The organism is Acidovorax facilis, assembly GCF_023913775.1.
In the GTDB taxonomy this organism is placed as follows: Bacteria; Pseudomonadota; Gammaproteobacteria; order Burkholderiales; family Burkholderiaceae_C; genus Acidovorax; species Acidovorax facilis.
Genome location: NZ_JAMXAX010000033.1, coordinates 1 through 43,850, shown reverse-complemented (window position 1 = coordinate 43,850; position 43,850 = coordinate 1). Strand labels below are relative to the sequence as shown.

35 protein-coding genes, 2 tRNA genes, 1 pseudogene and 1 riboswitch are annotated in these 43,850 nt (G+C 65.6%); of the genes and pseudogenes, 15 read left to right on the top strand and 23 right to left on the bottom strand.

Features of this window, described 5'->3' with window-relative positions; genetic code table 11:
- Positions 1-815: pseudogene (locus tag NFX52_RS11990) on the top strand (NAD(P)H-hydrate dehydratase); the annotation flags it as partial.
- Between the two features lie 3 nt (positions 816-818).
- Here NFX52_RS11990 and NFX52_RS11985 read toward each other — a convergent pair.
- Entirely contained in the window at positions 819-1,559 is a 741-nt protein-coding gene (locus NFX52_RS11985; RefSeq protein WP_207401935.1) for a helix-turn-helix transcriptional regulator, read from the bottom strand.
- 130 nt (positions 1,560-1,689) lie between these two features.
- Between NFX52_RS11985 and NFX52_RS11980 the strand changes: the two genes are divergently transcribed.
- On the top strand, positions 1,690-2,682 hold the full coding sequence (locus tag NFX52_RS11980; RefSeq protein WP_055394780.1) for an alpha/beta fold hydrolase: 993 nt from the start codon (positions 1,690-1,692) through the stop codon (positions 2,680-2,682).
- A 93-nt stretch (positions 2,683-2,775) separates the two neighbouring features.
- Here NFX52_RS11980 and rnr read toward each other — a convergent pair whose 3' ends face one another.
- Positions 2,776-5,103 carry a ribonuclease R gene (gene rnr, locus NFX52_RS11975; RefSeq protein ID WP_055394778.1) on the bottom strand — a complete coding sequence of 776 codons (2,328 nt, stop codon included), beginning with the start codon at positions 5,101-5,103 and terminating at the stop codon, positions 2,776-2,778.
- A gap of 19 nt (positions 5,104-5,122) precedes the next feature.
- Between rnr and NFX52_RS11970 the strand changes: the two genes are divergently transcribed.
- Both NFX52_RS11970 and NFX52_RS11965 read left to right on the top strand, forming a co-directional pair.
- A tRNA-Leu gene (locus NFX52_RS11970) sits at positions 5,123-5,207 on the top strand.
- A 186-nt stretch (positions 5,208-5,393) separates the two neighbouring features.
- Positions 5,394-5,478, top strand: a tRNA-Leu gene (locus NFX52_RS11965).
- A gap of 151 nt (positions 5,479-5,629) precedes the next feature.
- Here NFX52_RS11965 and NFX52_RS11960 read toward each other — a convergent pair.
- Positions 5,630-8,386 carry a DUF349 domain-containing protein gene (locus NFX52_RS11960; protein WP_055394776.1) on the bottom strand — a complete coding sequence of 919 codons (2,757 nt, stop codon included), beginning with the start codon at positions 8,384-8,386 and terminating at the stop codon, positions 5,630-5,632.
- Positions 8,387-9,308: 922 nt separating this feature from the next.
- Between NFX52_RS11960 and NFX52_RS11955 the strand changes: the two genes are divergently transcribed.
- The 4 genes from NFX52_RS11955 to NFX52_RS11940 all read left to right on the top strand — a co-directional run bounded on the left by NFX52_RS11955 (position 9,309) and on the right by NFX52_RS11940 (position 13,335).
- Entirely contained in the window at positions 9,309-10,148 is an 840-nt protein-coding gene (locus NFX52_RS11955) for a lytic transglycosylase domain-containing protein (RefSeq protein WP_055394774.1), read from the top strand.
- Between the two features lie 93 nt (positions 10,149-10,241).
- Positions 10,242-10,396: riboswitch (ZMP/ZTP riboswitch) on the top strand.
- Between the two features lie 35 nt (positions 10,397-10,431).
- Entirely contained in the window at positions 10,432-11,676 is a 1,245-nt protein-coding gene (gene glyA / locus NFX52_RS11950; protein WP_055394772.1) for a serine hydroxymethyltransferase, read from the top strand.
- 17 nt (positions 11,677-11,693) lie between these two features.
- Positions 11,694-12,143, top strand: coding sequence for a transcriptional regulator NrdR (nrdR, locus tag NFX52_RS11945; RefSeq protein WP_055394770.1), 450 nt, complete (start codon positions 11,694-11,696; stop codon positions 12,141-12,143).
- Between the two features lie 289 nt (positions 12,144-12,432).
- Entirely contained in the window at positions 12,433-13,335 is a 903-nt protein-coding gene (locus NFX52_RS11940; RefSeq protein WP_055394784.1) for a DMT family transporter, read from the top strand.
- A gap of 15 nt (positions 13,336-13,350) precedes the next feature.
- On the opposite strand, the gene NFX52_RS11935 is transcribed toward NFX52_RS11940, so the two are convergent.
- Positions 13,351-15,102 (bottom strand): bifunctional metallophosphatase/5'-nucleotidase, encoded by a 1,752-nt coding sequence (locus NFX52_RS11935; protein WP_492759468.1) that lies wholly within the window; start codon positions 15,100-15,102, stop codon positions 13,351-13,353.
- Between the two features lie 169 nt (positions 15,103-15,271).
- Positions 15,272-16,369: a chorismate synthase gene (gene aroC / locus NFX52_RS11930; protein WP_055394766.1), complete on the bottom strand. Its 1,098-nt coding sequence runs from the start codon at positions 16,367-16,369 to the stop codon at positions 15,272-15,274.
- A gap of 173 nt (positions 16,370-16,542) precedes the next feature.
- Here aroC and NFX52_RS11925 point away from each other — a divergent pair, with 173 nt between their 5' ends.
- Positions 16,543-18,777: a sensor domain-containing protein gene (locus tag NFX52_RS11925; protein ID WP_238385490.1), complete on the top strand. Its 2,235-nt coding sequence runs from the start codon at positions 16,543-16,545 to the stop codon at positions 18,775-18,777.
- A gap of 33 nt (positions 18,778-18,810) precedes the next feature.
- On the opposite strand, the gene NFX52_RS11920 is transcribed toward NFX52_RS11925, so the two are convergent.
- Positions 18,811-19,263, bottom strand: coding sequence for a CBS domain-containing protein (locus tag NFX52_RS11920; protein WP_055394762.1), 453 nt, complete (start codon positions 19,261-19,263; stop codon positions 18,811-18,813).
- 147 nt (positions 19,264-19,410) lie between these two features.
- Here NFX52_RS11920 and NFX52_RS11915 point away from each other — a divergent pair, with 147 nt between their 5' ends.
- Positions 19,411-20,721 carry an O-acetylhomoserine aminocarboxypropyltransferase gene (locus NFX52_RS11915; RefSeq protein ID WP_055394761.1) on the top strand — a complete coding sequence of 437 codons (1,311 nt, stop codon included), beginning with the start codon at positions 19,411-19,413 and terminating at the stop codon, positions 20,719-20,721.
- A gap of 2 nt (positions 20,722-20,723) precedes the next feature.
- Positions 20,724-21,542 (top strand): alpha/beta fold hydrolase, encoded by an 819-nt coding sequence (locus NFX52_RS11910; RefSeq protein WP_055394759.1) that lies wholly within the window; start codon positions 20,724-20,726, stop codon positions 21,540-21,542.
- A gap of 30 nt (positions 21,543-21,572) precedes the next feature.
- On the opposite strand, the gene NFX52_RS11905 is transcribed toward NFX52_RS11910, so the two are convergent.
- Positions 21,573-22,811, bottom strand: a complete 1,239-nt coding sequence (locus tag NFX52_RS11905) for a DUF418 domain-containing protein (RefSeq protein WP_242701124.1) — start codon at positions 22,809-22,811, stop codon at positions 21,573-21,575.
- A 131-nt stretch (positions 22,812-22,942) separates the two neighbouring features.
- Here NFX52_RS11905 and NFX52_RS11900 point away from each other — a divergent pair, with 131 nt between their 5' ends.
- Positions 22,943-23,281, top strand: a complete 339-nt coding sequence (locus NFX52_RS11900; RefSeq protein WP_055394757.1) for an Mpo1-like protein — start codon at positions 22,943-22,945, stop codon at positions 23,279-23,281.
- A 96-nt stretch (positions 23,282-23,377) separates the two neighbouring features.
- Here the strand turns inward: NFX52_RS11900 and NFX52_RS11895 are convergent, their stop codons facing one another.
- A complete protein-coding gene (locus NFX52_RS11895) occupies positions 23,378-24,673 on the bottom strand; it encodes a YihY family inner membrane protein (RefSeq protein ID WP_055394755.1) in 1,296 nt (431 codons plus the stop codon).
- A 21-nt stretch (positions 24,674-24,694) separates the two neighbouring features.
- Between NFX52_RS11895 and NFX52_RS11890 the strand changes: the two genes are divergently transcribed.
- Genes NFX52_RS11890 through NFX52_RS11880 form a run of 3 tightly spaced genes read left to right on the top strand, consistent with a single transcriptional unit; the run spans position 24,695 to position 27,066 of the window.
- Positions 24,695-25,117: a DUF2069 domain-containing protein gene (locus tag NFX52_RS11890; RefSeq protein ID WP_252635654.1), complete on the top strand. Its 423-nt coding sequence runs from the start codon at positions 24,695-24,697 to the stop codon at positions 25,115-25,117.
- A gap of 46 nt (positions 25,118-25,163) precedes the next feature.
- Positions 25,164-26,579 carry an FAD-binding oxidoreductase gene (locus NFX52_RS11885; RefSeq protein WP_055402733.1) on the top strand — a complete coding sequence of 472 codons (1,416 nt, stop codon included), beginning with the start codon at positions 25,164-25,166 and terminating at the stop codon, positions 26,577-26,579.
- Positions 26,580-26,598: 19 nt separating this feature from the next.
- Positions 26,599-27,066, top strand: coding sequence for a GNAT family N-acetyltransferase (locus NFX52_RS11880; protein ID WP_252635653.1), 468 nt, complete (start codon positions 26,599-26,601; stop codon positions 27,064-27,066).
- A 185-nt stretch (positions 27,067-27,251) separates the two neighbouring features.
- Here the strand turns inward: NFX52_RS11880 and NFX52_RS11875 are convergent, their stop codons facing one another.
- The 15 genes from NFX52_RS11875 to NFX52_RS11805 form a co-directional block, all read right to left on the bottom strand.
- Positions 27,252-27,722: a GNAT family N-acetyltransferase gene (locus NFX52_RS11875; RefSeq protein WP_252635652.1), complete on the bottom strand. Its 471-nt coding sequence runs from the start codon at positions 27,720-27,722 to the stop codon at positions 27,252-27,254.
- 14 nt (positions 27,723-27,736) lie between these two features.
- Entirely contained in the window at positions 27,737-28,012 is a 276-nt protein-coding gene (locus NFX52_RS11870) for a hypothetical protein (RefSeq protein WP_055402739.1), read from the bottom strand.
- Between the two features lie 75 nt (positions 28,013-28,087).
- Positions 28,088-29,122, bottom strand: a complete 1,035-nt coding sequence (locus NFX52_RS11865) for a PfkB family carbohydrate kinase (protein ID WP_055402741.1) — start codon at positions 29,120-29,122, stop codon at positions 28,088-28,090.
- A gap of 28 nt (positions 29,123-29,150) precedes the next feature.
- Positions 29,151-30,635 carry a xylulokinase gene (xylB, locus tag NFX52_RS11860; protein WP_055402743.1) on the bottom strand — a complete coding sequence of 495 codons (1,485 nt, stop codon included), beginning with the start codon at positions 30,633-30,635 and terminating at the stop codon, positions 29,151-29,153.
- Positions 30,636-30,759: 124 nt separating this feature from the next.
- Entirely contained in the window at positions 30,760-31,695 is a 936-nt protein-coding gene (locus tag NFX52_RS11855) for an AraC family transcriptional regulator (protein ID WP_055402746.1), read from the bottom strand.
- A 29-nt stretch (positions 31,696-31,724) separates the two neighbouring features.
- Complete coding sequence (gene dalD, locus NFX52_RS11850; protein ID WP_207402114.1) at positions 31,725-33,128, bottom strand: D-arabinitol 4-dehydrogenase; 1,404 nt, start codon at positions 33,126-33,128, stop codon at positions 31,725-31,727.
- A gap of 19 nt (positions 33,129-33,147) precedes the next feature.
- On the bottom strand, positions 33,148-33,891 hold the full coding sequence (locus NFX52_RS11845) for an SDR family oxidoreductase (RefSeq protein WP_055402750.1): 744 nt from the start codon (positions 33,889-33,891) through the stop codon (positions 33,148-33,150).
- Positions 33,888-34,931, bottom strand: coding sequence for an ABC transporter ATP-binding protein (locus tag NFX52_RS11840; protein WP_252635651.1), 1,044 nt, complete (start codon positions 34,929-34,931; stop codon positions 33,888-33,890). The genes NFX52_RS11845 and NFX52_RS11840 overlap by 4 nt, the downstream gene beginning before the upstream one ends.
- Before the next feature lie 160 nt (positions 34,932-35,091).
- Positions 35,092-35,937, bottom strand: coding sequence for a carbohydrate ABC transporter permease (locus NFX52_RS11835; RefSeq protein WP_252635650.1), 846 nt, complete (start codon positions 35,935-35,937; stop codon positions 35,092-35,094).
- 15 nt (positions 35,938-35,952) lie between these two features.
- Entirely contained in the window at positions 35,953-36,816 is an 864-nt protein-coding gene (locus NFX52_RS11830) for a carbohydrate ABC transporter permease (RefSeq protein WP_055402757.1), read from the bottom strand.
- 157 nt (positions 36,817-36,973) lie between these two features.
- Positions 36,974-38,305, bottom strand: coding sequence for an ABC transporter substrate-binding protein (locus tag NFX52_RS11825; RefSeq protein WP_055402759.1), 1,332 nt, complete (start codon positions 38,303-38,305; stop codon positions 36,974-36,976).
- 391 nt (positions 38,306-38,696) lie between these two features.
- Entirely contained in the window at positions 38,697-41,180 is a 2,484-nt protein-coding gene (locus tag NFX52_RS11820) for a TonB-dependent receptor (RefSeq protein ID WP_055402761.1), read from the bottom strand.
- 307 nt (positions 41,181-41,487) lie between these two features.
- A complete protein-coding gene (locus NFX52_RS11815; RefSeq protein ID WP_202907235.1) occupies positions 41,488-42,573 on the bottom strand; it encodes a FecR domain-containing protein in 1,086 nt (361 codons plus the stop codon).
- Positions 42,570-43,082, bottom strand: coding sequence for a sigma-70 family RNA polymerase sigma factor (locus tag NFX52_RS11810; protein ID WP_055402766.1), 513 nt, complete (start codon positions 43,080-43,082; stop codon positions 42,570-42,572). The genes NFX52_RS11815 and NFX52_RS11810 overlap by 4 nt, the downstream gene beginning before the upstream one ends.
- 96 nt (positions 43,083-43,178) lie before the next feature.
- Entirely contained in the window at positions 43,179-43,700 is a 522-nt protein-coding gene (locus NFX52_RS11805; protein WP_055402768.1) for an Ivy family c-type lysozyme inhibitor, read from the bottom strand.
- Positions 43,701-43,850 lie beyond the last annotated feature (150 nt).

The window sequence follows — 43,850 nt, the reverse complement described above, 5'->3', positions numbered from 1 at the left end:
ACGCAGCAGGCCAGGTCTGGCTGGATGATCTGGGCGTAGAACCCGGGTACGAGCCGCCCACCACAGCCACGTCGCCATAGCTGCCTTTGTGGCTGGCATGGGCGCGGGGTATGGGCATGGCGGGCGCCGCACTGCTGGCCGCTTCGGCCGCTCTGCACAGCGGCGCGGGCCGTGTGCTGGTGGCTTTGCTCGACAACGGCCAGCAGCAACTCGACCCACAGCAGCCGGAGTTGATGTTCCGCCGCTTTGACGCACTGGCACTGGAACAGCTCACCGTGGTCTGCGGCTGTGGCGGCGGGCAGGCCATCGCACGCGTTCTGCCCGAGGTCATCACCCGCGCGGCCCGACTGGTGCTGGATGCCGACGCGCTCAACACCATCGCCACCCAGGCCGCACTGCACGCGCTGGTGGTGGCACGCGGACAGCACGGGCAAGCCACGGTGCTCACACCGCACCCGCTGGAGGCCGCCCGCCTGCTGGGTCTGACCACCGCCGAGGTCCAGGCCAACCGGCTTGGGGCCGCGCAGCAGCTGGCCAACCAGTTCAACTGCGTGGCCGTGCTCAAGGGCTCGGGCACCGTGGTTGCCGCACCCGACCGCGTCCCGGCCATCAACCCCACGGGCAATGCGCGCCTGGCCACGGCGGGTACGGGCGATGTGCTGGCAGGCATGGTGGGCGCCCACCTGGCCGCTGGCGCGAGCGCCTTGCGCGCTGCGAGTGAAGCGGTGTACCAGCATGGCCAGGCGGCTGATGATTGGCCAGCGCGCCAGGCGCTGACGGCCAGTGTGCTGGCGCGGCGCGTGGGCGGACGCTGAGCCTCAGGCCAGCAAGGTCACCGTCTTGAGCGGCTTGAGCACGCTCGACGGTGTCATGCCAAAGGTCTGCCGGAACATGCGGCTGAAGTGGGCCGAATCAGAAAACTCGCCGTGCAACGCCGCGTCGGTCAGGCGCGGACTGACCGCCAGCCCCACCATCGCCAGCCGCACCTGGGACCAGACCCGATAGGTGCGCAAGCTCACCCCCATTTCGGCGCGAAACAGGTGGTTGAAACGCGACGCTGAAAGCTGGACGCCCGAGGCCAGGTCACCCCGTGCCACCCGCCCCGCCTGCGGATGGCGCAGCACATGCAGGCTGCGCGCCACGCGTGGGTCCAGCGGCGCCACCTCGTTATCGAGCGGGCAACGCAGCAAGGCGGGCAGGTCGAAGTGATGCAGATAACGCTCCATGGCGCTGCGCGCGCCCACGGAGACTGCGACATCCAACACCACGCCACCCTCTTGCCGGAACAGACCGCGCAACCCCCGTGCTTCGCGCGAATCGGGCTCCAGGTACACCAGGGCAACCGTCTCGCCGCAAGGGTCGAACAGGTGCTCCACGCCCGCATCCACCAGCGCGCTGTGGCAGGTCTCCACACGCCCTGCCCCCCAGTGCACCGCGAACCGACCCGAGAGCCCCATTAGAAGCACCGGCGACGCATGGCAGTGCCAGCCCGTGGCCGGGATCTCTCCGACGTAGAGCGCCCGGTCAGTGCCCAGGGTCAGTGTGTTGCGTGCTGGCATAGCCCAAACCTACAAGTTTTTTTTCCGCGTTCTCCGTAGCCTTGCCTCTCCCGCCAGGGGCCGAGCAGGTGTTGACACTTGAAGCAGCAGCCCCAGGCATGCACGCAGCCATATCCTTGGAGAACGCTTCTTGAAACGCATCGTTATTTCTGTCGCAACGGCTCTGGTACTGGGCACGGTCGGCCTCTACTACGGGGCACCTTCGCTGTTCAAAGAGCCTCTGCTCAGCGCCAATCGCCATCTGTCCGGCTTGGAAGAAAAAACCGCCGATGCGGCCATGCACACCATCCACTACCTAGACAACGGCACGCCCCCAAACCCCGCGCCGGCCCACGGCAGTGACACACCCATCGTTCTGCTGCACGGCATTTTTGCGGAGAAAGATCATTGGGTGGATTTTGCGCGACCGCTCACCGGCCAGTACCGGGTGATTGCCCCAGATATCCCGGGCTTTGGCGAGAGCACGCGGCGGGACGACCAGCCCTACGACTACGCCGCCCACGTCACGCGGCTGGCCGCGTTTCTGGACGCGCTCGGCCTTGCGAAAGTGCATCTGGCGGGCAACTCAATGGGCGGCACCATCGCCGCTCTCTTTGCTTTGCAGCATCCCGAGCGCGTGGCCAGCGTGGCGTTCATCGGCGCACCCCACGGCATTCGCTCGCCCCAGCCCAGCACCATGGACCGCCTCATCGACACCGGACAACGCCCGCTGGTAACCCACGATGCCGCAGCCTTCGGTGCCATGATGGATCTGGTGTTTGAAAAGCGCCCCTTTTTGCCCTACCCCATCCTGCATGCGTCTGAACAAGAAGCGCTGCGCAACGCCACCTCCAACACGCGCCTGTGGGACGCGCAGCTCAAAGACCGCTACCTGCTGGAGCAACGACTGAGCACGTTGCAGCACCACCCCATCCTCGCCCTGTGGGGCGAGAGCGACCGCGTGTTCGACCACTCTGGACTGCAGACTTTGCAGAAGCTGTTGCCCCACGCCCATGCCGAAGCACTGCCCGGCATTGGCCACCTGCCCATGATGGAGGCGCCCAAAGAGACGGCGCAGCGGTACGCCCGCTTCTTGGGCGTTGTGGCCACGACCCCGCGCGAGACCACCCCGAAAATCCAATAAAAATAGCTGCTAGCGCTTATCCATAAAGCGTTAGCAGCTATTAATTAGTGAGCAATAGCTTGAGCGTGATTTTGTACGCCGTCCCCGCTTGTGTCAGCCCCGGCGGGGCTTGCGCGCCTTGCTCTTGCTGGATTTTCCCGCAACCGCCTTCTTGACAGATGCTTTCAGAGACTGGATCGGTGAACGCGCGGCCCGCTCACGCGAAAGGCCCGCTTGCTCCGTGGCAGATGGGGTTGGGCCCTTGTCGGACTTGCGTCCACCGGACCGGCCACCCGCCTTGCGGGCGCCACCAGCGCCTTCTGTGCCCAGGCCCTTGTCTTTCAACGCGCGGCCCAGCAACTCTTCGCCCTCGCGCACCAGGCGGAAGTCGATCTTGCGTCCGTCCAAGTCCACACGGCTGACCTGCACCCGCACCCGCGCGCCGATGGCGTAGCGGATGCCTGTTCGCTCACCACGCAGCTCCTGGCGCGCCTCGTCGAACTTGAAGTACTCGCCGCCGAGCTCGGTGATGTGCACCAGTCCTTCGACATACATCGCGTCCAGCGTGACGAAGATGCCGAAGCTCGTTGCTGCGCTGACCACGCCGCTGTATTCCTCGCCCAGGTGCTCGCGCATGTACTTGCACTTGAGCCAGGCTTCCACATCGCGGCTGGCCTCGTCGGCACGGCGTTCGTTGGCACTGCAGTGCAGGCCTGCGGCCTCCCAGGCCTGGGTGTCGCGGCTTGGCGGTGCTACATCCTTGCGGGGCTTGGTGCCGGGCGCCGCCACGCGGGCCGCCAACCGCTTGGCCAGCTTGGCATGGGCTTCGCCGGGTGTAGGCAAGGACGGCAGCGCGTACTTCGTCTTGCTCAGAATGGCCTTGATGACCCGGTGCACCAGCAGGTCGGGGTAGCGCCGGATCGGGCTGGTGAAATGCGTGTAGGCATCGAACGCCAGGCCAAAGTGACCACTGTTGACGGGCGTGTAGATGGCCTGCTGCATGGAGCGCAGCAGCATGGTGTGGATCTGCTGAGCGTCGGGCCGGTCCTTGGTTGCCGTGGCGATGGCCTGGAAGTCACCGGGTTTCGGGTCGTCGCCGATCGTCATGCCCACAGCCATGGCCTTGAGGTAGTTGCGCAGGATCTCCTGCTTCTCGGGCGTGGGGCCTTCGTGCACACGGAACAGGCCGGGCTGTCCGCCCTGGGCGATGAAGTCGGCGCTGCAGACGTTGGCGGCCAGCATGGCCTCTTCGATGAGTTTGTGCGCATCGTTACGGGTACGTGGCACGATCTTCTCGATGCGGCCGTTTTCGTCGCAGACGATCTGTGTTTCGGTGGTCTCGAAGTCCACAGCGCCGCGCGCCTGGCGCGCGATGAGCAGCGCACGGTACACGTCATGCAGGTTGAGCAGGTCCTTGACGCGGTCCTTGCGCTTGCTGGCCTCGGGGCCGCGCGTGTTGGCCAGGATGGCCGCCACTTCGGTGTACGTGAAGCGCGCATGGCTGAACATTACGGCCGGGTAGAACTGGTAGGCATGCACCTCGCCCTTGGCGGTGACCAGCATGTCGCAGACCATGCACAGGCGCTCTACCTCGGGGTTCAGAGAGCAGAGCCCATTGCTGAGCTTCTCGGGCAGCATGGGGATCACGCGGCGCGGGAAGTACACGCTGGTGGCGCGGTCGTAGGCATCGATGTCGATGGCACTGCCCGTCTCCACATAGTGGCTCACGTCGGCAATCGCCACCAGCAGGCGCCAGCCCTTGCTGCGGCCGACCTTGGCGGGCTCGCAGTACACGGCATCGTCGAAGTCGCGCGCATCTTCGCCGTCGATGGTGACCAGGGGCACGTCGGTCAGGTCCACGCGGCGCTTCTTGTCTTGTGCGCGCACCTTGTCGGGCAGCTCCTTGGCCTGGGCGAGACACTCTGCCGAGAACTCGTGTGGCACGCCGTACTTGCGCACCGCGATCTCGATCTCCATGCCAGGATCGTCCACTTCACCGAGCACTTCGGTGATACGCCCCACAGGCTGGCCGAACAAGGCTGGAGGTTCTGTCAGCTCAACCACCACGACCTGCCCGGGCTTCGCGGCGCCGGTGGCGCCCTTGGGGATCAGTACATCCTGACCGTAGCGTTTGTCTTCGGGGGCCACCAGCCACACGCCGCTTTCCTGCAGCAGTCGGCCAATGATGGGCTGGGGCGGACGCTCAATGATTTCAACGACGCGCCCTTCGGGGCGGCCACGGCGGTCCTGGCGGACGATGCGCACGCGCACACGGTCCTTGTGCAAGACTGCGCGCATTTCGTTCGGGGGGATATAGATGTCGCCTTCGCCATCGTCACGGATGACAAAACCGTGTCCATCACGGTGCCCTTGCACGCTGCCTTCAATCTCGTCCGACAAATGCGTGGACTGCGTGCCGGGGGTGGTTTTTTTGATATACAATCTTAGACTTTCCTGAAATGCCCAGGTGGCGGAATTGGTAGACGCACTAGTTTCAGGTACTAGCGAGTAACATCGTGGAGGTTCGAGTCCTCTCCTGGGCACCAAGTTTAACGAGAACCAGCGATGGTTTTCAAAATATCGAAGCCGCTGTACACACAGCGGCTTTTTTATTTGCCGATACGTTTTGCCCTCCCTGTTGCAGCCAAAGAATTTTGAACCGACGGCACATTTTTTTGAAAACTCTTCAGAAGCCCAAGTTTCTTATCCTATAATTCGAGGCTGATCTGAAAGCCCAGGTGGCGGAATTGGTAGACGCACTAGTTTCAGGTACTAGCGAGTAACATCGTGGAGGTTCGAGTCCTCTCCTGGGCACCAAACACATAAAAAGCCGTTGCAGTTGCAACGGCTTTTTTGTTTTCTGGTCGCCCAAGAAAAACGAGACCACCAGCGATCTCGTCTTGCGTGTTGCGGTAAGCACTGTGGGCACACACACCGCAGTGCACATGCCCACCACCGTCACTTCACATCACTTGCGCAGCAGTGTTTTCAGCACATTCTGCAAACGGCGTGCGCTGCCTGCATCGCTGGAGCTGGCCAGCACGCGCGCCACATCCTGCCCCCAGGTCTGTGCAGGCGCAGGATCATTGCGGCGCGTCAGCAGCTGCAACTGCAGCATGCGACGGGCAGCGATGTGCTCCGCCGGAGTGGGCGCCTCAGCCGCCATCTCCAGACGCAGCAGCGCTTCTGCCGCATCACCCTTGGGGGCAGCCGTCAGCGCTTGAGTCCAGGCGCTGCGCACCGATGCGGTCACACCCGAACCCAGATCTTGTGTGCTGGGCACCAGCGCTGCATCGCGCTTCTCCCAGGCCGTCAACAACTGGGTCAGCGCCTCGCCGTGAGCCTGAGCCGCCAGCTTCTTCAAGGCCAGCTGGGCATGCTCCATGGCTTCGCGCTGGGCGCGGAACGCGGTGTCACCCAGGCGGGGGCCGCGGTCCTCGAACGCTGGGCGCTCGCCAAAACGGCCGCCACGGTCAGCACGGTCGCCCATGCGGCCATCGCCACGCGGGCCACGGGCGCCATCGCGATCACCCGGACGACCATCGCGGCGGTCGCCTGGACGCGCACCACGGCCAGGGGCCGCAGGCGCATCCTTCTTCATGCCGGGGCGGTCGTCACCGCGCACTGCCACCACAGGCCGGGCAGCAGGCTTAGGCGCTGCGGGCGCTGGAGTGGCAACCTCGGCAACTTCACCACCATCGGGGGTTTCGGCAGATTCACCGGCGCCACCCTCGGTAGCAACCGGGAGAGCGCCTGCCTGCGCCTCTGAATGCGCCTGAGCATCCTTTTGCGCCGTGGCCACAGCTTCTGCCGCCTGGGCCTGACCGCGCAGTGCAGCTTCCAGCGCCTGCATGGCCGCGCGAATCTGCTGCGCATCACCGCTGGCATTGGCAGCCTCCAGGGCCTTCGAAGCCTCCAGCACCACGCGATCACGTGCGCTCAATTCGGTCACCGCGCGCTCGCGGTCTGCCGACTTGCGGTTGAAGGCTTCATCGATGGGTTTGCGAAACGCATCCCACAGCTTCTGCTCGTGCTTGCGGTCCAAGGGCACGGTTTGCGCCTCAGCCTGCCAGCGCTGCTGCAGCGCCTTGACCGCATCGATGCGCAAAGTGGGGGCCGCACCAAGGGCCATGGCCTCATCAATCATTGCATGACGGCGGGCCAGGCTTTCCTTCTGTGCAGCTTCCAGGGGAGCAGCTGCCATGGAAATCGCCTGCTTCCAAAGGGGTTGCAGTTCCGCAAACAGCTTCTCGCCCACATGGCCGCCTTCGCGCCAGCGATCACCAAACTGGTGGAGGGCACGGTTGATGGCTTTCCAGTCGCCAGAGTTGGCATGCTCCTGCGCCCACGCCTTGACCTCTTCGATCAGCGCCAGGCGTTGGGCCTTGTGCTCAGCCGCTTCGGTGCGGATCTTGTCAAGCCACGCCTCCACCACCTTGTGCGCAGCGTTGCAGGCTTCGTCGAATTTCTTCCACAGGCTGTGGTTCGGAGCCCCGCCCTGGTCTGCCTGTTTCCACTGCTCGCGCAGGTTGCGCAGGGTTTCCTGCATCTTGCGGCCGCCCAGGGCCTGGCCCTCAGGGCGATTGAGCAAGGCCTCCGCCTTGGCCACCAAGTCTTCGCGCACCTGGTCTGCGCTCCAGCGTTGCCAGCCTTCCAGCTCACCAGCCGCCACCAGGGCCGTATGCACCTGCTGCTCCAGGGCGCCATCGATGTGTTTGCCATGCACCTTGAGCACGGCGCGCAGCGCGGCTGCAGCCCCGGCACTGGCCTTCCCATGGCCCTCGGCAGTTTCCTTTTCGAGGACCGCCAAGGCCTCCCGCACACTATGCGCAGCCTTTTCAATCACTTCCGGCGCGACTTTGGGCTTGGCAACACGCGCAGGCTTGGCGGCCGCAGCGGCCGCAGCAGCCTCCGTGGGCAGGCCGCGCGCGGTACGCAGCTCATCCGCCCAGACGGGCACTGGCGGCAGCGGTGCATTGACATCTTCGGCGGCCGCCACAGCCTGGGCCAAAGCGGGCTGGAATGCCTCCCACACCACCAGCAGCTGGGTGCGCGACGCATCGAGCAAGGGGGGGAAACGTGCCTCCACACTGGCCCAGCTGGCATCGCCAGTCAACTCCTGCGCCTGTTCCTGCCAGCGGGCCACATCGGCACGCAACAGCTCCAGCGCCGCCTGAGCGTCACGCCAGGACTTGGTGGAAAGCACTTCGATGCGCTGGGCCAGCAGCACAGCCGCCTCACGCTGCACCTGAACGCGGTGCTGCAGATCCTCGATCACCTTCACGCGATCCGCGACCTGTACCTTGAGCACAGACAAGGGCTCGCGGGACAGCGGTGCGCCCGCCTTGGCGGCATCACGCTGCCATGCCAGGGCATCGGCAATGTTGAGCTTAGGGGCTGCAAGCAGCGCCTGCGCTTTTTCAGCCCACTCGGCGGCAATGACCTCCTGGCCCTTGGCGCGGCGGATTTCATCGAGGCGCTCACGCACCGCGCGCGCGGCGCCCTTGTCACGCCCGCTCAACTCTTTGAAAACCTCCTGCAACTGCTCGTGGTCTGGCTGGGTAGCCAGCCAGTCACGAATGCGGGAGGCGCGCTCGCCTGAGGTAGCGGCAGAAAAAGCGCCACCGGTCAGCGCATCAAGCGGATGCGGCTCATGGGTTTTGGCCGGGGCCGGATTCACTTCAGGTGCGTCGGACATTTTGCTGCGGGAAAAAAATGGAAACATGGATCCAATGGATAACAAAGGCGGCCCCGGGCGCACTGCCTGAAGGCCTGCCCCGGCAACTGCGCTGCACGCGCGCCAGGGCAACAAAGCGGCTATTTTCACCGGGTTTGGCAAACAGGCCGCAGCATGGCGGTGTGCCAAGCCCTGAGGGGTGATCTGGCACAAGGCTTTGCCAGACGGGCTGACATGCTGCGGCCCTGCAAGGGTGCCGCCGCTCTAGGGAACAGCCCCCATTATCTATATATAAGGGCCAAGAGCCCAAAAGCACGCCACGCCACAAACAAGAAAGCCCGGCAGACAGGGCCTCAAGGCCTGCCTGCCGGGCTTGACGGCTGACACAACGGTCTTTGCCATCGGTCGCGATGCGGAGATGAAGGTCCACATGGCGAGGAGGCAAGGTATTGCCTCCAGGGGTTTGCCGTAGAAGCCGCATCTGCTGCACCAGGACACTGAATGCCCTCGGAGGGAGACTTGGCTTCGTCTGGCGATGCCTGAAATCTACAGGCAACGCAACCTTACCAAAGGCGCCGCCGCAACTCAAACTGGATTCTCAATGGCAAAAAGACCGGCGATTGAATTTGAAATACGCACGTAACAACAGCTCGCAAAGTCCCAAGCGCTAGGTCGGCGCACACCCCCTAAAACCTGTGATTTTTTACATATTTTTCATAACTTAATGATCTTAAAAATCAAAATGTTAGTATTGACTAAGCATTTAGTGAACTTCTAGAATCCGCCAGCCCCAAAACGGGCTAGTAAAAACCCCAACCTCGCTGCCGAACCCGGCTAAGTCAAAGCAGGCCCCAAGCACACCAAAGACGTGCGGCCTCACTTGATGGCGTACCAATCCAGGCGATCCGCCGAGACGAGACAGTCCCCGACGACTGCCCGGCTCACTGTGGCGCCTCAGAAAGGAAGAGCTATGACAGCGTCAGGAAAAATAGTCTCCGGCGTGCGGACCTTCGTGGCCGACGTGACCGAAGGTTTTCTTGAAATCACCCACAACAGCTTTGCCCTCATCGGCCTGGCTGTCGCCTTCGTCGTGATCACCCTCACGGCCCGCCCGGACTTGCGCCAGGCTGGTGAAGCACAGTTGATGAACTGGCTGCAGGCCCGCCAAGTGGAAGTGCTTGGCATGCCCATCGAACCAGAAGCCAGTGAGCGCGCCACGGCGGGCAACCCCAAGGACCTGCCCAAAGAGCAGGCTGCCGTCGCCTTCTGGCTCAGCAAGAAGTACCGTGTCGCCCCTGAGCCGCTGAGCGTGCTGGTGGCCGAGGCCTATGAAATTGGCGCAAAGTCCAAGATCGACCCGACGCTGATCCTTGCCATCATGGCCATCGAGTCGAGCTTCAACCCATTTGCACAAAGCGCCGTTGGCGCCCAGGGGCTGATGCAGGTGATGACCAATGTGCACACCGACAAGTACCAGAACTTTGGCGGGCACTTTGCTGCCTTTGACCCCGTGAGCAATCTGCGTGTGGGCGTGAAGGTTCTGCAGGAGTGCATTGCGCGCGCCGGTTCGGTGGAGGGCGGGCTGCGCTTTTATGTCGGCGCAGGCAATCTTGCCGACGATGGCGGCTATGCGGCCAAGGTGATGGCCGAGCATTTCCGGCTGCGCCAGGTCGCCGGTGGCCGGGCCATGCCCACCACGCCACCACCCAACCTCTCTACCCAGGCTCCCGCACAGGTCATCCCGGTGGCCGCACCGCCCGCAACGCCTGCCGCCAGCGGTGACAAAGTGGCCCTGCTCTCCGGGCTCTGACAAGGTTCGCGAGCCCCTGGGGGCAGAAACATCCCCCGGGCACACCGCCCCCCATTTCCCTGGCACCTTTGCGCGCGCCACGTCAGCTACACTAGCGAGGTACGCGACTGGCGATAGGCGCGGCATCCCACACAGGGTGCTGCCGCTGACGTGGAAACCGACAAGGGCCTGCCTCTTGTGAACCACTGGGAAGCGTGCCGCACGGGGTTCATCCCTCCTGCGTTCAGCCGTTCGCCTGGGCAGCCCTTGTTTCAAGGGACACAAGTTCATAGGACTGCCAATCATGTACGACCGCAATATTCTTGTCGAACAAACCGACCCCGAGCTGTTTGCCGCCATCCAGGCTGAAAACGCCCGGCAAGAGCACCACATCGAGCTGATCGCCAGCGAGAACTACGCCTCCCCCGCCGTGATGTGGGCGCAGGGCACGCAGCTGACCAACAAATACGCCGAAGGCTACCCCGGCAAGCGCTACTACGGTGGCTGCGAGCATGTGGACGTGGCTGAGCAACTGGCCATCGACCGCGTCAAGCAGATCTTCGGCGCCGAAGCCGCCAACGTGCAGCCCCACTGCGGCGCCTCTGCCAACGAGGCCGTGTTCCTGGCCTTCCTCAAGCCGGGCGACACCATCATGGGCATGAGCCTGGCCGAAGGCGGCCACCTGACACATGGCATGCCGCTGAACATGTCGGGCAAGTGGTTCAACGTGGTCTCCTACGGCCTGGACGCCAACGAAGCCATCGACTATGAAGCGATGGAAAAGAAGGCCCACGAGACCAAGCCCAAGCTCATCATCGCCGGTGCATCGGCTTACAGCCTGCACATCGACTTTGCGCGCTTTGCCAAGGTGGCCAAGGACGTGGGTGCAATCTTCATGGTGGACATGGCCCACTACGCCGGCCTGATTGCCGCTGGCGTGTACCCCAACCCCGTGCCCCACGCCGACGTGGTCACCTCCACCACCCACAAGAGCCTGCGCGGCCCCCGTGGCGGCATCATCCTGATGAAGGCCCAGCACGAAAAGGCCATCAACAGCGCCATCTTCCCGGGCCTGCAAGGTGGCCCGCTGATGCACGTGATCGCCGCCAAGGCCGTGGCTTTCAAGGAAGCCCTGCAGCCTGAGTTCAAGACCTACCAAGAGCAAGTGGCCAAGAACGCCAAGGTGGTGGCCGAGACGCTGACCGCACGCGGCCTGCGCATCGTGAGCGGCGGCACGCAAAGCCACGTGATGCTGGTGGACCTGCGCGCCAAGGGCATCACCGGCAAGGAAGCCGAGGCCGTGCTGGGCGCCGCCCACATGACCATCAACAAGAACGCGATCCCCAACGACCCCGAAAAGCCAATGGTGACCAGCGGCGTGCGCATCGGCACCCCCGCCATGACCACGCGCGGCTTCAAGGAAGAAGAGGCCCGCATCACGGCCAACCTGATCGCCGACGTGCTGGACAACCCGCGCGACGAAGCCAACATCGCTGCGGTGCGTGCCAAGGTCAATGCGCTGACCGCTCGCTTCCCCGTCTACGGCTAAATCCACAGCCGAAAACCATGAAGTGCCCCTTCTGCAGCCACCTCGAGACGCAAGTCGTTGAAACGCGGGTGTCTGAGGATGGGGTCTTCATCCGCCGCCGCCGCCAGTGCGGCGCGTGCGACAAGCGCTTTACCACCTACGAACGGCCGGAAGTGAACTTCCCGGCCATCGTCAAGAAGGACGGGCGCCGCATTGAATACGACCGGGGCAAGCTGCTCGCCTCGTTCAACTTGGCATTGCGCAAGCGCCCCGTGAGCACCGACCAGATCGACAGCGCCATCGAGCGGATCGAGGAAAAGCTGCTCAACCTGGGCCAGCGCGAAGTGATCTCCAGCCGCATTGGTGAGCTGGTGATGCGCGAGCTCAAGAAGCTCGACAAGGTGGCTTACATCCGCTTTGCCAGCGTGTACCGCAGCTTTGAAGACATCGACGACTTCCGCGCCATGGTCGACGAAGTGCGCAAGTAAAAGCCTTCGTATTGCTGTCTGCACCGGTGTCGGCTACAGGGCCGGACGATCTCAGGCATTTTTGACCTCCAGCGCTTATCACACAAGCGCTAACAGCTATAAATAGAGTAGCACCTACATCCACGGGCGACGCATGTGGACCTGAGCGGGCGGTCGCTGTCGCGCGTGCTACACCAAGGAATGCTCCAAAATTAATAGCTGCCCGCGCTTTCTGGAAAAGCGCTAGATGCCAATTTGGCTTGAAAACTGGCTGGGTACGAGCCAGCGCGCGACTCGCCTGTACTCCACAATGCGCCCGGTGAAAACCCGCCACTTCCTGCAGCTGGTGCTGCTGTCCGCCCTGTGGGGCGCCTCCTTTCTTTTCATCCGCATTGCCAGCCCCGTGCTCGGGCCCAACGTGATGGCCGCGCTGCGCATTGGCCTGGCCACGTTGACGCTGATGGGCATCATGCGGGTCGCCAACGAACCCTGGCCGTGGCGCCATTGGCGCGAGCTGTTCGGTCTGGGCACGCTCACCGTCGCACTTCCTTTTCTGCTGTATGCCTGGGCGGCCTTGCACCTGCCCGCCGGCTACAGCTCGCTGCTCAACACCATGGCCGTGCCCTTTGGGGTGATTGCCGCCGCGTGGATGAAGGAGGACACACTGAGCACGCGCAAGTGGCTGGGTTGCCTCTGCGGCTTTGCGGGGGTGGCGCTGATCGTGCAGTTGGGGCCCGTGGAGCCCACGCCTGCCTTGCTGATGGCGGCGGCGGCCTGTGTGGCAGCGTCTGCCTGCTATGGCGTCTCTACGACGTGGATGAAGCGCGCCACGACGCGCATGTCCCCGTTGTCGATCGCCGCAGGCATCCACGCCGCTGCACTGGTGTTGCTGCTGCCGGGCGCTGCGTGGAGCCTGCCCGAGGCCCGTTTCACACCAGGGGCACTGACTGCGGTGGCCGTGATGGGCATCGTGACCTCGGGCCTGGCCTACTGGCTCAACCTGCGGGTGCTCAAACATGTATCGCCCGTGGCAGCGATGAGTTCGGCCTTCATGATCCCGCTGTTCGGTGTGGCCTGGGGCCACGTCTTTCTGGGCGAGGCCTTGGGCCCCGGGATGGTGTGGGGCGGAGCGCTGGTGCTGGTGGCCACTGGGCTGGTGACAGGATTCAACCCGCTGCGCTGGCTGGCGGCAGTGCGCCCGGGGCGCAGCTAAGAACCAGCAAGCGCCTCAGCGGGCCCCGCGCGTGATGCGGTCCGTGGCGGGCACCGGCACCGGGCTGTGGGCGCGGAAGTAAGCCTCCAGCGCATCCAGGTCCAGCCCGCCCACCAGGCGGTCGCGGCCTTCGGCCAGCACGGTGAAGTTGTCACCTCCGCTGTCCAGGTAGCTGCTCATCACCACGCGCACCTGCGCATCGTCGTGCAGCGGTGTGCCGTTCAGCACCATGTTGCTAATACGCGCACCCACTGGCTGGGTAAGGTCATAGCGGTACGAAAATCCTGCGGACACCAACAGCACCCGGGGCCGCTGCACGGTGTTGCTGCCGCTGGCGAACTGCTGCTCCAGCGCCGCCTTGATCTGCGCGCCCGTGAAGGTCTTGACGACCAGCTGGTTGCCGAATGGCTGCACCGCGTAGAGCTGGCCATAGCGCACCAGCCCTTGTTCGTCGGGCACGAGATCAGCGCGCAGGCCGCCCGGGTTCATGAACGACAGCTGCGCCCCACCCTGCTCCGGTGCACGCGTGGCGTGGAGCTGGGCATCGGCCACCAGATTGCCCAGCGCGCTTTCGAGCGACGGGGCCGGTGTGCGCCGCAGGGCGCCAGCGGCCTGCCCCACGGGGCGCCGGGCCAGCGGCACGGCGGCGGCACGGTAAGTGTCGATGACCTTCTGCACCTGCGGATCGGCCGCAAAGGACGGCACGGCGGAGGTCAGGGGCACGTGCCCCTGGCTGCCCGTGAACGCCTCGCCCTGCACGATGACATTGCGCGCGGCTTTGTGCACCACGCGGCGGGTGCGCGTGTCCACCCGCAACTGGATGTCCGTGAGCAGCGTGCCGTACTGGCCCGCGCTGGTCAGCAGAAAGGGCTTGGCCGGGTTCACGCGGCCGTAGTCGCAAACATAGGCCTGGTGCGTGTGGCCCGAGACCACCACGTCCACGGCCGGGTCCAGCCGCTCCAGGATGGGCACGATGTCGCCCGAGAGGCCCGCGCAGCTGGTCTCCTGCACGCCGGCCGTGGTGCCGCCGCCCTCGTGGATGACCACGGCGATCACATCGGCGCCCTGGGCCCGCAGCAGCGGAATCAGCGCGTTGGCCGTGGCCGCTTCGTCCTCAAAGCGCAGGCCCGCCACACCCGAAGGGCTGACCATGGTGGGCGTGGCCTGCAGCGTGAGGCCGATCACGCCCAGGGTGACGGTCACTCCACCCTCGGTAAATCGTTTGATGCCGGTGGCAGGCAGCAGCGTGCGCCCATCCTCGGTGCGCACGGTGTTGGCAGCCAGGAAGCCGAACCGCGCCCCAACGAAGGGCTGGCTGATCTGGCAGGGCTGGCGCGCAGTGAACTTCTCGCAGCCGCCGTGCTGCAGGCGCAGCAGTTCGCGCCAGCCCCGGTCGAACTCATGGTTGCCCACGGCATTGAAGTCGATCTGCATGGCGTTGACCGCCTCGATGGTGGGCTCATCCAGGAACAGTGACGACAGCAGCGGCGATGCACCCACCATGTCCCCCGCCGAAACCACGGCGTGGTGCGGCCCCCGGGCCTTGAGCGCCGCCATGGCGCTGGCGAAATAAGCCATGCCCCCGGCAGGCACCGAGACCGGCCCCGCCGCAGTCTGGACGGTATGCGCCATGCGCGGCGGCTCCAGGTTGCCGTGCAGGTCGTTGAAGCCAATGAGCGTGATGTCGAGGTGCTGAGGGGTTCGCCCATCGCCGGTTGGCAAAGCCGTGCCGCAGCCCGCCAGCAGCGCCCCCAGTGTGGCCACCATCGCGAGTGTGACCTTGCGGCGACCTCGCTGCGATCCCATGAAACCCTGTGCCAACAAGCTGCGCATGGACTACCTCATTCCATCCAAGAAAAAAGGGCGCGCATCGCTGCACGCCCTCTGCGTCGCCAGCACCAAAAGCCCGTGCTCCACCCGCAGCGCAGCGCGCCCATTACAGGAACGATGCCTGGATAGGCGGCACCGGGGGCACCACGTCACCACACTGCGCGCGGTGGCGCAGGGCGTGGTCCATGACGACCAGTGCCAGCAGCGCTTCGGCAATGGGCGCCGCGCGGATGCCCACGCAGGGGTCGTGGCGGCCCTTGGTGATGACCTCGGTGCTGTTGCCATGCACATCGATCGATTCACGCGGGCTGATGATGGAACTGGTGGGCTTGATCGCAATGCTCACTTCCAGGTCCTGCCCGGTGCTGATGCCGCCCAGCACACCACCGGCGTTGTTGGTGCGAAAGCCCTGGGGCGTCATCGAATCACCGTGCATGGTGCCCCGATGGGCCACGCTGGCAAACCCAGCGCCGATTTCCACGCCCTTGACAGCATTGAGGCCCATCATGGCGTGGGCAATGTCGGCATCGAGCTTGTCGTACAGCGGCTCACCCAGGCCCACCGGCACGCCGGTGGCCTGCACGCGGATGCGGGCACCACACGAATCACCGGCCTTGCGCAGGGCATCCATGTAGTCCTCGTACTGCTGCACATCGGCCACGGGGGCGAAGAAGGGGTTGCTGCGCACATGCTCCCAGCTCTCGAACGGGATGGCCAGCTCGCCCAGCTGCGTCATGCAGGCGCGAAACTGTGCACCGTATTGCTGGGCCAGCCACTTCTTGGCCACCGCGCCCGCAGCCACCGTGGGGGCCGTCAGCCGGGCCGACGACCTGCCACCGCCACGCGGGTCGCGGATGCCGTACTTGTGCCAGTAGGTGTAGTCGGCATGGCCGGGGCGAAAGCTCTCGGCGATGTTGCTGTAATCCTTGCTGCGCTGGTCGGTGTTGCGGATCAGCAGGGCGATGGGCGTGCCCGTGGTCTTGCCCTCGTACACGCCGGAGAGGATTTCCACCGCATCGGGCTCGTTGCGCTGCGTGACGTGGCGGCTGGTGCCAGGGCGGCGCCGGTCCAGGTCGGCCTGAATGTCCGCCTCGGACAGCGGCATGCCGGGCGGACAACCGTCGATCACGCAGCCAATGGCCGGGCCGTGGGATTCACCAAAATTGGTGACTGCGAATAGGGTTCCGAAGGTGTTGCCGCTCATGGGGCGGGATTATCCCAGAGCGGCGTGCGCCGCCGTCGCTGGACCCCACCACAGAGCACGCCCCACCCAAGAATGACAGGCACAACATGGGGTTCAGATGAATACTTGCCACAAACGCGCTTGGCAGTGCGGCGCGCACTTGCTAGCATCCATGGACGATCTTTGGGACATCCATGCCCGTTTCAGCCCCGCACACTTCCGGCCCTCCTTCCCACCACGGCATCATGCCGCCAGCCCCTTTGGCCGATGCCCCGTTGCGCAGGGCACTGGATGCCAGCGACAACGCCATCGTGATGAGCAACAGCACCCGGCACGTGGTGTATGTGAATGAAGGATTCACCCGCCTGTTTGGGTTCAGCCCTGCGGAGGTGCTGGGCAAATACCTCAGCGACGTGCTGCTGGGCCCACACTCCGACCCCGGGCTGCTGAGCGAAATCCGTGATGGCATCGACCAGCAAGGGGGCTTTCATATAGAGACGCTGCTGTACAGCAAGGCTGGCCAGCCACGCTGGGTGTCGATGATGATCAATGCCTCGAACGAGGCCTCCGGCGGACCGGGGGGCAGCATCACGGTGCTGACCGACATCACACTCACCAAGATGCACGAGGTGCTGCAAAAGCGCGTGCTGGAGGGCATGGTCAACGAATTGCCGCTCGCCGACCTGATGGCTCTGGTGTGCCGCGAAGTCGAACGCATCGCCCCCGAAGTCACGGCCTCCATCCTGTCCGTGGACGAGCTGGGCCTGCTGCACCCGCTGGCAGCGCCCGGGCTGCCCCCCGCCATCTGCCAGGCGCTGGACGGGGTTCCCATCGGCCCTTGTGTCGGTTCGTGTGGCACTGCGGCCTTCCGGCGGGCGCCTGTTGTGGTCACCGACATCACCACCGACCCCTTGTGGGCCGACTACCGCACCCTGTTTGAGCCCAGCGGCATGCGAGCCTGCTGGTCCAGCCCGATCTGTGACCACGCAGGCAAGGTGATTGGCACCTTTGCCTTTTATTTTCGGGAGCCGCGCGCGCCCGACGCGCTGCACCATCGGCTGGTGGACGTGTGCCTGCACTTGTGTGCGCTGGCCATTGAACGCAACGCCACACGCCAGCGCATTCACCAGCTCGCCTTTTTTGATGAACTCACGGGCCTGCCCAACCGCGCCATGTTCCGCAGCAGTGCGGAGCGTGCGCTGGCCAGCCTGCGGCAGGAAGACCACCCTGGTGCGGTGCTTTTCATCGACCTGGACCGCTTCAAGCAGGTCAATGACACCCTGGGCCATGCCGCAGGTGACGCGCTGTTGTGCGAAGTGGCCAAGCGACTCACGCAGTGCCTGCGCGCGCGCGATCTGATCGGCCGGCTGGCGGGTGATGAATTCGTGCTGTTGTTGTCCGAGTGCAGCACCGGGCAAGTCGTGCAGATGGCCCAGAGCATCCTGCAAGAGATGGCCCGCCCCATGGACCTCCACGGGCAAGCCCATGTCTGCCACGCCAGCATTGGCATTGCGATGTTTCCGGACGATGGCGATGCGATCGACACGCTGCTGCGCCACGCTGACCAAGCCATGGTCCAGGCCAAAAGCGACCACAGGCACAGCCTGCAATTGTTCAGCGCCGAAATGAACCGGCGCGCACAGGAGCGCGCCGCCCTGGAACGCGCCTTGCGCCAGGCGCTGGCCGACCGCAGCCTGAGCCTGCACTACCAACCCCAGGTGCTCAGCAGTGCGCCTGGCACCCTGCACGGTGTGGAAGCCCTGGCGCGCTGGCAACATCCCGAATGGGGCATGGTGCCCCCCAGCCGGTTCATCCCAGTGGCCGAAGAGGCCGGCCTCATTCACGAACTGACCTTGTGGCTGCTGGACGAAGCCTGTGCGCAGCTGTCGGCCTGGCGTGCAGCTGGCCACAGCGTGCCCTGCGTGGCCGTGAACCTGTCAGGACGCAGTTTTCACCAGGCAGAGTTTGCGCAGCAGGTCTGCGACGCGCTGGAGCGCCACGGCCTGCGCACCAACGATGTGCTGCTGGAGATCACCGAAAGCGTGATGATGGATGCACGGCCGGTAACGCTGGCCAACATCGAGGCGCTGCACCATAAGGGCTTTAAGCTGTCGCTCGATGACTTTGGCACTGGCTACTCCAGCCTGAGCTACCTGCACCGCCTGCCCATCAGCGAACTCAAGCTGGACATGGCGTTTGTGCAGGACCTCACCACCAGCCCCACCGCGCGCGCGCTCACGGTATCGGTGCTCAGCATTGCCCACAGCCTGGGCATGGTGGTGGTGGCCGAAGGGGTGGAAACTACAGGCCAGCAGCAATGGCTACAGGCCCACGGTTGCCCTGTGATGCAGGGCTATCTGTTCGGCAGGCCCATGCCACCAGATGAACTGGAAGTCTGGCTTTGCGCGCCTGCGCGGGGCGTGAGTTGAGAACAGCGCTCGGTGTCGCAGACGTCGCAGCGTTCAGCCGCTGCGGGACTCGTCTTCCGGCCAGTCGCGGATGTAGGCCTTGAGCATCTTGTTCTCGAAGTTCTGGCTGTCCACGACGGCCTTGGCCACGTCGTAAAAGCTGATCACGCCCATCAGCATGCGGCGGTCCATCACGGGCATGTAGCGCGCATGGCGGTCCAGCATCATGCGGCGCACTTCGTCCATGTCGGTTTCGAGCGTGCAGGTCAGGGGCGCGTCGTCCATGGCCGAGCGCACCAGCATCGTGCCCACGCTGCCCCCGTTTTTGACCAAGGCCTGGATCACCTCGCGAAAGGTGAGCATGCCCACCAGGTCGCCATGCTCCATCACCACCAGCGAGCCAATGTCGCGCTCGGCCATCAGGCTCACGGCACCCGCCAGCGGCTCGTCCGGCGATGCGGTGTAAAGGGTGTTGCCTTTGACGCGAAGGATGTCGCTGACTTTCATGGTGCAGAGTCTCCGGGGGATCGGGAAGAGTATGTGTGGACCCACAGGCACCAGCACATCCGCTGGGGTTGCCGAGGTGCTGCAGGCCGTTTGTCGGCAAATATAGCCCACAATGCCCGCCTGCATTGACAACATGGGAGACACAAGATGCCCGGTTACTCCGACCCCGGCTTTGACACGCTGGCGCTGCACGCAGGCGCGAGCCCCGACCCCGCCACTGGCGCGCGCGCCACGCCCATCCACCTGACCACGTCGTTCGTCTTCGAGTCGAGCGACCACGCGGCTTCGCTGTTCAACCTGGAGCGCGGCGGCCATGTGTACAGCCGCATCAGCAACCCCACCAACGCGGTGCTGGAACAGCGCGTGGCAGCACTGGAAGGCGGCGTCGGCGCGATTGCCACCGCCAGCGGCCAGGCCGCGCTGCACCTGGCGATTGCCACACTCATGGGCGCGGGCAGCCACATCGTGGCCAGCACGGCGCTGTATGGCGGCTCGCAGAACCTGCTGCACTACACGCTCTCGCGCTTTGGCATTGAGACCACCTTCGTCAAACCCGGCGACATTGACGGCTGGCGCGCCGCTGTGCGCCCCACCACCAAGCTGTTCTTTGGCGAAACCGTGGGCAACCCAGGCCTGGATGTGCTGGACATCCCCACCGTATCCTCCATCGCACACGAGGCCGGCGTGCCACTGCTGGTGGACTCCACGCTCACCTCGCCCTGGCTCATCAAGCCCTTCGAGCATGGCGCCGACCTGGTCTACCACTCGGCCACCAAGTTCCTCTCAGGCCATGGCACCGTGGTGGGTGGCATCGTGGTCGACGGCGGCAGCTTCGACTGGGACGGCCCAAAATCCGCCGGCAAGTTTGCCGAGCTGACGCAGCCCTACGACGGCTTTCACAACATGGTGTTCACCGAGGAGAGCACCGTGGGCGCCTTTCTGCTGCGCGCGCGCCGCGAGGGCTTGCGCGACTTTGGCGCCTGCATGAGCCCGCACACGGCCTGGCTCATTCTGCAGGGCGTCGAGACCCTGCCGCTGCGCATGGCGCAGCACATGCGCAACACCGAGAAGGTGGTCGAATTCTTGGCTGCGCAGCCCTTTGTATCGCGCGTGGGCCACCCCATGCTGGCATCACACCCCAGCCACGCCCTCGCGCAAAAGCTGCTGCCGCGCGGTGCGGGCTCGGTGTTCAGCTTTGACCTCAAGGGCAACCGCGAGCAGGGCAAGAAGTTCATCGAAACCCTCAAGGTCTTCAGCCACCTGGCCAATGTAGGCGACTGCCGCAGCCTAGTGATCCACCCGGCCAGCACCACGCATTTCCGCATGAGCGACGAAGCGCTGGCGGGCGCAGGCATCAGCCAGGGCACGATCCGCCTGTCCATCGGCCTCGAAGATGCCGACGACCTCATTGACGACCTGAAACGCGCGCTCAAAGCCGCAGAAAAGGCGGGGGCCTGACCATGCACATCCAAGTCAACGGCGCCGCCATCTACTGCTACACCGGCGGCAAGGCATTTGATGCCGCCAAACCGACCGTGGTGTTCATCCATGGCGTGCTCAACGACCACAGCGTGTGGGCCCTGCAAAGCCGCTACATGGCCAACCACGGCTGGAACGTGCTGGCCATCGACCTGCCCGGCCACTGCCGCAGCAGTGGCGAGGCGCCCGCCACGGTGGAGCAAGGCGCGGACTTCATCGGTGCGCTGCTCGATGCCGCCGGTGTGCAGCGCGCAGCGCTGGTGGGCCACAGCTGGGGTTCACTCATTGCCATGGAGGCGGCCGCGCGCCTGAAGGACCGCATCAGTCACCTGGTGCTGGTGGGCACGGCGTTCCCGATGAAGGTCTCGCCCGCACTCATCGAAGCGTCACAGACCGACCCCGAGAAGGCGATGCGCATGGTCAACGTGTTCTCGCGCAGCACCTTGTCTGCGCCCCCATCGGCCCTGGGCCCAGGCACCTGGGTGTTTGGCGCGGGCATGGCGCTGGGGCGCAAGGTGCTGCGCAGCAATACGGCGGTCAACGTGTTCCACCGGGGGTTTGTGGCCTGCGATAGCTACACCGGCGGCGAAGCCGCCATGGCGCAGCTGACATGCCCGGTGCTGTTTGCGCTAGGCAGCCAGGACCAGATGACACCGCCCAGAGCCGCGCAGGGCCTGGTGAATGCGGCACGCGCAGCAGGCAAATCCGTGTCGATGGCCAACCTGCCGGTGGGCCACAACCAGATGACCGAGGCGCCGGAAGAAACGCTGTTCGCGCTGCGCGACTTTCTGGCCCGCTGAGCAGCGCTCCGCACGCGTCCCGGCCTGCAGTCAGGCCGGGACGCGCCGCCATGCGGGCCACTGCCACTGCGTGAAAGCACGCAGCAGCCATTCCACCGGACCATAGGCATGCGTGGCCATCCAGCGGTGGCTCCACGCCAGCTGGCTGGCGTACAGCACCAGCACGCCCAGCACCACCCATCCCGGCGACACCTGGCCCACCAGCGCCAGGCCGTAGGCCGTGAAGACCAGCGCCCCGACCAGCGACTGCAGCAGGTAGTTCGTCAGTGCCATGCGCCCCGCTGGTTGCAGCGCAGCGCCCAGCCGGCGGCCGGCAGGGCCGCGCTGCAGCAACCACAGCAGCAGCGCGACATAGCCGAAAGTGAGAAACGGTGCGGTGGCCAAATCCACTGCCAGTGCAGCCAGACCCACATGCTCGGGCGAGTGAGCGCTGCCGCCTCCCTGCGTAGAGGCATAGAACAACGCACCCGCCACACCGACCGGCAGGCAGCACACCATCCAGCGGCGCAGTCGCGCGGGGTGCTGCGCCACAGTGGCCAGATAGCCGGTGCGGTGCGCCGCCAGCCCCAACAAGAACATGGCCAGCGCACACGGGCCCTGCACGAACACCAGCACAAACCACACGCCCTCGGCCATGTCCCGCCCGCGCTGCGCAATGGCCTCCAGGGCACTGGCGCGATACGCTTGCGCGGCTTGCTGCGCCTTGGCGTGCAGCTCTGCCAGGGGCAAGTCCATCGGCGGCACCTGCGCCACCAGCCAGGCCAACAGGCCCCAGCCAGCGGCAGTGGCACCCAGCAGCACCAGTGCCAGCACCACTGCCGCGCCCGGACGCACGTCCCGCCATGCGAGCAGCAGCACACCCAGCAGCGCATAGGTAACCAGGATGTCACCCGCAAACAGCAGCCACGCATGCGCCAGCCCCAGCAATGCGAGCCCCAGCAAGCGCCGCAAAAAACGCGGCACGAAAACGCTGCCGGTGCGCCGGGCAGCGTCCATCTGCAGCGCAAAACTATAGCCAAACAGCATCGAGAACAGCAGATAGAACTTGGTCTCGAAGAAGAAGCTCACCAGCCAGCGCACGGCGTGGTCCACCGGCCGCGAGAAGGTCGGGTCAGACACCCCCACGCCAAAGTAGGTGGAGGCAAAGCTGCCCGCATTGACCATGAGGATGCCCAGCAGCGCAAAGCCGCGCAGCGCGTCGATGGCGTGTTCGCGGCCCCCTGCGGGGGCAGCGAAGGACGGGGTGGTTGTGGATTCCGTGGAAGTCATCCTGGCGATGGTGACAGAACCTGTTCAACGACAGCCCACGGCATCTCATGTCCACAGTGGCACTGCATTTTCAAGGGCTTGGGCGTATAAAGCGTTTGGCATCAGGTAGCCCCACCCCCAAGGAGACAACGATGGACATCAGTGCCCCCCACACCACGACCACCGACCCGCGCACCTTCAAGCGTTTCGCCGACTTCTACCCCTTTTACCTCGGCGAGCACAGCAACCGCACTTGCCGCCGCCTGCATTTTGTGGGCTCCACGCTCACCCTGGTCTGCCTGGCCATGCTGGTGGTCACGGGCAAACCGCAGTACCTGCTGTATGGCCTGCTGTGTGGCTACGGCTTTGCCTGGGTGGGTCACTTCGGCTTTGAGAAGAACAAACCCGCCAGCTTCAAGCGGCCGCTCTACAGCTTCATGGGCGACTGGGTGATGTACAAGGACATCTGGACGGGGAAGGTGCCGTTCTGAAGCGGTGATTCGCGGCAGCTGCCTCGGCGATAAATTCAAGTAAAGATAGGCCCTAGCGCTTATCCAACAAGCGCCAGCAGCTATATTTTCGATAGCTTACATGGGCACGGCCCGCTGCGCGCCCAGGCCGGGGTCAGCGCCTGCGCCCACCTGCAGCACATCCTCCAGCAGCAACCCGTCCAGCCGGGCCTGTAACCACAGCGGCTGCAAGCTCTCGGCGCGCTCCAGCAGCAGGCGCTGCACCAGCGGCGCCAGGGGTGTCGCGCCCGGGTTGGCCAGCAGCACATAGCGCGGCTCGGGCACGTCCGCAGCGTCCACCGCCGCATCGTTGACCTGGCCCACCCAGTCCAGCGCGGTCAGCGCCTCGAGCACCGGGGCCAGCTGCAGCACATCCACCCGCAGCAACTGGGCGAGCTGGCCGGGGCGCAGGCCTTTGAGGGGCTGGTGGCGCACGCGGTGCAGCTGCTGCAGCACCTCCACCGCCAGTTGAAACGTCCAGCCCGCCACGGTGCCGCGCCGCGCCACACCTGCCAGCAAGCTGGGCAGGTAGGCCGTAACCACCGCGCCCAGCAGCACGATGACCCAGGCCACATAGATCCACACCAGCAAAATGGGCAGCGTGGCGAATGCACCGTACACCACCGAATACGTTGGCACCTTGCCGAGGTACAGCGCCAGCACCTTCTTGGCCAGCTCGATGCACACGGCCACGAACAGCCCACCCGTCCAGGCGTGCCGCCACTTCACCGGCGTGTTGGGTACATAGTGGTACAGCGACGCCATGCCCCCCGCCAGCACCACAAACTGGATCGAATCGAACAGCAGCTGCACACCATCGGGCAGGCGCTTGACCAGCCCGCCCGAGGCCGACATCACGTACGACGTGAGCGCCAGGCTCGCCCCCATGAGCAGCGGGCCGAGTGTGATGGCGGCCCAGTAGATCAGCACCCGCTGGCCCAGCGGCCGCAGCCGCTGCACGCGCCAGATGTCGTTAAGGGTGCGGTCGATGGTGAGGATCAGCGCCAGCGCCGTGGCCAACAAAATGCTGAAACCTGCCACCCCCAGGCTGCTGGCCTTGGCCGCAAACTGCGTGAGGTAGCCCAGCACCTGGCGCGAGATGCTGTCGGGCACCAGGCTGTTCACCAGCCAGCCCTGCAGCGCATCCTGCAGCTTGCCGAAGATGGGGAAGGCCGTGAACACTGCCAGTGCCACGGTGAAGAAGGGCACCAGCGCCAGGATGGTGGTGAAGGTCAGGCTGCTGGCCGTGAGCCCCAGATGGTCCTCACGAAATCGCTCACGCAGCGTCTGGGCCGTGGTTTTCCAGGGGAAGTGCGACAGCTCGGTCACCAGCGCCTCCGCGCGCTGGGCCACTGCCTGTAAGGACAAGGACATGGCCGATATGATGCCACCCCAATGACCGCATCACCTTCCGCCCCGCCCGCCCTCCCCGTTCCCGCAGACGGCGCTGTGGAATCCACGCGCTGGCTGGCCACCGGCAGCCTGCTGGCGCTGATTGTTCTGTGCCTGGCCTGGGAGCTGGTGCTGGCCCCGTTGCGTCCTGGTGGCTCATGGCTCGCACTCAAGGCGCTTCCGCTGTGCATCCCGCTGGCGGGCATTCTCAAGAACCGCATGTACACCTACCGCTGGGTCAGCCTGGTGATCTGGCTGTATTTCACCGAAGGCGTGGTGCGCGGCTGGAGCGACAAGCCCCCGTCGCAGTGGCTGGCCTGGGCCGAGGTGGCCCTGTGCCTCGTATTGTTCACCGCCTGCACGCTGCATGTGCGACTGCGCCAGCGCAATGCCAAGGCGGCTGCAGCCGCCTCTGGTGCATCCTGATGCTGGCCTCCTCTTTTCATCGCCTTGAAGAAGAAACTCCTTGACCATGACCACTCTGCTTGACACCCTGCGCGCCATCGTCGGCCCCGCCCATGTGATCACCGAAGGCGACCTCTCTGCCTGGGAGCAGGACTGGCGCCGTCGCGTGCGCGGCAAGGCCCTGGCCGTGGTGCGTCCCGCCAGCACACAGGAAGTGGCGGCCGTGGTCAAGGCCTGCGCAGCAGCAGGCACCGTCATCGTGCCCCAGGGCGGCAACACTGGCCTGGCCGTGGGCTCCACGCCCGATGACTCGGGCACGCAGATCGTGCTGAGCCTCACCCGCATGAACGCGGTGCGCAGCGTGGACACCGACAACCTCACCATGACGGTGGAAGCTGGCTGCATCCTGCAGAACCTGCAGGATGTGGCGCAGAACGCGGGCGTGCTGTTCCCCCTGAGCCTCGCGGCCGAGGGCAGCTGCACCATTGGCGGCAATCTGGGCACCAACGCAGGCGGCACACAGGTGGTGCGCTACGGCAACGCGCGCGACCTGTGCCTGGGGCTTGAGGTGGTCACCGCCCAGGGAGACGTGTGGGACGGCCTCAAGGGCCTGCGCAAGGACAACACGGGCTACGACCTGCGCGACCTGTTCATCGGCAGCGAAGGCACGCTGGGCATCATCACCGCTGCGACGATGAAGCTCTACCCCCAGCCCGCCGCCAACCTCACGGCCTGGGCCGCCGTGCCGTCGATGGAACACGCCGTGGCCTTGCTGGGCCTGGCGCACAAGCAGCTGGGTGCGGGCCTCACGGGCTTCGAGGTGATGGGCCAGTTTGCGCTGAGCCTGGTGGGCAAGCACATGCCACAGCTGCGTGTGCCCTTCCTGGGCGACGACAACGCGCCTTGGTGCGTGCTGCTCGAAAACTCCGACAGCGAATCCGAAGAACACGCGCGTGCACGGTTTGAGTCGCTGCTGGAGACCGCGTTTGAAATGGGCTGCGTGACCGACGCCGTGGTGGCAGAGAACCTCACGCAGGCCCACCAGCTCTGGCACATCCGCGAGAGCATTCCGCTCGCGCAGGCCGAGGAAGGCCTGAACATCAAGCACGACATCTCGGTGCAGATCTCGCGCATCCCCGCCTTCGTGGCACATACCGATGCGGTGCTGCAGCGCGAGATCCCCGGCGTGCGCCTGGTCAACTTTGGCCACCTGGGCGACGGCAACCTGCACTACAACGTGCAGGCGCCCGCCGAGGGCGACCCCAAGGCCTTTCTGCGCGAGCACGAAGCCCATGTGAACCACCTCGTCTATGAGGCCGTGGCCGAGTTCGGCGGCTCGTTCTCGGCTGAGCACGGCATTGGCGAACTCAAGGCCGACAAGCTGGAGAAGTACCAGTCGCCTGTGGCCATGGGCATGATGCGCGCCATCAAGCAGGCGCTGGACCCGCAGGGAATCATGAACCCGGGGCGGGTGCTCCAATAAATCCACTGGAGGTCACCCCATGACCGCTGCGGTTACCGTGCGCCCCGTCCAGCCCGAAGACTATGCCGCCTGGCGCCCACCCTGGGACGGCTACAACGCGTTCTACGGCCGCTTTGGCGCCACAGCGCTGCCCGAACACATCAACGCAACCACCTGGCAGCGCTTGCTGGACCCGGCAGAGCCCGTCTTCTGCCTCGTGGCGCACGACGCTGCGGACGGCAAGATCTTCGGGCTTGCGCACTACCTTTTTCACCGCAGCACAACACGCATCGATCCCATCTGCTACCTGAGCGACCTGTACACCTACGAAGCCGCGCGGGGCCGGGGCGTGGGGCGTGCGCTCATCGACGCCGTGTACAGCGCAGCGCGGGCAGCCAAGGCATCGCGCGTGTATTGGCAAACCTACGAAACCAATACCACCGCGCGACTGCTGTACGACAAGATGGCCAAGCACCATGGGTCCATCGTCTACTCGCAGGAACTCTGATCAACGCCTGCCGGCCACGCCGAGATTTACTATGAAAACAATAGCTGATTGCGCTTACACATCAAGCGCCAGGGCCATTTTTTATTAACATTCTCGCTTCCAACAACTGCCATAACCCTGATGGACAGGGCACTCGGCGAGGTCGTGGCTCTGGGCATCGCGTTCCACGCGGCCCAGAGCCCCCTTCAGAACACCTTGCGCATCGGCTGTGCCTGCAGCCCTGCCCAAGACTGCACTGCACCTGCGGGTTCATAGCCATTGCGGCGGTAAAAAGCCTCCGCCGTTCGCGTGCTCTCCAGCCCCAGTGCCGCCAGCCGCGACTGCCGCGCGTGAGCCTCGGCCTCACGCAGTAGGGCGCGGCCTACGCCCTGGTGCAAGGCCTCTGGCACCACATAGCACAACGCCAACGTGGCCCTCGCCAGCAGCGCAAAGCCCACCATCGTTCCGCCCCGGTATGCGCCCCACACCGCAGCGCCCGGCGCGGACATCCACGCAGCAAGGTTCTCGGGCGTCTTGTTGGCCAGCCAGGCCGTCAGGATAGCGGGGTCATTGGCATGGTCGAGCACGCAGCAGTGGGTGATGGACCGACGGATGACCGTGCAGGCGGCTTCTGCCGCCTCGGGGCCCACCGGGATGATCTGTGTGCCCTGAGGCACTGCGCTACCCGCAATCACGCCGAAACCAGCCCTGCAAGCGCGACAGCCAACACAGCGAGCACCCCATAGAACAACAAGCCCACGAATATCAGGCCATTGGTCGTCACCACACGTTGTCCTTCATGCCGGAACGACAGTGCGCCCGCTGCACTCCAGGTCCGCGCTTCGTTGCTGCCCCAGCGCTCAGAGCGCCAGCGGCCCAGGCCGACCACCCGCACCACCTGAGCACCCGTGAAGACGATCAGCACTTCAACCACTGACCACAGCATCGCAACCAGAAACTCCGTCATCGGCATTCTCCGCAAATCAGCGACGGGAAATGATAGACGGCCTGCCACTCCAGAGACGGTGACCGAACCCCCATGTCAGCGCGGGTCTTGGGCTGCGGGATGCTGCTGGCTCCATGCGCGGGCAGCTTTCCAGCCTGGCGGCACGCAGCCTTGCTCCATCACGCACAAACTGGCGCTGGCCAGCGCATGGCGCAGCGCCTGCTGGCACGCATCGGCCGCCAGCGCTTCGACAAACCGCACAAAGCTCGCACCACCGGCAGCCTGCGATTGCCGCAGCAAATGCGCCAGCAGCCCTGCCAGAAAGCTGTCGCCCGCGCCCACAGTGTCCACCACTGGCAGCGGCTGGGCCTCTTTGGCAAAACACTGCACGCCGTTGCGGTGCAGCAGCCAGGCGCCTTCCGCGCCCAGCGTGAGCGCCAGCAGGTGGGCCTGCGGGTTGGCAGCCAGCAGGTGCTGTGCGCGGGCCAGGGCATCCACACCAGGCACGGCCAGATGCTCCAGGTCTTCGTCGCTGGCCTTGATGATGTGGGCGTGGGCCAGCGCGGCGTGCACCGCGGTGCGGTAGGCCGCCAGGTCGGGCATGACGGAGGGGCGCAGATTGGCATCGACCACCACACAGCGGCCTGCGGCGCGCTGGGCGGCCAGCCACGGCAGGTAGATGGCAGTGTCACGCGCGTCGAGCGCCAGCGCGCCGGTGCACACCAACTGCAGCGCGGGCAAGGCGGCGCAGCTATCGCCCAGACCTGCGACGGACACGGCGCGGTCGGCCACGCCTTCGCGGTAGAAGGCGTAGTCGGGGTGGCCATGTGCGTCGAGGTTGACCACGGCCAGTGAGGTGACCTGCAGCACGGGCTCGGGCTGGGCCAGCACCACGCCGTCAGCCACCAGTTGCGTCGCCAGTTCGCGCCCAAAACGGTCGCGCGACAGGGGGTTGAGGTACTGGGTGCCCACGCCTTGGCGGGCCAGCGCACGGCACAGGTTGTAGAGCGCGCCGCCCAGGCACGGCAGGTAGCTGCCATCGGGGCGGCGGATCAGGTCGATGAGGGCCTCGCCGGCAATGGCGGCGTGGATGGGCGCTGTGCCGATGGAAATCGTGGATGCGGAAGTCATGGACGTTTGGAAGGAAGCAGACAGTGCGTCAGAACTGCGATTGCAGCGCGGGGTACAGCGCGACAAAGCGGGCATAGCGTTCGGCCAGCTGGGCTTGTTGTGCGGGCTGTGGCATGAAGGTGGCGTCAGCAGCCAGGGGCTGGCACCAGTGGGCTTCGTCACCACCGCAGGCCATGGCCGCCAGGCGCGCAGCCCCCAGGGCGGCTGCGGCGTGTGCGCCCTGCGGGCGCTGCAGCGGGGCGCCCAACGCGCTGGCCAAGAGCTGCGCCCAGGGGTTGCTGCGGGCACCGCCACCGACCAAGGCCAGGGCTGCGTCATCCCGGCGGGCAGCACCACCCTGCCCGGCCCCGGCGGCACGCATGGCATTGAGGCCATCGAGCAGGCCAAAGCCCACGCCTTCCATCACGGCATAGGCCAGGTCCGCCGCTTCGTGCTCGGCCCGCAGGCACATGAACACGCCGGTGGCAGCCGCGTTGTTGTGCGGTGTGCGCTCGCCACTCAGGTACGGCAAAAACAGCGGCGCCTGCGCCTGGCGGGTGGTGTTGAGGACGCTGACGGCGTCAGACAGTTGCGCCTCGTCGCCACGCCCCGTGAGCCGGGTGACCCAGCCAAACGCACTCGCTGCACTGAGCATGACGGACATGTGGTGCCAGCGCTGCGGCAGCGCATGGGCAAAGGCATGCACGGCGCGCTCGGTGGCAGGCGCAAAAGCGTCCGTCACGCGAAAGACAACACCCGAGGTGCCCAGCGACACAAAGCCCTGCCCCGCAGTGCGGGCGCCCACGCCCACGGCACTGGCGGCGTTATCGCCCGCGCCAGCAGCCACAACGATGCTGTCACCGAGCCCCCAGCGGCGTGCCACATCGCTGCGCAGTGTGGCGGTGGGCGCACTGCCCTCGGCCAGCGTCGGCATGTGCGAAACATCGAGCCCACAGGCTTGCAACATGGCTGGGCTCCAGGCGCGGGCCTGCACGTCCAGCCACAGCGTGCCCGATGCATCGGACATGTCGCTCACCGCATCACCCGTGAGCTGCAGGCGCAGCCAGTCCTTGGGCAGCAGCACGGTGCGGATCTGGTCGAACACGGCGGGCTCGTGCGTGCGTAGCCACAGCAACTTGGGCGCGGTGAAGCCGGGCATGGCGAGATTGCCGGTGATCTGGCGTGACGCGGGAACGGCGTCCTCCAGCTGAGCGCATTCGGCGCTGGCGCGGCCGTCGTTCCACAAGATGGCCGGGCGCAGCACCTGGCCCTGCGCGTCCAGTACCACCGCGCCATGCATGTGGCCCGAGAGGCCGATGCCCCGCACCTGCGCCCACGCTGCGGGAGCCTGCGCGCGCAGCTGCGCCACGGCAGTCTCCACGGCGGCCCACCAGTCGGCGGGGTGCTGCTCGCTCCAGGTGGGCTGGGGGCGCAGCTGGGGCACGGCGGCATCTGCCGTAGCGACCACAGTGTGCGCATCGTCCAGCAGCAGGAGCTTGACACCCGAGGTGCCTAAATCGATTCCGAGGTACATGGGTGATGGACAGATGTCAGTGATTCACAGTGAAAGCCATGGCCCGGCCTTTGCCTTTGGCGGGCTGCGTGAAGGGGTCACGCAACAAGGGCCTCCCCTCTCAGGGTGCAGATCCGGCCGGGGATCAGGAAGTCTTTCCAAACCTTCCCGCGCCCTGCTTGCGGTACTCGCTGGGCGTCATGCCCTTGATGTCCAGAAAGCGGCGGTTGAAGTTGGCCATGTTGTTGAAGCCCACGTCGTAAGCAATGTGCGTGATGTAGCGCTCGGTCTCCATCAGCAGCTGGCACGCGCGGTTCACGCGCACCAGGTTCACGAAGTCTGTGAAGGTATTGCCCGTGGCGCGGCGGAAGAAGCGCGAAAAGCGGCTCTCCGTCATGCCCAGCTCTTGCGCCAGGTCGGCCGCCGACAGCGGGTCGGCCAGGTGGTCGGTGATGCGGCTCACGATGGCGTTGATCTGGTCGAGCTGGGTGTCGTTGTCCTCGCTTTGCAGCTGCGTGCTCGACAGCAGGCGAAAGTCAGTGCAGCGCGCCAGGTCGCTCATGAACTCACAGAAAGCGCCGAACCGGGCGAGCCCCTGGCGCGCCTTAATGCGGTGCCAATGCTCTTGCGCCTGCGCTTCCATGCCAAAGAACTCCACACCGTGGCGCGCGCGCTCCAGCAGAGGCAGCACCTCGCGCAGCTCGGGGATGGTCTCGCTGCTGGCCACCAGCGGCGCGTGCGAGAACTGGATCACCAGGTCGCGCAGCGGCACGCCGCCTTCGGGCAGATCCATACTGATCCAGTTGTGCGGCAGGCGCGGCCCGGTCAGCACCAGGTGGCCGGGCTGGAACTGACCGATCCAGTCCCCCACAAAGACCTTGCCCGAGGTCGCGGTGATCAGGTGCAGCTCGTACTCGTCGTGGTAATGCCAGCGCGCCAGCGGCGTGGGAAACCCGTGCGACAAGCAACGGATGAAGCCCGCCGTCTCGGGCGACTCGTAGCCCAGAGCGGGCGAGCGCACATAGTCGTGTTCCAGCTCGGGCTTGGTCTGGCGCGGGGCGATGGGCGTCTTCACGGTCATTGCGATAGTGGACTCAAATTACACCAGCATCAGGCGCCTGTCCGCTCCGCCACAAAAGCCAACACGCGGGCATAGGCTTTGCGCAGCGCGTCCAACAATTGGGGGTGGCTGGCCATCTCGCCCCACAGGGTCGTGTCGGCCGCATAGGCCGCCACAGGGTCAGCGGCATCGCAGATGGCATGGGCCACGGCGGGATCCATGGCCTGGTCCTGGTAGCTGTAGGGGATCTGCCCCGCGTGCCAGCGCTGCAGGTAGGCCAGGAACAGCGCTGGCAGCATGGCCACGCTGTCGAACGACGCGTTGCGCGCGAGCTTGTCGCGGATAGTGGGCGCAATCATGCCGGGGATCTTGGAGAACGCATCCATGGCCACGCGCTGGTTGGTGTCGGCAATGGCGGGGTTGCCGAAGCGGTCCAGCACCACGTCGCGGTACTGCTCCAGGTTGATGGGGCATGGTTGCTCGGGCGTGTGGAGCACAGGGATCGCGTCGTCGGTGACGTAGTCGTAGGCCATCTGGCGAATGGCCGCGTCGTGTGTGCCTTCGTGGATGTACTGGTAGCCCGCCAGCGTACCCGCCCAGGCAATGCAGCTGTGGGTGGCGTTGAGCAGGCGGATCTTGGCCTCTTCATGGGCCTGCACCGACTGCACCATCTCGACACCGACCGTTTCCCACGCGGGGCGGCCTGCAATGAAGTCGTCTTCAATGACCCACTGGATAAAGCTTTCACCCATGAGTGCTGCCTTGTCGTCCCAGCCGGTGGCAGCCTTCACGCGCTCGGCCACATCGGGCGTGGGGCGCGGCGTGATGCGGTCCACCATGGCGTTGGGACTCGTGGTGTTCTGCTCTACCCACTCTTTGAGTGGCGCATCGCCCAGCGCCTCGATGAACTGCAGCAGCCCGCCGCGCGAGCGGTCGCCGTTGTGGCGCAGGTTGTCGCAGTTCATCAGCGTCACAGCGCCCGCACCGGCTGCCCTGCGCGCGCGCAGGATGCTGACCAGACCGCCGTAGATCGTGTGGCCTGCTTGGCCGGCCTTCACGGCCGCCAAGTCGGCGCGCAGGTCGGCAAACGTGGGCCAGTCGAGCTGGTTCTGGGCATCCAGGTAGTAGCCCGCCTCGGTCACCGTGAAGCTGATGATGCGGGTGGCGGGGTCGGCACCCATGGCAATCAGCGGGGCCAAGTCGTCCTGGTAGGGGATCACCCGCTGGATCGACTCGATGACGGTGTAGTTGCGCTCGCCTTGGGGGGTGACGGTTTCGAGCGTGTAGCGCCCATCCTGCGCTTGCAGCGCCGCGATGGTGTCGGCCATGTCCGGGCGCAGGTTGCCGCCTGCGATGGCCCAGCCCGTGTCGCCCTGCTGGCGCAATGCGTGAACGTAAACGGCCTGGTGGGCGCGGTGGAACGAGCCCAGGCCCAGGTGCAGGATGAAATTCATGGTGCGTGACTGCGGGTTTCTAGAGATCAAAGTTCGTGGGCATCATCACGACGTCGCGGATGGTCATGCCGCGTGGGCGGGTGAGCATGAAAAGCACCACGTCGGCCACTTCGGAGGCCTCGATGAGGCTGCCGCTGGCCTTGGCCTCGGCCAGCTTTTCCGCGGGCCAGTCGGCCAGCAGCGAGGTAATGACGGGCCCGGGCGAGATGGAGCCCACACGAATGCCGTGCTTGAACACCTGGCGGCGCACGGTCTGCACGAAGCAGTTGACCGCCCACTTGGACGATGCGTAGACGGGCTCCCACGGGGTGGGGAAGTGCGCGGCCAGCGAGCTGGTGACGATGATGTCGCCCGCGCCGCGTTCGATCATGTGGGGCAGCACGTTGTGCACGTTCTTCATCACCACGTTGACGTTCAGGTTCAGCATGCGGTCGATGGCGTCGGGGTCGGCATCCACCAGGTCGCCACCCACATACAGCCCGGCGTTGGCGTGGAAGATGTCGAGTTGTCCCGCAATGGCCAGCGTGCGCGCAAGCAGGCTCGCACACTGCTTTGTGTCCAGCAAATCCAGCACCAGCGGCGACGCTTGGGCGCCGATGGCAGCGCAAGTCTTGTCCAGCGCTTTTTCATCGCGGTCGATAAGTACCACGTGCACTCCAGCGTCGGCCATGGCCTTTGCACTGGCAAACCCGATGCCCGATGCAGCGCCGGTGACGGCGGCCACCTTGCCGTGCAATTCCCGGCCTGCGGTCACGGCGGTCATGCAGCTGCACCCGCGACAACACGGCCCGCAGGGTCGAACCAATGGGCGTGCGACGCGTCGATGTCCAGGCTCACCGCATCGCCGGCGCGCAGGCCTGTGCGGTCGTTCTGGCGCGCCACAAACTGCGCGCCGCTGGGCGTGCTCACGTAGATCAGCGTCTCGGCGCCCAATGCTTCCACCAGGTCCACCTGGCCCGGCACCGGCGTCGCGCCGGTGTTGCGCACCGTGATGTTCTCGGGGCGCAGGCCGATGGCACCGCCCTCCGCCCCGGCGGGTGCCTGCTGTTGTACAGGCGATGGCAGCTGCGGCAGGGGCACCACATTCATCTGCGGCGTGCCGATGAACTGGGCCACGAACTGGTTGGCGGGCCGGTCGTACAGCTCCAGCGGCGTACCCACCTGCTCGATGACGCCATCGCGCAGCACCACCACGCGGTCGGCCAGCGTCATGGCCTCGACCTGGTCGTGCGTCACGTAGATGGTGGTGGCCCCGAGGTCGCGGTGCAGCTTGGCGATCTCCACCCGCGTCTGGCCGCGCAGCGCTGCGTCGAGGTTGGACAGCGGCTCGTCGAACAAAAAAACCTTGGGCGCGCGCACGATGGCGCGGCCGATGGCCACGCGCTGGCGCTGGCCGCCCGACAGCTCCTTGGGCGTGCGCTGCAGGTACTGCGTGAGGTTGAGAATGCGCGCGGCGTTCTGCACCTTCTCGTCGATCACCAGCTTGTCCACCTTGGCGAGCTTGAGCGCAAAGCTCATGTTCTCGTACACGCTCATGTGCGGGTACAGCGCATAGCTCTGGAACACCATCGCCAGGTCGCGCTTGCTCGAGGGCTGGTCGGTGATGTCGCGGCCGTCCAGCATCAGGGTGCCGCCGTCGATGTTTTCGAGCCCCGCGATCAGCCGCAGCAGCGTGGACTTGCCACAGCCCGAGGGGCCGACGAAGACGATGAACTCGCCTTGCTGGATGGTGAGGTCGATGCCCTTGATGGCGCGGTGTTCACCAAAGAATTTCTCGATGCCGCGCAGTTGAAGGTAGGCCACTCTAGTGCTCCGAATAACAGGTTGGTTCCGATCCGCCAGCAGCGGTGGTTTGAACAGGGGCGCAAGGCGCGGTAGCCGCGGAACCGGCTTTGCCGGGCCGCTGGCTGCGCCCCCTGGAGGGGGAGGCGCCGGAGGCGCTTCGGGGGGGAGTCATGTCCATTTACTTCACGGCGCCAAACGTCAGGCCCTGCACCAGCTGCTTCTGGCTGAACCAGCCAAAGACCACGATGGGCGCAATGGCCATCAGCGAGGCGGCGGACAACTTGGCCCAGAACAGGCCCTCGGGGCTGGAGTACGACGCGATCAGCGTAGCCAGCGTGCCGGCCTGGGCGGCGCTGAGGTTCAGGCTCCAGAAGGCCTCGTTCCATGACAGCACCAGGCACAAGAGGCCGGTGGACGCGAGGCCGCCCATGCCCAGCGGCAGCAGCACCAGGCGCACCTCCTGCCACAGCGTGGCGCCGTCCATGCGCGCGGCTTCCAGAATCTCGCGCGGGATGTCCTTGAAGTGCGAATACAGCATCCAGACCATGATGGGCAGGTTGGACAGCGCGAACACGATGATGAGCGCAAGCTGCGTATCGAGCAGGTGGCTCTTTTGCGCCAGCACATAAATGGGTACCAGCGCGCCCACGGCGGGCATCATCTTGGTCGAGAGCATCCACATGAGGATGTCCTTGGTGTACTTGCCCTTGAAGAAGGCCATGGCGTAGGCCGCAGGCGCGGCCAGCATCAGGTCCACCAGGGTAGAGACCACGCTGGTGATGACCGAATTCTTGGCGTACAGCAGGTAGTCGCTGCGCTCCTGCACCTCGTGAAAGTTCTCGAGCGTGGGGATGAAGAACAGCTGCGGCGGCACGGCGATGGCCTGCAACTCGGTCTTGAACGCAGTGAGGAACAGCCAACCCAGCGGAAAGAACAGCAGCAGGGCCACGCCCCAGGCGGCCACGGTGCGCAAAGCCAGCAGGCCCAGCGGGTAGTTGGAGCGGCGTCGTTTTGTCGTTGTCATGAGCGTTGCCCCGTCTTACTTGTCAAGGTTCTTGCCGACCATGCGGATCAGAAACACCGCCGCGATATTGGCCAGCAACACTGCGAACAGCGCCCCGGCCGAGGCCACACCCGCGTCGAAGTTGAGCAGTGCCTGCTTGAAGATCAGGAAGGTGACGTTGGTGCTCGCATCGCCCGGCCCGCCACCCGTGGTGGTGTAGATCTCGGCAAAGATGCTAAGCAAAAAGATGAGTTCGATCATCACCACCACGGCCACCGAGCGCGCCAGGTGTGGCACATACAGGTAGCGCAGCTGCTGCAGGTAGTTGGCGCCGTCCATGCGCGATGCTTCCAGCTGTTCGTGGTTCATGCTCTGCAATGCGGTCATGAAGATCAGCGTGGCAAACGGCAGCCACTGCCATGACACCATGACGATCACCGAGAACAGCGGGTGGTCGGTAAGCCAGTCCACCGGCTGTGCGCCAAAGAACATCCACACCTGGGCGAGCACGCCGTAGATAGGGTTCATCATCATGTTCTTCCACATCAGCGCGTTCACCGTGGGCATGACAAAGAACGGCGAGATCAGCAGCACCCGCACGATGCTCCGGCCCGGAAATGGATCGTTGATGAGCAGCGCGATCGCCACGCCGAAGAACACCGTGATGAGGATCACGCTGCCCAGCAGCAGGATGGTGTTGACCACTGCAGCCCCGAACGATGGGTCGGTGACGAAGTACTCGAAATTCTCCAGCCCCGCAAACCCCGTCTGGTCGGGCTGCATGAGGTTGTAGCGGATGAGCGAGAAGTAGATCGTCATCACCAGCGGCACGATCATCCAAAGGAAGAGCGTGGCCATGGCTGGCGTGAGCAGCAGGCGGGGAAGCAGGCGGCGGTTCATGGGAATTCCGATACAGACTTACACAACGCAGTGAGGCAAGCGCCCAGTGGGCGTAGCGAGCGGCCCGAGGTGGGGGTGCTGTACCGCAGTCGTACTCCCGTACGGCGAGGAACACCGCCCCCAGATCGGGCCGCGCAGTAGCCCAATGGGTGCTTGCCTATTTGTAGTAGCCGGCCTTCTTCATTTCGCGGTCTGCCGACACCTGGCTGGCTTTGAGCGCCGCGTCCACCGTCGTCTTGCCCGCCAGTGCCGAACTCATCTGCTGGCCCACGGCGATGCCAATCGACTGGAACTCCGGAATCGCAGCGAACTGCACCCCCACATACGGGCTCTTGGGCAGCGTCGAATCCGTCGGGTTGGCCGAGTCGATGGCCGTCTTCTCAGCGGCCGCAAAGCGCGCTGCCTTCTGGAACTCGAGCGATGCGTACGTGCTCTTGCGCGTGCCGGTGGGCACATTGGCCCAGCCGTTGGTCTTGGCCACGAGCTGGATGTATTCCTTGCTGGTGGACCAGGTGATGAACTTCTGCGCGGCGTCCACCTTTTTGGAACCAGCCGGGATGGCCAGATTCCACGACCACAGCCAGTTAGCGCCCTTGGGCGTGTTCATGGTGGGCGCCTGGGCAAAGGCCATCTGGTCGGCCACCTTGGACTGCTTGGGGTCCGCCACGAACGATGCCGCAATGGTCGCGTCCACCCACATGCCGCACTTGCCCGAGTTGGTCAGCGCCAGGATCTCGTTGAAGCTGTTGGCGGCAGAGCCGGGCGGGCCGTAGTTCTTGAGCAGGTCCACGTAGAAGTTGATCGCGTCCTTCCAGGGCTTGGACTCGAGCTGCGGCTTCCACTGCATGTCGAACCACTGGCCACCAAAGGTGTTGACCAGCGTGGTCAAGAACGCCATGTTGTCGCCCCAGCCCGGCTTACCGCGCAGGCAGATGCCGTACACCCCGTTCTTGGGGTCGTGCATCTTGGCGGCCAGGTCCTTGATCTGCGGCCAGGTGGGACGCTCGGGAACCTGCACGCCCGCCTTGTCGGCCAGGTCCTTGCGGTACATGAGCATCGAGCTTTCGCCATAGAACGGCGCAGCGAACAGCTTGCCGTCGATGGACAGGCCGTTTCGCACGGCGGGCAGCAGGTCGTCCACGTCGTACGCAGCGTCGGTTTTCAGCTCCTGCAGCCAGCCCTTCTTGCCCCAGATGGGCGCCTCGTACATGCCGATCGTCATCACGTCGAACTGGCCGCCCTTGGTGGCGATGTCGGTGGTCACGCGCTGGCGCAGCACGCCTTCTTCCAGCGTGACCCACTTGAGCTTGATGTGGGGGTTCGCCTGCTCGAAGTTTTTGCTGAGCTTTTGCATCTCGATCATGTGGCCGTTGTTCACGGTGGCAATGACCAGCTCGGTCTGCGCGCTGGCGGCGCCGCACAGCGACAGGGCCAGTGCAGCGGCCAGGGCCAGGCGCTGGGGAGCAAAAACACGGGGGGAATGTGGCATCGGAATGTCTCCTTCGTAATTGGTATGGGATCGACCGTTCAACGCCAGTGCAGGCATACGGCATTGACGAACTGAACGATACCGATGCTGCAATGCTCGATTGGTACTCCAGATGCCTCCACAAATACCAATTTGCACCAGATACTCAGGATTTATACCTAGAGGTGTCAACAGGGTATCTAACCGACCAGGAAGAGAGGGGCCGGACCCCCAGCACGGTTGAAGTCGCGGATGCCCCAAATCACTATCAAATCAATAGCGTTTGGCGCTTACCTATCAAGCGGTAGAGGCCAATTTAATTCATATTTCGTGCACCAAGGCCCACTGGGGAAGACACCACTACCCCCTCCTCCATCCATTTGCCCGTCCGCCCACGGCAGCACTGCTCCCGTCAGAAATCCACCGTGGCAGAGAGAGTCACCGTGCGAGGACTTCCTACATACAGCCAGTTGCCGGAGCCGCTGGACCAGTAGTTGCGGTTGAACAGGTTGTCCACGCCCGCGCGCAGCACCAGCGGCCGGCTCCACGCCTGGGTCTTGTAGCGGGCACCGATGTCCCAGCGCGTCCAGCCCGGAATGCGCCGCAGGTTGGCGGCGTCCACATGCTGCGCGCTGCTGGAGATCATGCGGGCCGACAGCGTCAGTCCTGGAACGGCAGCCACGTCGTGGTCGCTGCCCAGGTTGAGCTGCCAGCGCGACACATTGGGTGCGGCGTTGCCGTTGTAGGTGCCGCCTTCGGTTTTGGTCAGCCGGGCATCGTTGAAGGTCACGCCGCCCAAAAGGCGCGTGCCCCGGGCCACCTCGCCGAAGACATTGAGTTCAACGCCGCGGTTGCGCTGCTCTGCACCGACCTGGTAGGTGAACGTGCCATCGCCGTTGGACGCCACCAGCCCGCTCGGCTTCTGGATGTGGAACAGGCTCGCTGTGGTGCTGAAGCGGCCCCAATCGGCCTTCACGCCCACCTCCCGCTGCTTCGTCCGGACCGGCGGAAACACCTGTCCGGCGTTGGTGGTGCCCAGCGGCGCTGAATCGCCCTGGACCAGCCCTTCGATGTAATTGCCGTAGAGCGATACGTGCGGCTGTAGCTTGAACACCGCCGCCAGCGCCGGCGTTACCGCGTGCTCGTCGTACGCGGTGCTGCCTGCCCCGGTGGTGGTGTCGTACTTGACGACCTTCACGCGCTGGTAGCGGGCACCCAGGGTGACGGACAGGCGGTCTTGCCACAGCGAGACGGTGTCGGCCAGCGCCACAGACGGCAACTGCAAGGAATCGGTCTGTGGCGGCCGCGATGAGAAACCGTCGATGGACGGACGCGCTGTGGCCGCGGGTGCATACATGTTCGTGGCGAAGCTGTCGAAGCCGTAGTACTGCGCCGTGAAGCCGCTGTCCTTCTTCAGGTACGACGCATGCAGGTGGATGCGGTGCGTGAGCTCGCCGGCGCGCACCGTGCCCTGCAGGCCGCCTTGCACGGTGCGGTAGTTCGTCCAGTTGGGCCAGAAGTACGTGGTGGCCTGCGCATCGCCTTGCACGCTGGTCACGAACACGTCGTTGGCGAGGTAGCGGGACCGCGTGTGGCTGCCACCGGCCGCCGCAGAGAGCGTCCAGTCGGGGGTGAGGTCGTACTCGGCTTTGGCCAACAGGTAGTTGCTCTGCGACCTGGCGAATTCCCAATCCTGGGCGATGCGTTGGCTGGCCCGGGGCGGCCTGGGGATGTCAATGGCGTCGTCGATACCGAAGCCAGCGGCGCCTTGCGGCGCTTCGTTGTTCATCGTCTGGTGGCCGGCATCTACCGAGGCCCGCAACTGGCTGCCCTGGTAGTCCACGGCCAGCGCCGCAGCCCCCAGCTCGACGGACTGGCCCTGGGTGGCGGTCTTCCCGTCACGGTAGACGCCGTTGAAGCGCACACCCCACTGGTGGTCGTCGCCGAACCGGCGGCCCACGTCCAGGTGGCCGCCCAGGTTGCCTTTGGATAGGTAAGTGGTGGTCAGGCGGGTCAGCGGCACGTCGCCCGCCCGCTTGGGCACCAGGTTGATGGCGCCGCCCACCGCGCCGCCCGCCCCAGGCGCCATGCCGTTGAGCAGCGCGTTGGGGCCCTTGAGCACCTCGACGCGCTCGGCCGCTTCGACCGCCACGGTACGGTTGGTGGCGATGCCGCCGATCCCGTCGAACAGCACCGAGTCCTGCACCGAGAAGCCGCGGATCAGAAAGATGTCGCCCCCCGCAGCAGCGTTGGTCAGGCTGTAGGACACCGTGCGCACGGACGGGTCGTTGGCCAGCACATCGGCTACGGTGATCGCCTGCTGGTCCTGCATGAGTTCGGCCGTGTAGCTGGTGATGTGAAACGGCGTGTCCATCAGGCTCTGGTGACCCAGCAGGCCGACCCGGCTGCCCGTGGCAACCTGGCCGCCGGCATAGGCGGGCGGCAAATCGCCGGGCGCTGCCTCGGCGCTGGCCGTCACGGTGACGGCGCCCAGGGTGGCGGCATCGCTGAGCCGCGGTGCCTGCGCTGCAGGGCGCGATGCCTCGCGCAGCGTGAAGACGCCGCCCGTGGCCTGCCGCAGCTCCAGCCCCGAACCCGCCAGCGCGCGGCGCAGTGCCTCGGGGGCATCGAAGCGGCCCCGCACGGGCGCCGCGTTGCGGCCTTCCACCAACTGCGCATCGGCGGTGAGGGCCAGGCCTGCGTCGCGCGCGATGCGGTTGAGGGCCGCCCCCAATGGCCCGGCGGGCAGGTCGTAGTCGCGCACCGCCGCAGCGCTGGCCGTGGCCGCGGGGGTCTCTGCCGTGGCTGGCTGTGCAGCCACCGCAGAGGCCGCCAGCGCGAGCAGCAGCGCCGCAGCGCAGGGGTTCAGCGGAAAGGGGAGAACAGCAGAGGGCATGGGTCAGGCTCCGAAACGGGTCACGTCAGAAAAGAGGGGCAACCGCGCGGATGCACGGTCTCTGTCTGATTGCCGAACGGGTGCCGAAAAGTGAGAGGGGGCCGGGGCAATTTCTTTTTCGGGCCGGCATCGTTGGTGGATGGGGTGCCAGCTGGCAGCGGCGCTCTGGGTTGATCTGCTTCGGCGGGTGGATCTGGGTTGAACTGAATGGAACCGTCGATCAGCCGCACCAATCCGCTCATCTTTTGATAGCTTCCAGCGCTTGCCCATCAAGCGGTAGCGGCCTATTTTCTTAGTATTTTCATCCTCAGGGCGCAGCACGCGGCTTGAGCATGACCCACCAGCGCGTGGTCCAGACCACCTCCACCGGCACGGCCGCAGTCAGAGCCAACAGGGCCTGGTCGGTGTCCGCCAGGGGCAGCGTGCCCGTCACGCGCAACCCGGCCACACGGGGGTCGACACCCAGGTGGCCGACCCGGTGCCGCGCCAGCATGGCCACCACCTCGCCCAAAGGTTGGTTGTCCACGACCAGCATGCCGTCCTTCCATGCGTCGGCATCGGGCGGGGCCGCCCACGGGTCCACCCACCCGCCTTCCAGCCGCGCGCCCTGCCCGGCCGACACGATGCGCTCGGCAGCGCACGGCTCGGACGCTGCTGCCGCACAGTTCGCCGGGCGGGCCGCAACGGCCGACTGGGTGACCGCGACCTCGGTGGCGGGCGCGCCACGGCCCTGCGCCCCATCGCTGCCAGCGGTGTGCGCCCGTGGCCAGCGGCGCACGGTGAAGCGGGTGCCCAGAGCGCGCAGGCTGCCGTCCTCGGTCAGCACGACGAACGGGCGTCGCTCGGCCGGGTCGGCATGGCTGGTTTCCACGGCCACCTCGCCCGCGCGCAGGTGGATGGCGCGCTGGTCTTGGCTGAACACGACATTCACAGCGCTGCGGGTGTTCAGGTGCAGCACGGTCTGGTCGGGCAGCACGATGGTGCGGCGCTCGCCGGTGGCGGTGCGGTGGTCGGACAGCAACTGGCCCACGGGCTGGTAGCGGTCCAGCACCAGCACCCCGCAGGCCACCGCCAACGCCAGTCCCAGCACGGCGCCCGCCACACGGGCAGGACGGCGCCGGCGCGGTGGCAGCAGCAACGCTGCGCGGGCTCCGGGACCTGCGGCGGCGCGGGCCAAGTGCTGGTCGATGTCGCCCAGCTGGCGCCAGGCGCGGGCATGGTCGGGGTGTGCGGCCACCCAGTCGGCCAGGGCTTGGGCGTCCGCCGGCGAGGTATCGCCCTCGCCCTGGCGCAGTTGCCAGCCGATGGCGGCCTCCAGCACGGCAGGCGGCACGGGATGGTCGTCGCCTGTACCACCAGGTGGGCCGCCCATTGTCCAGCCCGCACTGCTCACGCCGCGCCGCCAAAACGCAGGTGGTAGGCGTGGCGCATGGCGTTGGCCAGGTATTGGCGCACGCGGGGCAACGACACCTGCAGCCGCTCGGCAATCTCTGCATGCGTGAGACCATCGAGCCGGTTCATGAGCCACGCTGCGCGCGTTTTGGGCGTCAGGCCCTGCAACAATGCATCGACCGCGTGGAGCATCTGCACGGCGGCCAGGCGCTCTTCGGGGGATGGCTGCAGCACCTCGGGCTGCAGGGCCAGGTCTGCCAGGTAGGCGCGCTCCAGTTCACCCCGGCGCCAGAAGTCCACCAGCAGCCCGCGTGCCACCGTGGTCAGGTAGGCGCGCGGCTCGCGCATCGCGTCGGGGGCGATGGCGGTCGGCCGTGCGAGCAGGCGCACGAAAGTGTCCTGCGCCAGGTCGGCCGCATCGTCGGCACAACCGAGCCGCCGGCGCAGCCAGGACTGCAGCCATCCGTGGTGGTGGCTGTAGAGCGCGTGCAGGGGATGAGCGGCAGACATGGCGTGACGGCCTTTTTGAGAATGATTCTCGATTATAGAAACACATTCCCGCCCAGATCCTGGGCACGCCACCACGCGGACAGGTCGGCTGCGCGCTCAGCGCCGCGCGTTTTCCATCATCGTGGCAACGTGGGCCGGCAGGGTCTTCGGGGTCCCCAGGTCCTGCACGTCCCATTCCTCCCCGCCGGTCAGCAGCCATACGCGTACCGTGTCGGTGGCGGCGTGGATCACGATGGCGGCGGCCGCCGTGTCGCCTGCGTCCGGCCGGTTGCCGGTGATGTAGAGCATGGAGCCGTCTTGCCGCAGCGGCCCACTCACCTGCAGGTTGTCCAGCAGCACGTTGTAGTTGGCGAGACCGAGCAGCCCACTCAGCCGCTCGGCCAGCGGGCCGGCACGCAGGAAGTCTGAGCCCCCGACCGGATAGTTGCCTACCTGGGTTTGCAGGTTCCCCCAGGGATTGGCGGGCGCGGCAGGTACGTCGTTGAGCACAGGACGCGCGACCTTGCGCGGCGCAGTGGGCGCGGTGGGTACCGTACCCACGCAACCCGGCAGCAGCACCGCCAACGCAAGAGCGGCCAGCACGGCGCGTGACAAAGGGGCTGGAGAGACAGGGCGCATGATCGGGGGCTTCTTTCTAGAAAGTGACCCGTCCTACCCAGCGTTGACACGTGGACCTTTCAAAAGGGCATGTGTCATGGAATCGAGTGTCAAACGCACGCAGCGCGACTACACGCTGGCCTTTAAATTGGCGGTGGTGGAGCAGGTAGA

Bases quoted from the DNA above. Each gene is read 5' to 3' on its own strand.
- NFX52_RS11900 (WP_055394757.1), top strand. From the start codon at position 22,943: ATGGACATCAGTGCCCCCCACACCACGACCACCGACCCGCGCACCTTC.
- NFX52_RS11940 (WP_055394784.1), top strand. From the start codon at position 12,433: ATGCGCCCGGTGAAAACCCGCCACTTCCTGCAGCTGGTGCTGCTGTCC.
- NFX52_RS11925 (WP_238385490.1), top strand. From the start codon at position 16,543: ATGCCCGTTTCAGCCCCGCACACTTCCGGCCCTCCTTCCCACCACGGC.
- nrdR (WP_055394770.1), top strand. From the start codon at position 11,694: ATGAAGTGCCCCTTCTGCAGCCACCTCGAGACGCAAGTCGTTGAAACG.
- NFX52_RS11955 (WP_055394774.1), top strand. From the start codon at position 9,309: ATGACAGCGTCAGGAAAAATAGTCTCCGGCGTGCGGACCTTCGTGGCC.
- NFX52_RS11865 (WP_055402741.1), bottom strand. From the start codon at position 29,122: ATGACTTCCGCATCCACGATTTCCATCGGCACAGCGCCCATCCACGCC.
- NFX52_RS11810 (WP_055402766.1), bottom strand. From the start codon at position 43,082: ATGTCTGCCGCTCATCCCCTGCACGCGCTCTACAGCCACCACCACGGA.
- NFX52_RS11905 (WP_242701124.1), bottom strand. From the start codon at position 22,811: ATGACTTCCACGGAATCCACAACCACCCCGTCCTTCGCTGCCCCCGCA.
- NFX52_RS11825 (WP_055402759.1), bottom strand. From the start codon at position 38,305: ATGCCACATTCCCCCCGTGTTTTTGCTCCCCAGCGCCTGGCCCTGGCC.
- NFX52_RS11985 (WP_207401935.1), bottom strand. From the start codon at position 1,559: ATGCCAGCACGCAACACACTGACCCTGGGCACTGACCGGGCGCTCTAC.
- aroC (WP_055394766.1), bottom strand. From the start codon at position 16,369: ATGAGCGGCAACACCTTCGGAACCCTATTCGCAGTCACCAATTTTGGT.
- NFX52_RS11935 (WP_492759468.1), bottom strand. From the start codon at position 15,102: ATGGTGGCCACACTGGGGGCGCTGCTGGCGGGCTGCGGCACGGCTTTG.
- NFX52_RS11910 (WP_055394759.1), top strand. From the start codon at position 20,724: ATGCACATCCAAGTCAACGGCGCCGCCATCTACTGCTACACCGGCGGC.
- NFX52_RS11870 (WP_055402739.1), bottom strand. From the start codon at position 28,012: ATGACGGAGTTTCTGGTTGCGATGCTGTGGTCAGTGGTTGAAGTGCTG.
- NFX52_RS11885 (WP_055402733.1), top strand. From the start codon at position 25,164: ATGACCACTCTGCTTGACACCCTGCGCGCCATCGTCGGCCCCGCCCAT.
- NFX52_RS11895 (WP_055394755.1), bottom strand. From the start codon at position 24,673: ATGTCCTTGTCCTTACAGGCAGTGGCCCAGCGCGCGGAGGCGCTGGTG.
- NFX52_RS11920 (WP_055394762.1), bottom strand. From the start codon at position 19,263: ATGAAAGTCAGCGACATCCTTCGCGTCAAAGGCAACACCCTTTACACC.
- NFX52_RS11915 (WP_055394761.1), top strand. From the start codon at position 19,411: ATGCCCGGTTACTCCGACCCCGGCTTTGACACGCTGGCGCTGCACGCA.
- NFX52_RS11820 (WP_055402761.1), bottom strand. From the start codon at position 41,180: ATGCCCTCTGCTGTTCTCCCCTTTCCGCTGAACCCCTGCGCTGCGGCG.
- NFX52_RS11890 (WP_252635654.1), top strand. From the start codon at position 24,695: ATGACCGCATCACCTTCCGCCCCGCCCGCCCTCCCCGTTCCCGCAGAC.
- NFX52_RS11845 (WP_055402750.1), bottom strand. From the start codon at position 33,891: ATGACCGCCGTGACCGCAGGCCGGGAATTGCACGGCAAGGTGGCCGCC.
- xylB (WP_055402743.1), bottom strand. From the start codon at position 30,635: ATGTACCTCGGAATCGATTTAGGCACCTCGGGTGTCAAGCTCCTGCTG.
- glyA (WP_055394772.1), top strand. From the start codon at position 10,432: ATGTACGACCGCAATATTCTTGTCGAACAAACCGACCCCGAGCTGTTT.
- NFX52_RS11805 (WP_055402768.1), bottom strand. From the start codon at position 43,700: ATGCGCCCTGTCTCTCCAGCCCCTTTGTCACGCGCCGTGCTGGCCGCT.
- NFX52_RS11880 (WP_252635653.1), top strand. From the start codon at position 26,599: ATGACCGCTGCGGTTACCGTGCGCCCCGTCCAGCCCGAAGACTATGCC.
- dalD (WP_207402114.1), bottom strand. From the start codon at position 33,128: ATGAATTTCATCCTGCACCTGGGCCTGGGCTCGTTCCACCGCGCCCAC.
- NFX52_RS11830 (WP_055402757.1), bottom strand. From the start codon at position 36,816: ATGAACCGCCGCCTGCTTCCCCGCCTGCTGCTCACGCCAGCCATGGCC.
- NFX52_RS11835 (WP_252635650.1), bottom strand. From the start codon at position 35,937: ATGACAACGACAAAACGACGCCGCTCCAACTACCCGCTGGGCCTGCTG.
- NFX52_RS11855 (WP_055402746.1), bottom strand. From the start codon at position 31,695: ATGACCGTGAAGACGCCCATCGCCCCGCGCCAGACCAAGCCCGAGCTG.
- NFX52_RS11960 (WP_055394776.1), bottom strand. From the start codon at position 8,386: ATGTTTCCATTTTTTTCCCGCAGCAAAATGTCCGACGCACCTGAAGTG.